The organism is Stenotrophomonas sp. YJH_SMC_123, from assembly GCF_059368215.1.
This window is the reverse complement of record NZ_JCAFRM010000009.1, coordinates 111,942-167,129: the sequence shown is the minus strand read 5'-3', so window position 1 is coordinate 167,129 and position 55,188 is coordinate 111,942. Positions and strand designations below refer to the sequence as shown.

At 67.9% G+C, this 55,188-nt stretch carries 53 protein-coding genes (2 of these 53 running past the window's edge); 27 read left to right on the top strand and 26 right to left on the bottom strand.

Annotated features, from left to right (window positions below):
- Nucleotides 1-965, bottom strand: partial view of a ribosome small subunit-dependent GTPase A gene (gene rsgA / locus AC5P5W_RS18790; protein WP_049440645.1) — the 5' portion only. Its footprint begins 145 nt before the window's first position; 965 of the gene's 1,110 nt are visible here — the first part of the coding sequence; the start codon lies at nt 963-965; its stop codon lies beyond the left edge, outside the window.
- A 114-nt stretch (nt 966-1,079) separates the two neighbouring features.
- Between rsgA and AC5P5W_RS18785 the strand changes: the two genes are divergently transcribed.
- From AC5P5W_RS18785 to AC5P5W_RS18775, 3 genes are read left to right on the top strand one after another with little or no spacing between them, the layout of a single operon-like run.
- Nucleotides 1,080-2,354 carry a pyridoxal phosphate-dependent aminotransferase gene (locus AC5P5W_RS18785; RefSeq protein ID WP_046432453.1) on the top strand — a complete coding sequence of 425 codons (1,275 nt, stop codon included), beginning with the start codon at nt 1,080-1,082 and terminating at the stop codon, nt 2,352-2,354.
- Nucleotides 2,355-2,357: 3 nt separating this feature from the next.
- Nucleotides 2,358-2,975, top strand: a complete 618-nt coding sequence (locus AC5P5W_RS18780) for an SGNH/GDSL hydrolase family protein (RefSeq protein ID WP_032956572.1) — start codon at nt 2,358-2,360, stop codon at nt 2,973-2,975.
- Between the two features lie 4 nt (nt 2,976-2,979).
- Nucleotides 2,980-3,699: a class I SAM-dependent methyltransferase gene (locus tag AC5P5W_RS18775; protein ID WP_134809270.1), complete on the top strand. Its 720-nt coding sequence runs from the start codon at nt 2,980-2,982 to the stop codon at nt 3,697-3,699.
- 100 nt (nt 3,700-3,799) lie between these two features.
- Here AC5P5W_RS18775 and AC5P5W_RS18770 read toward each other — a convergent pair whose 3' ends face one another.
- On the bottom strand, nt 3,800-4,579 hold the full coding sequence (locus AC5P5W_RS18770) for a polysaccharide deacetylase family protein (protein ID WP_197574920.1): 780 nt from the start codon (nt 4,577-4,579) through the stop codon (nt 3,800-3,802).
- 59 nt (nt 4,580-4,638) lie between these two features.
- Here AC5P5W_RS18770 and grxD point away from each other — a divergent pair, with 59 nt between their 5' ends.
- Nucleotides 4,639-5,565: a Grx4 family monothiol glutaredoxin gene (grxD, locus tag AC5P5W_RS18765; RefSeq protein WP_495221363.1), complete on the top strand. Its 927-nt coding sequence runs from the start codon at nt 4,639-4,641 to the stop codon at nt 5,563-5,565.
- Nucleotides 5,566-5,684: 119 nt separating this feature from the next.
- Here grxD and AC5P5W_RS18760 read toward each other — a convergent pair whose 3' ends face one another.
- The 3 genes from AC5P5W_RS18760 to AC5P5W_RS18750 form a co-directional block, all read right to left on the bottom strand.
- Nucleotides 5,685-6,224 carry a DUF924 family protein gene (locus AC5P5W_RS18760; protein ID WP_014648372.1) on the bottom strand — a complete coding sequence of 180 codons (540 nt, stop codon included), beginning with the start codon at nt 6,222-6,224 and terminating at the stop codon, nt 5,685-5,687.
- A 43-nt stretch (nt 6,225-6,267) separates the two neighbouring features.
- A complete protein-coding gene (locus tag AC5P5W_RS18755; RefSeq protein WP_005419211.1) occupies nt 6,268-7,044 on the bottom strand; it encodes an AMP nucleosidase in 777 nt (258 codons plus the stop codon).
- A gap of 117 nt (nt 7,045-7,161) precedes the next feature.
- A complete protein-coding gene (locus AC5P5W_RS18750) occupies nt 7,162-10,548 on the bottom strand; it encodes an autotransporter domain-containing protein (RefSeq protein WP_070490521.1) in 3,387 nt (1,128 codons plus the stop codon).
- A 255-nt stretch (nt 10,549-10,803) separates the two neighbouring features.
- Between AC5P5W_RS18750 and AC5P5W_RS18745 the strand changes: the two genes are divergently transcribed.
- The 5 genes from AC5P5W_RS18745 (at nt 10,804) to AC5P5W_RS18725 (ending at nt 15,581) form a co-directional block, all read left to right on the top strand.
- The gene (locus AC5P5W_RS18745) at nt 10,804-12,213 is read left to right on the top strand and encodes an amidohydrolase family protein (RefSeq protein ID WP_197574876.1); all 1,410 of its coding nucleotides are present in this window, start codon (nt 10,804-10,806) and stop codon (nt 12,211-12,213) included.
- The gene (locus AC5P5W_RS18740) at nt 12,213-13,475 is read left to right on the top strand and encodes an amidohydrolase family protein (RefSeq protein WP_075076351.1); all 1,263 of its coding nucleotides are present in this window, start codon (nt 12,213-12,215) and stop codon (nt 13,473-13,475) included. The genes AC5P5W_RS18745 and AC5P5W_RS18740 overlap by 1 nt, the downstream gene beginning before the upstream one ends.
- A 20-nt stretch (nt 13,476-13,495) precedes the next feature.
- Nucleotides 13,496-14,128, top strand: coding sequence for a 2-hydroxychromene-2-carboxylate isomerase (locus AC5P5W_RS18735; protein WP_032956588.1), 633 nt, complete (start codon nt 13,496-13,498; stop codon nt 14,126-14,128).
- 95 nt (nt 14,129-14,223) lie between these two features.
- Nucleotides 14,224-15,165, top strand: a complete 942-nt coding sequence (locus AC5P5W_RS18730; RefSeq protein WP_032956590.1) for a DegV family protein — start codon at nt 14,224-14,226, stop codon at nt 15,163-15,165.
- 77 nt (nt 15,166-15,242) lie between these two features.
- Nucleotides 15,243-15,581: a hypothetical protein gene (locus tag AC5P5W_RS18725; RefSeq protein WP_005410998.1), complete on the top strand. Its 339-nt coding sequence runs from the start codon at nt 15,243-15,245 to the stop codon at nt 15,579-15,581.
- A gap of 175 nt (nt 15,582-15,756) precedes the next feature.
- On the opposite strand, the gene AC5P5W_RS18720 is transcribed toward AC5P5W_RS18725, so the two are convergent.
- The 4 genes from AC5P5W_RS18720 to AC5P5W_RS18705 all read right to left on the bottom strand — a co-directional run bounded on the left by AC5P5W_RS18720 (nt 15,757) and on the right by AC5P5W_RS18705 (nt 20,869).
- Complete coding sequence (locus AC5P5W_RS18720) at nt 15,757-17,169, bottom strand: efflux transporter outer membrane subunit (RefSeq protein ID WP_197574878.1); 1,413 nt, start codon at nt 17,167-17,169, stop codon at nt 15,757-15,759.
- Nucleotides 17,166-18,248, bottom strand: a complete 1,083-nt coding sequence (locus AC5P5W_RS18715; RefSeq protein WP_197574880.1) for an HlyD family secretion protein — start codon at nt 18,246-18,248, stop codon at nt 17,166-17,168. The genes AC5P5W_RS18720 and AC5P5W_RS18715 overlap by 4 nt, the downstream gene beginning before the upstream one ends.
- A 20-nt stretch (nt 18,249-18,268) precedes the next feature.
- The gene (locus AC5P5W_RS18710; RefSeq protein ID WP_014648380.1) at nt 18,269-19,798 is read right to left on the bottom strand and encodes an MFS transporter; all 1,530 of its coding nucleotides are present in this window, start codon (nt 19,796-19,798) and stop codon (nt 18,269-18,271) included.
- 153 nt (nt 19,799-19,951) lie between these two features.
- Nucleotides 19,952-20,869 (bottom strand): LysR family transcriptional regulator, encoded by a 918-nt coding sequence (locus AC5P5W_RS18705; RefSeq protein WP_014648381.1) that lies wholly within the window; start codon nt 20,867-20,869, stop codon nt 19,952-19,954.
- A 141-nt stretch (nt 20,870-21,010) separates the two neighbouring features.
- Between AC5P5W_RS18705 and AC5P5W_RS18700 the strand changes: the two genes are divergently transcribed.
- Entirely contained in the window at nt 21,011-21,457 is a 447-nt protein-coding gene (locus AC5P5W_RS18700) for a universal stress protein (protein ID WP_046432504.1), read from the top strand.
- A gap of 5 nt (nt 21,458-21,462) precedes the next feature.
- Entirely contained in the window at nt 21,463-21,933 is a 471-nt protein-coding gene (locus AC5P5W_RS18695; RefSeq protein ID WP_197574882.1) for a hypothetical protein, read from the top strand.
- A 39-nt stretch (nt 21,934-21,972) separates the two neighbouring features.
- On the opposite strand, the gene AC5P5W_RS18690 is transcribed toward AC5P5W_RS18695, so the two are convergent.
- The 6 genes from AC5P5W_RS18690 to AC5P5W_RS18665 form a co-directional block, all read right to left on the bottom strand.
- The gene (locus AC5P5W_RS18690) at nt 21,973-23,418 is read right to left on the bottom strand and encodes a GGDEF domain-containing protein (protein ID WP_049408786.1); all 1,446 of its coding nucleotides are present in this window, start codon (nt 23,416-23,418) and stop codon (nt 21,973-21,975) included.
- Between the two features lie 159 nt (nt 23,419-23,577).
- Complete coding sequence (gene fghA / locus AC5P5W_RS18685; RefSeq protein WP_197574884.1) at nt 23,578-24,408, bottom strand: S-formylglutathione hydrolase; 831 nt, start codon at nt 24,406-24,408, stop codon at nt 23,578-23,580.
- 63 nt (nt 24,409-24,471) lie between these two features.
- On the bottom strand, nt 24,472-24,828 hold the full coding sequence (locus AC5P5W_RS18680) for a YqcC family protein (protein ID WP_197574886.1): 357 nt from the start codon (nt 24,826-24,828) through the stop codon (nt 24,472-24,474).
- A gap of 8 nt (nt 24,829-24,836) precedes the next feature.
- On the bottom strand, nt 24,837-25,946 hold the full coding sequence (locus AC5P5W_RS18675; RefSeq protein WP_049440659.1) for an S-(hydroxymethyl)glutathione dehydrogenase/class III alcohol dehydrogenase: 1,110 nt from the start codon (nt 25,944-25,946) through the stop codon (nt 24,837-24,839).
- A gap of 58 nt (nt 25,947-26,004) precedes the next feature.
- Complete coding sequence (gene frmR / locus AC5P5W_RS18670; RefSeq protein WP_005411009.1) at nt 26,005-26,280, bottom strand: formaldehyde-responsive transcriptional repressor FrmR; 276 nt, start codon at nt 26,278-26,280, stop codon at nt 26,005-26,007.
- 70 nt (nt 26,281-26,350) lie between these two features.
- Complete coding sequence (locus AC5P5W_RS18665) at nt 26,351-27,256, bottom strand: LysR family transcriptional regulator (protein WP_046432481.1); 906 nt, start codon at nt 27,254-27,256, stop codon at nt 26,351-26,353.
- A gap of 129 nt (nt 27,257-27,385) precedes the next feature.
- Between AC5P5W_RS18665 and AC5P5W_RS18660 the strand changes: the two genes are divergently transcribed.
- Complete coding sequence (locus AC5P5W_RS18660) at nt 27,386-28,489, top strand: alkene reductase (RefSeq protein WP_049408792.1); 1,104 nt, start codon at nt 27,386-27,388, stop codon at nt 28,487-28,489.
- Nucleotides 28,490-28,601: 112 nt separating this feature from the next.
- Here the strand turns inward: AC5P5W_RS18660 and AC5P5W_RS18655 are convergent, their stop codons facing one another.
- A complete protein-coding gene (locus tag AC5P5W_RS18655; RefSeq protein WP_075076355.1) occupies nt 28,602-29,279 on the bottom strand; it encodes an SMI1/KNR4 family protein in 678 nt (225 codons plus the stop codon).
- A 114-nt stretch (nt 29,280-29,393) separates the two neighbouring features.
- Here AC5P5W_RS18655 and AC5P5W_RS18650 point away from each other — a divergent pair, with 114 nt between their 5' ends.
- Entirely contained in the window at nt 29,394-29,810 is a 417-nt protein-coding gene (locus AC5P5W_RS18650; RefSeq protein WP_197574888.1) for a VOC family protein, read from the top strand.
- Nucleotides 29,811-29,822: 12 nt separating this feature from the next.
- On the opposite strand, the gene AC5P5W_RS18645 is transcribed toward AC5P5W_RS18650, so the two are convergent.
- Entirely contained in the window at nt 29,823-30,518 is a 696-nt protein-coding gene (locus tag AC5P5W_RS18645; protein ID WP_049440661.1) for a DAPG hydrolase family protein, read from the bottom strand.
- A 75-nt stretch (nt 30,519-30,593) separates the two neighbouring features.
- Here AC5P5W_RS18645 and AC5P5W_RS18640 point away from each other — a divergent pair, with 75 nt between their 5' ends.
- Entirely contained in the window at nt 30,594-31,256 is a 663-nt protein-coding gene (locus AC5P5W_RS18640; RefSeq protein WP_197574890.1) for a TetR family transcriptional regulator, read from the top strand.
- 152 nt (nt 31,257-31,408) lie between these two features.
- On the opposite strand, the gene AC5P5W_RS18635 is transcribed toward AC5P5W_RS18640, so the two are convergent.
- Nucleotides 31,409-32,293, bottom strand: a complete 885-nt coding sequence (locus tag AC5P5W_RS18635; protein ID WP_197574892.1) for a LysR substrate-binding domain-containing protein — start codon at nt 32,291-32,293, stop codon at nt 31,409-31,411.
- Nucleotides 32,294-32,400: 107 nt separating this feature from the next.
- Between AC5P5W_RS18635 and AC5P5W_RS18630 the strand changes: the two genes are divergently transcribed.
- A complete protein-coding gene (locus AC5P5W_RS18630) occupies nt 32,401-33,459 on the top strand; it encodes an NAD(P)-dependent alcohol dehydrogenase (RefSeq protein ID WP_014648395.1) in 1,059 nt (352 codons plus the stop codon).
- A 122-nt stretch (nt 33,460-33,581) separates the two neighbouring features.
- Here the strand turns inward: AC5P5W_RS18630 and AC5P5W_RS18625 are convergent, their stop codons facing one another.
- Nucleotides 33,582-34,946: a glutamate--cysteine ligase gene (locus AC5P5W_RS18625; protein ID WP_481441046.1), complete on the bottom strand. Its 1,365-nt coding sequence runs from the start codon at nt 34,944-34,946 to the stop codon at nt 33,582-33,584.
- Nucleotides 34,947-35,098: 152 nt separating this feature from the next.
- Between AC5P5W_RS18625 and AC5P5W_RS18620 the strand changes: the two genes are divergently transcribed.
- The 3 genes from AC5P5W_RS18620 to AC5P5W_RS18610 all read left to right on the top strand — a co-directional run bounded on the left by AC5P5W_RS18620 (nt 35,099) and on the right by AC5P5W_RS18610 (nt 38,290).
- Nucleotides 35,099-35,803, top strand: coding sequence for a VIT1/CCC1 transporter family protein (locus AC5P5W_RS18620; RefSeq protein WP_014648397.1), 705 nt, complete (start codon nt 35,099-35,101; stop codon nt 35,801-35,803).
- Nucleotides 35,800-36,624, top strand: coding sequence for a helix-turn-helix transcriptional regulator (locus AC5P5W_RS18615; RefSeq protein WP_069117884.1), 825 nt, complete (start codon nt 35,800-35,802; stop codon nt 36,622-36,624). The genes AC5P5W_RS18620 and AC5P5W_RS18615 overlap by 4 nt, the downstream gene beginning before the upstream one ends.
- Nucleotides 36,625-37,318: 694 nt before the next feature.
- Entirely contained in the window at nt 37,319-38,290 is a 972-nt protein-coding gene (locus tag AC5P5W_RS18610) for an MBL fold metallo-hydrolase (protein WP_046432495.1), read from the top strand.
- A gap of 72 nt (nt 38,291-38,362) precedes the next feature.
- Here the strand turns inward: AC5P5W_RS18610 and yihA are convergent, their stop codons facing one another.
- Entirely contained in the window at nt 38,363-38,965 is a 603-nt protein-coding gene (yihA, locus tag AC5P5W_RS18605) for a ribosome biogenesis GTP-binding protein YihA/YsxC (protein ID WP_005411022.1), read from the bottom strand.
- Between the two features lie 156 nt (nt 38,966-39,121).
- Between yihA and AC5P5W_RS18600 the strand changes: the two genes are divergently transcribed.
- From AC5P5W_RS18600 to AC5P5W_RS18585, 4 genes are all read left to right on the top strand, one after another.
- Nucleotides 39,122-39,922, top strand: coding sequence for a c-type cytochrome (locus AC5P5W_RS18600; RefSeq protein WP_014648400.1), 801 nt, complete (start codon nt 39,122-39,124; stop codon nt 39,920-39,922).
- Between the two features lie 106 nt (nt 39,923-40,028).
- Nucleotides 40,029-40,679: a thiol:disulfide interchange protein DsbA/DsbL gene (locus AC5P5W_RS18595; protein WP_032960695.1), complete on the top strand. Its 651-nt coding sequence runs from the start codon at nt 40,029-40,031 to the stop codon at nt 40,677-40,679.
- 107 nt (nt 40,680-40,786) lie between these two features.
- Nucleotides 40,787-41,620: a thiol:disulfide interchange protein DsbA/DsbL gene (locus tag AC5P5W_RS18590; protein ID WP_014648402.1), complete on the top strand. Its 834-nt coding sequence runs from the start codon at nt 40,787-40,789 to the stop codon at nt 41,618-41,620.
- Between the two features lie 53 nt (nt 41,621-41,673).
- A complete protein-coding gene (locus AC5P5W_RS18585; RefSeq protein WP_021202520.1) occupies nt 41,674-42,411 on the top strand; it encodes an endonuclease/exonuclease/phosphatase family protein in 738 nt (245 codons plus the stop codon).
- A gap of 69 nt (nt 42,412-42,480) precedes the next feature.
- Here AC5P5W_RS18585 and AC5P5W_RS18580 read toward each other — a convergent pair whose 3' ends face one another.
- Complete coding sequence (locus AC5P5W_RS18580; RefSeq protein ID WP_180835148.1) at nt 42,481-43,350, bottom strand: EamA family transporter; 870 nt, start codon at nt 43,348-43,350, stop codon at nt 42,481-42,483.
- A gap of 72 nt (nt 43,351-43,422) precedes the next feature.
- On the opposite strand from AC5P5W_RS18580, the gene AC5P5W_RS18575 reads away from it, so the two are divergent.
- The 3 genes from AC5P5W_RS18575 (at nt 43,423) to fhuE (ending at nt 46,858) form a co-directional block, all read left to right on the top strand.
- A complete protein-coding gene (locus AC5P5W_RS18575; protein WP_180835149.1) occupies nt 43,423-43,905 on the top strand; it encodes an Lrp/AsnC family transcriptional regulator in 483 nt (160 codons plus the stop codon).
- 77 nt (nt 43,906-43,982) lie between these two features.
- On the top strand, nt 43,983-44,534 hold the full coding sequence (locus AC5P5W_RS18570) for a M23 family metallopeptidase (RefSeq protein WP_180835150.1): 552 nt from the start codon (nt 43,983-43,985) through the stop codon (nt 44,532-44,534).
- A 185-nt stretch (nt 44,535-44,719) separates the two neighbouring features.
- Complete coding sequence (fhuE, locus tag AC5P5W_RS18565) at nt 44,720-46,858, top strand: ferric-rhodotorulic acid/ferric-coprogen receptor FhuE (protein WP_495221358.1); 2,139 nt, start codon at nt 44,720-44,722, stop codon at nt 46,856-46,858.
- A 127-nt stretch (nt 46,859-46,985) separates the two neighbouring features.
- Here the strand turns inward: fhuE and AC5P5W_RS18560 are convergent, their stop codons facing one another.
- From AC5P5W_RS18560 to AC5P5W_RS18550, 3 genes are all read right to left on the bottom strand, one after another.
- Nucleotides 46,986-49,847, bottom strand: coding sequence for a TonB-dependent receptor plug domain-containing protein (locus AC5P5W_RS18560; protein WP_032957323.1), 2,862 nt, complete (start codon nt 49,845-49,847; stop codon nt 46,986-46,988).
- A 271-nt stretch (nt 49,848-50,118) separates the two neighbouring features.
- The gene (locus AC5P5W_RS18555; protein ID WP_014648409.1) at nt 50,119-50,493 is read right to left on the bottom strand and encodes an ExbD/TolR family protein; all 375 of its coding nucleotides are present in this window, start codon (nt 50,491-50,493) and stop codon (nt 50,119-50,121) included.
- Nucleotides 50,494-50,597: 104 nt separating this feature from the next.
- A complete protein-coding gene (locus AC5P5W_RS18550) occupies nt 50,598-51,005 on the bottom strand; it encodes an ExbD/TolR family protein (RefSeq protein WP_014648410.1) in 408 nt (135 codons plus the stop codon).
- Nucleotides 51,006-51,156: 151 nt separating this feature from the next.
- Between AC5P5W_RS18550 and AC5P5W_RS18545 the strand changes: the two genes are divergently transcribed.
- Both AC5P5W_RS18545 and AC5P5W_RS18540 read left to right on the top strand, forming a co-directional pair.
- On the top strand, nt 51,157-53,142 hold the full coding sequence (locus tag AC5P5W_RS18545; protein ID WP_014648411.1) for a transglycosylase SLT domain-containing protein: 1,986 nt from the start codon (nt 51,157-51,159) through the stop codon (nt 53,140-53,142).
- A gap of 206 nt (nt 53,143-53,348) precedes the next feature.
- Nucleotides 53,349-54,569, top strand: a complete 1,221-nt coding sequence (locus AC5P5W_RS18540) for a multifunctional CCA addition/repair protein (protein WP_032957329.1) — start codon at nt 53,349-53,351, stop codon at nt 54,567-54,569.
- Nucleotides 54,570-54,637: 68 nt separating this feature from the next.
- On the opposite strand, the gene AC5P5W_RS18535 is transcribed toward AC5P5W_RS18540, so the two are convergent.
- Together AC5P5W_RS18535 and AC5P5W_RS18530 are read right to left on the bottom strand one after the other, a co-directional pair.
- Nucleotides 54,638-55,072, bottom strand: coding sequence for an SseB family protein (locus AC5P5W_RS18535; protein WP_005419309.1), 435 nt, complete (start codon nt 55,070-55,072; stop codon nt 54,638-54,640).
- Between the two features lie 49 nt (nt 55,073-55,121).
- On the bottom strand, nt 55,122-55,188 hold the end of the coding sequence (locus AC5P5W_RS18530; RefSeq protein WP_014648413.1) for a hypothetical protein. It continues 269 nt past the right edge of the window; 67 of the gene's 336 nt are visible here — the last part of the coding sequence; the start codon falls outside the window, past its right edge — the gene reads right to left on this strand; the stop codon is at nt 55,122-55,124.

Sequence of the window (55,188 nt, the reverse complement as noted above, 5' to 3'; positions counted from 1 at the left end):
AACCGGCTCTCTTCGATCTCGCCCGCCTCGATCGCCGCCCGCACCGCACAGCCTGGTTCCTGCTGGTGCTTGCAGTCGTTGAAACGGCACTGTGCGGCCAGCGCCTCGATGTCGGCGAAGCCACCTTCGGACAGCGTCTCTTCGCCGGTCGGCTTCAGCTCGCGCATGCCCGGGGTGTCGATCAGGCAGGCGCCCGTCGGCAACGGCATCAGCGCGCGGTGGGTGGTGGTATGGCGGCCACGCGAATCGTTGGCGCGCACCGCGTTGGTCTTCATCCGCTGCTCGCCAAGCAGGGTGTTGGTCAACGTGGATTTGCCGGCACCGGAGGAACCGACCAGCACCACCGTGCGGCCCGGGCCCAGCCACGGTTGCAGCACCGCCACACTGTCGGCATCCAGGCCGTTGATCGCATGCAGCGCGATGCCCTGCATCTCCAGCTCTTCCAGCACCGCCAGCGCATCCTCGCTGTACTCGGTCTGGTCGGCCTTGGTCAGCACCACCACCGGTTCTGCACCACCACCGCCGACCAGCAGCAGGTAGCGCTCGATGCGGCGCGGATTGAAGTCGGCATCCAGGCCGCAGACGATGAACACCGTGTCGATGTTGGCCGCGATCACCTGCTGGTGGTAGTGCTCGCCGGCGGCGCCACGCTTGATCGCGGTGCGGCGTGGCAGCAGCGCGACAATGCGGATGCCGTCCAGCAGCACCCAGTCGCCCACTGCAGGCCGCTCGTGGCTGGGGAAGCGCGGGCGCTGCCATTCCGGCAGCGATTCGGCCTTGATCGACGCATCCGGGCCATCGGCCACCACGTAGTGGGTGCGGTGCTGTTCGATCACCCGCGCCGGGCGGGCCTGCGGGTGCGCGGCCATCGCGGCCTGCCAGTCGGCCTGCTGCGCCGGGCCCGGCCAGGGCCAGCCAATGGTCTGCAGGGCGATGAAATCGGGGGTCTGGGTCATCGCCGCCATTCTACCCGTGCCGATGCCCTGCCAGCCCAGCAATGACGGGCCCGGCGCCCCTGCCATGCATTGCAGCAATTCCGGTAGGATGGAAGCCCCATGCCTTTTGACGGCCCAGCTCCCATGTCCACCAACTCGCCCAAGCCCCTGGCCATCCGCGAGCGCCTTTCCGAAGTGCGCTACGAAATCCGCGGAGAACTGGCGCGGCGAGCCCGGGAGCTGGAGGCGCAGGGCCGCAAGCTGATCAAGCTCAACATCGGCAACCCGGGCAACTTCGGTTTCCGCGCGCCCGAGCACCTGCAGCGCGCGATCGCCGATGACATGGGCCGCACCGACCCGTACACCCACCAGCAGGGCCTGCCGGTCGCACGCGAAGCCATCGCGGCGTACTACGCCCGCCGTGGCGCACCGGATGCGCACCCCGACCGTGTGTTCGTCGGCAACGGCGTCAGCGAATTGATCGACCTGTCGCTGCGCGCATTGCTCAACCCGGGCGACGAAGTGCTGGTGCCCTCACCCGACTACCCGCTGTGGTCGGCCTCGACCATCCTCAACGATGGCCGCCCGGTGTACTACCGCTGCGCCGCCGAGAACGGCTTCCAGCCGGACCCGAGCGAGATCGAGACGCTGGTGTCCTCGCGCACCCGCGCCATCGTGCTGATCAACCCGAACAACCCCAGCGGCGCCAGCTACCCGCGTGAACTGCTCGAGCGCGTGGTCGAGATCGCGCGCCGCCACAACCTGCTGCTGCTGGTCGATGAGATCTACGACCAGATCCTGTACGACGATGCGGTATTCCAGCCGGTCGCGCCGCTGGCCGGCGACCACCCGTGCCTGACCTTCAGTGGCCTGAGCAAGGTGCACCGTGCCTGCGGCTGGCGCGTGGGCTGGGCCCACCTCAGCGGCGACGACGCGCGCCTGGGCGACTTCCGCGCTGCGCTGGACCTGCTCGGCGCGCTGCGCCTGTGCGCCAACGTGCCGGGCCAGTACGCCATCGAGGCCGCAGTGAACGGCCCGGACACCATCTCCGAACTGTGCACCCCGGGCGGCCGCCTGTATGAAACCCGCCGCGCGGTGATCGAAGCCTGCGAAGCCAGTGAGCACCTGTCGCTGGTCGCGCCGGCCGGTGCGCTGTACGCGTTCCCGGCCGTGGTCGGTGCCGCCGCCAAGGGCTTCGACGACCACAACTTCGCGCTGGATCTGATGAACAATGAAGGCGTGCTGGTGGTACCGGGTTCCAGCTTCAACGTGCCCTACCGCCATCATTTCCGCGTGACCCTGCTGCCGGAAGCCTCGGTGATGCGCGATGTGTTCGCCCGCATCGACCGCGTGCTGGCCCGCCGTGCCGAGGACGCGACCAAGGTCGTACCGTTGAAGCCGCGCCGTTCGGTGGCCTGAGCCGTGGCGCTGTCCTACCTGGCGCTGGGCGATTCGTACACCATCGGAGAAGCCGTTGCCGTTGAAGGCCGCTGGCCACACCAGCTGGCCGCCGCCCTGCGTGCGCAGGATGTGGCGCTGGCCGACCCGCAGACCATCGCCACCACCGGCTGGACCACCGACGAGCTGGACGCCGGCATCGATGCGGCCGCGCCGCAGGGCCCGTTCGATTTCGTCAGCCTGCTGATCGGCGTCAACAACCAGTACCGCGGCCGGCCGCTGGACGAGTACCGCGTACAGTTCCACGCCCTGCTGCAGCGGGCGATCGGCTTTGCCGGTGGCCGCCCCGGGCGTGTGCTGGTGCTGTCCTTCCCCGACTGGGGCGCGACGCCGTTCGGTATCGGCAGCGGCCGTGACCTGGCCGCGATCGAGATCGAGACCGACGAATTCAACGCGGCCGCTGAAGTGATCTGCACCCAGCAGGGCGTGGCCTTCGTCGACATCACAGACATCAGCCGTGACCACGGTGGCGACCCGGCGATGATCGCCGACGACGGCCTGCACCCTTCAGCACGGATGTACGCGCTGTGGAGCGCGCGCGCGCTGCCGGTCGCCGCCCACCTGCTCGGCGGAACGGACTGACCCGATGGATGGCACGCCACGGAACGGCCCGCCCCTGCCCTGCACACCCTTGAGCGCCGCGCAGGCCCGCGCGATCGCCGAGGCATTCCGCCCCGCACACGCCTGGGCCAGCCGCCGCGACTACTACTACACCCGCAGCAAGCTGGGCAGCGACCCGCTGTATGACGGCGTGCTGCAGCACCTGCCTGGCGACGGGCAACCCGTGCTGGACCTGGGCTGCGGGCTGGGCCTGTTCGCCCACGTGCTGCGCCAGCGCGGTGGCTGCCAGCCCTACCTGGGCGTGGACGTGGATGCCGGCAAGATCGCCCGTGCCCAGCGTGCCGCCACCGGCCTGCCCGCTGTGCGCTTCGACTGTCTGGACGTGCAGGCGCCGCTGCCGGCGCAGGCCGGGCATGTGCTGCTGCTGGATGTGCTGCAGTACCTGGACGCGGGCCCACAGCAGGCACTGCTGCGTGAGGCCAGTATGCGGGTCGCTCCCGGCGGCCGCCTGCTGCTGCGCACGCCACTGGCCACCGGCGATGGCCGCGACCGCACCACGCGGGTGGCGGACCGGCTGGCCTGGCTGGTCGGCTGGATGGGCACGCGGCCGCGCCACTACCCCGACCCGCAGGTGCTGCAGGCGACACTGGCCGAGGCCGGATTGAAAGTGACGGCGCCGCGCCCCCTGCACGGGCGCACGCCGTTCAACAGCTGGTTGCTGGTGGCCGAACGCCCCGCGTTGTAGCGCCGAGTGCAGCATGTGCCGGCGCTGCGCCACAGGATGATCGCCAACCCTTGTGGCGCCGAGCCCATGCTCGGCTGCTCCACACCACCAGGGCCCGGCGTTACGGAACCGGCAGCCGCGCCTTCAGCCCCCGCTCGTCCAGCGCCTGCAGCACGCGTTCGATGATCGCCAGGTTGTGGCCGTGGGCGGCCCCCTCATGCAGCAGCACGATGGCGCCCGGGCGCAGGTCCGGCAGCAGCCGCGACAGCACGCCTTCCGGCGTGCAGCCGACACCGTCGTAGCCACGGGCGCTCCAGCCCACGCGCACCAGTCCCAGCGCCTTCAGCACCGGCGCCACGAACGGATTGGTCATGCCCACCACCGAACGGTACCAGCGCACCGGGCGGCCGCTTACCGCCTGCAGCGCATGCTGGCAGCCCTCGATCTCGGCACGCATCGCTGCCGGGCCCAGCCGCCAGAAGCGCGCCTGCGGATGGCTGTGGCTGTGGTTGCCCAGGTCGTGGCCGCGGCGCAGGATCTCCTGCACCAGCTCCGGCTGTGCCAGCGCACGCTCGCCCACCAGGAAGAAGGTGGCGCGGGCCTGGTAGCGGTCCAGCAGGTCGAGCACCGCACGGGTCTCCGGGCCGGGACCGTCATCGATGGTCAACCAGACGCTGTTTCCGGCCTCTCCGATCCGGCTCAGCACCGGCGCGTAGAAGCGGCTGTTGGGCAGGAATACCGGCACCAGGAACAGTGCGTGGCTGGCCACCATCACGGGCAGCCCCCAGTGCCAGCCGGCCAGGGCCCAGACCAGGATCACGGCCAGCTGCGACGCCACCAGCCAGGGCAGCCAGCGCCAGGGCCGGGTCGGGATGCGATGCAATGTTCCTGCGTTGCTCATCCCCCATGATGCCATGAGGGGTAGAATTGATGATTCGAATTCCCGGAACCCCGACGTCCATGTCCCTCGATCCCGCCCTGCGTTCGCGCATCGAATCCATCCTCAACGCCAACCGCGTCGTGCTGTTCATGAAGGGCCAGCCGTCGATGCCGCAGTGTGGTTTCTCGGCCAAGGCCGTGGGCGCCCTGCAGGACCTCGGCGTCGAGTTCGCCCACGTCAACGTGCTGGCCGACCAGGAAATCCGTGAAGGCATCAAGGCCTATGGCGACTGGCCGACCATTCCGCAGCTGTACATCGACGGCGAACTGATCGGCGGCAGCGACATCGTGCTGCAGATGGCTGCCAGCGGCGAGCTGAGCAGCGTGCTGGGCCTGGCCGCGCCGGACCGTACCCCGCCGAGCATCACCGTCACCCCGGCGGCCGTGGAAATGCTCAAGGGCGCGCTGGCCGATGCCCCGGGCGCTGCTCTGCAGCTGTCCATCGACGCCGGTTTCCAGCCGAACTTCCAGCTGGCCCCGCACGACGAAGGCGCCATCGCCGCCGAGTCCAACGGCCTGCGCGTGCAGTTCGACCTGGCCAGCGCCCGTCGCGCCAACGGCATCACCATCGACTGGGTGGACGACATCCGCGGCAAGGGCCTGACCATCGACAACCCGAATGCGCCCAAGCCGGTGCAGGAAATCAGCGTGCGCGATGCCGACGACCTGGTGCGTGCCGGCAACATCACCCTGGTGGACGTGCGCCCGGCCGACGAGCGTGAAATCGCCGCCGTGGGCGTGCCGTTCAAGACCTTCGACGGCAACGGCCGCGCCGCGCTGGAAGCCCTGCCCAAGGACACCGCGCTGGCCTTCATGTGCCACCACGGTGGCCGCAGCGCGCAGGCCGCCGAGCAGTTCCGCGCCTTGGGCTTCACCAAGGTGTTCAACGTCACCGGCGGCATCAACGCCTGGTCGGAAGACGTCGACAACGGCGTGCCGAAGTACTGATTGAAGGCCCGGGGTCAGAGCCCTTTCCTGCGGAAAGGCGATCTGACCCCCAAAAAGGGGACGGAGGGAATTAAGTCGTTTGTGGCAAAAACGACTTAATTCCCTCCGTCCCCTTTTTCTTAGCCGGCGAAACCGCCTTCGGCCAGGTAGTCCAGTTCTTCCGGTGAGGGAATGCGACCCAGCACGGCGTTGCGGTGGGGGAAGCGACCGAAGCGGCGGATGATGTCGCGGTGCAGCTCGGCGTACTGCAGGTATTCCTTGTCGCCCAGCACGTCGAACATCGCCACCGAGCGGTCCTGGTCCAGCGGATCCTCGGAGTGCTCGAACGGCAGGTAGATGAAGGCGCGCAGCTTGGGCACCAGCTGCAGGTCCAGGCCTTCCTCGATGGCGCGCATGGCGTAGTGCCGGGCCAGGCCATCGGTGGCGTAGGAATGGGCGCTACCGCGGAAGCAGTTGCGCGGGAACTGGTCCAGCAGCAGCATCAGCGCCAGTGCGCCCTCGGCACTGCCCAGCCAGTGTTCGCGCGCGCGAGAGGCGGCTGCGAAATGCTCATCCAGGAACAACTGGCGGAACTGCGCGTCGAACGCATCATCGCGGGCGAACCACTTCGCAGGGCCCGCCTCTTTCCAGAATTCCACCACGTGCGCGGCAACGTCCATCACCTACTCCCCAGGGCCGGCGCGCCGCGCCAGGCCATCATCATCATTCGTCGAAGCGCAGGTGGCGGACCGACTTGCCGTTGCGCCGGATAAGCTTAAGCGCCTCGATACCGATCTGGATATGGTTTTCCACGAACTGGGAGCTGACCTTGGCATCGGAGGCCTCGGTCTTGACCCCATCGGGGATCATCGGCTGGTCCGACACCAACAGCAGTGCGCCGCTGGGAATGTGGTTGGCGAAGCCAGCGGCGAACACGGTGGCGGTTTCCATGTCGATGGCCATGCAGCGCATCGCCCGCAGCCGCTCCTTGAACGCCTCGTCGTGCTCCCAGACCCGGCGGTTGGTGGTGTAGACGGTACCGGTCCAGTAGTCGTGGCCGAGATCACGGATCATGGTCGAGACCGCACGCTGCAGCGCGAACGCCGGCAAGGCCGGCACTTCCGGCGGCAGGTAGTCGCCCGAAGTGCCCTCACCGCGGATCGCTGCGATCGGCAGCACCAGGTCACCCAGCTGGTTCTTGCGCTTCAGGCCACCGCACTTGCCCAGGAACAGCACCGCCTTGGGCATCACCGCCGACAGCAGGTCCATGATGATCGCGGCATTGGGGCTGCCCATGCCGAAGTTGATCATGGTGATGCCATCGATGGTGGCGCTGGCCATCGGCCGGTCCAGGCCGATGACCGGGGCGCCGGTCAGCGCGGAGAAGGTGTGCAGGTAGCCGCCGAAATTGGTCAGCAGGATATGCTGGCCGAACTGGTCCAGCGGAACGCCGGTATAACGCGGCAGCCAGTTGTCGACGATTTCCTGTTTGCTCTTCATGCCCGGTCCGGTTCTGCAGGGGCGCCATTGTAGGCAACGCTGCGCCTGCCCTGCCACACAAAGAGAAGGGGCGGCCCAACGGCCGCCCCTCCTGGTTTCCCTGCGGGAGCCGGTGGCTTAGAAACGCACCGACCAGCGCAGGTTGGCACCGTGGTCGCGGCTTTCGTCGCCGAACTGGCCGCTGTAGCCCAGTTCCAGCTGCTGCTTGGCGGTCAGCCAGGCCGAGAGGCCCAGTTCGGCCACCACCGCGCTGTCGGCGATGGGTGCACCGTTGACCACGAAGCTGTCACCGCCGGTGGCAAAGCCCAGGCGGGCCGACGGGTTGCGGTCGCCGCTGGCGTGGCGGTACGCCACCGCGCCGCGCACGTGCAACCAGCTGTCCTGCTGGAACGAGGCCTTCAGGCCCTTGTCGAAGCGCACGCCGGCCGTGGCCAGGGTGGTGCGCACGTCGTCCACCGAACCCTGCAGGGCCGCAGCACCGCCACGCTCGTTCACGTGCTTGGTGTCCACTTCCACGCGGGCCACCTGCACGTACGGCTCCAGGCCAGCCTCGCGGCCACCGAAGCGGTAGGCCGCTTCGATGAAGGCCTGGCGGGTACGCGCGTCGTAGCGGGCGCTCAGGGTGTCGCTGTAACCGGCGAACGCCAGCTCACGGGTACTGTCCACATCGTGTTCGCTCCATGCCAGGCCGCCACGCAGGCCGAAACCGCCCCAGTTGTGGCTGGCGTAGGCGCCGAAGTGGGTGTTGTCCACCTTCGACCTCGCACGGCGCCCTTCGCCCTGCTTCACGTCGGTGCGGCCGGTACCGGCCAGCACGCCCACCTGCCAGCCGCCGAACTCGCGGTCGGCACCGACCAGCAGGCCGTTGCTGTTGGCTTCGGTGCGGGCGGTGTTGGTGTTGCCATCCAGCGTGGTGCTGCCGGCCAGGGCCTGCACCCACACACCGGTGGCGTCGCCGCCTTCGGCACCCGGTGCAGCGGCACCGGCACGGCGGGCCAGCGCGGCATCACGCACGTAGCGGCTGCCTTCCAGCAGGGCCGCGCTGGTGGCGGCATGCAGTTCGCCGCTGAGGCTGTCCAGTGCGCTGCCCACCTGTTCCGGGAACAGCATGGTCAGCGGACGCGGCAGGCCCTGGTTGACCGCCAGACCGTCGACCACGGTGGCCACGGCCAACTGGTTGGCGGTGGTGGCCGCGGTAGCCAGCGCGTTGCCGCGGGTCACTTCAATGCGCGCGCCGGCGGCGGAGTAGGCCAGGCCGAACTGCAGGAAGGGCGAGAAGGCGCTGAAATCGGTGCTGGCGAACCGACCGTTCACGCCGCCGTCGGCCTGGATGAAGTTGAACTGCTCGCCCAGGTAGTAGGTGCCCGGTTCCGGCAGCGCCACCAGGGTGCCGCCCAGGGTGGCGGTGCCGGTCACGTGCAGCTGGTCGCTGCGGCTGCCCGGGGCCACCTCGGCCTGGTACACGCCAGTGGCGGTCTGCACATAGTCACCGTTGATGGTGAGCGTGCCGATGGAGTTGCCCGGAGCGATGATGCCGGCCACGGTGGTGTTTCCCAGCTGGCCCACGCCCTTCAGCGTGCCCTTTTCACCCACGAAGGTGCTGCCGCCGGTCTGCACGCCGTTGAAGGACACCACGCCGCCGGTGACGGTCAGGTCCGAGCCGTCCAGCACACCGGTGGCGGTGATGCGGCTGCTGCCGCCCAGGCTGTTCAGCGCTGTGTTCTGCAGGGTGCCGTTCAGCAGGAAGATTCCGCCGGTCACGTCCACGGCGCTGGTCAGCGTGTTCACGCCGTCCAGTTCCAGCACGCCTTCGCGCACCACCGCGCCGTTGAAGCTGTTGTCGCCGCTCAGGCGCAGCCAGCCGATGCCGCTCTTGGTCAGTTTGCCCGGGCCGCCGATGTCATTGGTCCAGTCGTCCCATGCATCACCTTCCCACACCTTCAGGCCGCCGGCCTTCTGGTTCATCACCACATCGGTGTCCACGCGCAGCGAGCCGTAGCCTTCGACGGCCGCAGCCAGGTTCATCAGGCCCCAGCCGTAGACATCGTCCACGCCTGCAGCACCCAGGTCGGTGGCGGTGGTCAGCAGCACGTCGCGCACCTGCGCGCTGTCCAGGTACGGGAAGCGCTCGAACAGCAGGCCCAGCGCGCCGGTGACGTGCGGGGCGGCCATGGACGTGCCGCTCAGTTCCTCGTAATCGGACGACGGGGTCTGGCTGATGATGTCCACCACCAGGTTGCCATTGTCATCGTAGAAATCACCTTCGATCACCGAATCGGGACCGTACACGGTCGAGTTGATGTTCGAGCCGGGCGCGGCGAGGCACCAGTTCGCCGCCAGGCCACAGCGCATCGAGCGGTTGCTCAGCTCCAGGTCCTGATTGACGTTGACCACGGCCAGCCAGTACGGCTCGACGTCGGCGACGGCGCGCGGCAGCGAGGCATACATGCCGGCAATCGGCGCTTCTTCCGGCGAAGTGTTGGGCGAATCGGTGTTGCCAGCGGCCCATACCTGGATCAGGCCGCTGCTGCGCGAACCTTCGGCCATCGCAGCCAGACTGGCGGCGAACACCGGGTGCGACTGGTACATGTCCAGGTCTTCCGCTGTGGTCGGCTCGTTGGCCAGGCCCCAGCTGTGGTTGATGGCGCGCACACCTTGCTCGTTCATCTGCGCATACAGCTGCGGGTAGATCGAATCGTCGGCCTGGATGGCGGCGATGGTCTGTTCGTCCAGATACAGGGAACCGCCGATATTCACCACCGACAGGTAGGTGGCGCTGTTGGAGAACAGGCGGGCCACGCTCAGGTCGGCGCCGAAGGCAACACCGTGGGTGCCGTTGCCATCACGGTTGGCGGCGATGGTGCCCGACACGTGGGTACCGTGCACGTTGTAGCTCAGGCCTTCGTAGAAGCCATTGCGCTCCAGCAGATCGGCATAGTCCGGGTCGAGCAGCTGGTAGGACACGGCCACCTGGTCACCGTCGCTGGCGAAGCAGGCGTCCGGGCCACTCAGCACTTCGCGCGCGCACAGGCTGCCATCGGCCAGCACGTCGGCCAGATGGATGCTGCGGTGGTCCTTGCCGGCGAACTCGTCGTGGTCCAGGCCGGTGCCGCTGTCGAACACGCCCAGGCGGATGCCGGTGCCGGTCAGGCCGCGTGCGTAGGCCACATCGGCGTTGATCGCCTGCAGGCCCCAGTCGCTGTTGAATTCGGTGGTGCGCCAGCTGGCGGCATCACCCGGCTTGCCCATGATGGGTTCCGGATCGACTTCCACATCGGCGGCGGCGACGGCCAGCGACGGCGAAGCGGTGAGGACCGGTGCGGCAAACGCGGCCTGCAGGCTGCGCTGGAACTGGTAACGCGACAAGGCGTCTGCGTTGCTGTCCTGGGCCAGCGCCGGCAGAGCGGCGGCCATCAGCAGCGAGCCAACAATGGCCGAGGCCAGGGGTGAGGGGAGGATCGAGCGGCGGGAAGCGGTGGAGCGATACGACGGGAAGACAATCATCTGCAGTTACGTCCTTGATTCCTTGAAATATTTCAGGTGCAGCTCCGTCATGGAGCAATGGAAAGCACACCTCACGGCGGGTCAGCGCTCGCTGTCCCACCGGTTGGTAGCGGCAGGTGTCACAAAAAATTAATGCTTCGTTCAGAATTTTTGTATAGGAAAATCCCCACCCCTGCCCCTGCCCAAGGTCACTTGGCAAGTGGTATCGACGACGGATAGCGTCGGCGGATTCACGCGTGGGTTGGGGATCTCTGCATGGCATCGATGGTGTTGCGCGCCGCTCTTGGGATGGCGCTGGTTTCGTTGAGCACGGCACCGGCGATGGGCGCCTCGCGCTTCGTCGCCGATCCCTACCCCAGCACCTACCGGGCGCATCCCGATGCGCCGGTGCTGATCCAGAACGCCATCGTGCTCACCGGCACCGGCCAGCGCCTGGACAACGCCGACGTGCTGCTGCGCGAGGGCCGCATCGCCGCCGTGGGCCGCCAGCTGCAGGCCGATGCCGGGGTCACCCGCATCGATGCGCGGGGCAAGTGGGTCACCCCGGGCCTGATCGACGTGCACTCGCACCTGGGCGTGTACCCCAGCCCGGGCGTCGGCGCGCACAGCGACGGCAACGAGATGACCGCACCGGTCACCGCCAATGTCTGGGCCGAGCACTCGGTGTGGCCGCAGGACCCGGGCTTCGCTACAGCCCTGGCCGGAGGCGTGACCAGCATGCAGGTGCTGCCTGGCTCGGCCAACCTGGTCGGTGGCCGTGGCGTGACCCTGAAGAACGTGCCGGCCATCACCTACCAGGCCATGAAATTCCCGGGTGCTCCGTGGGGGCTGAAAATGGCCTGCGGCGAGAACCCGAAACGGGTTTACGGCGAAGGCAAGGGCGTCGCCCCAGCCACGCGGATGGGCAACGTTGCCGGCTACCGCGCCGCCTTCATCGATGCTGCCGACTACATCGCCAAGAACAAACCCAAGCCGGCCAAGCGCAAGGGCTGGTTCGGCAGCGACAAGGGCGACAGCGCCGGTGATGCCGGCGGCAAGCGCGATCTCAAGCTGGACACGCTGGCCGGCGCGATCGAAGGCGACATCCGCGTGCACATCCACTGCTACCGCGCCGACGAGATGGCCACCATGCTCGACCTGGCCAAGGAATTCGGCTTCAAGGTGGCGGCCTTCCACCACGGCGTAGAGGCCTACAAGCTGGCCGACCGGCTGGCCGCCGACGGCGTCTGCGGTGCGCTGTGGGCCGACTGGTGGGGCTTCAAGATGGAAGCCTTCGATGGCATTCCGGAGAACATCGCACTGGTCGACCGGCCGAAGAACAGCTGCGCCATCGTCCATTCCGATTCGCCCGAAGGCATCCAGCGCCTGAACCAGGAAGCGGCCAAGGTGATCGCCGCCGCGCGCCGCGCGCACATGCCGGAGATCACGCCCGAACATGCCATCACCTGGATGACGGCCAATGCCGCCAGAGCGCTGGGCATTGAAGGCCAGACCGGCACCCTGGAGGCCGGCAAGATGGCCGACGTAGTGGTGTGGAACGGCAACCCCTTCGGTTCCTACGCGCTGGCCGAACAGGTCTTCATCGACGGCCGCCGCCTGTACGACCGCAGTGCGCCGACAGCGACGCCGCGTTCCGATTTCCAGCTCGGCCAGGAGGTGCACTGATGGGCGCGTTGAACAAGCGTCGCCGGGCACGGCTCGGCGCTACGGTCATGGTGCTGGCCTGCCTCTCCGCAGCCGCGCAGGCGCAGGACCTGCTGGTCCGCAACGCCACCGTACATACGGCCAGCGCGCGCGGCAGCCTGCAGCACGCCGATGTACTGGTGCAGGGCGGCATCATCCGCGCAGTCGGCAACGGGCTGTCCGCACCGGCCGGGGCCAACGTCGTCGAGGCCGATGGCCGCCCGCTGACACCCGCGCTGTTCGGGGGCATCACCGAGATCGGCATCGAAGAAGTCTCCGGTGAAGCGAGCACGGTCGACAGCACGCTGAAGATCGGCGAACAACCGTTGCGCCCCGAATTCGATGTCACCCTGGCCTACAACCCGGCCTCGGTGCTGATCCCGGTGGCGCGCCTGGACGGCATCGGCTTCACCGCCCTGGGGGCCGCCACCGGTGGCGGCTTCGTCGCTGGCCAGGGCGGTGTGATGCGGCTGGACGGCAGCGCCGATCCCCTCGGGCCGCGCGCGCTGTTCCTGCGCCTGGGGTCGGCCGCAGTGGAACTGACCGGGCATTCGCGTGCGGCGCAATGGATGCTGCTGCAGCAGATGGTGGACGAGGCGCGTGGCCAGGTCGCCGCGGACTCACCGCATGCGCTGCTGACCCCGGCCGGGCGCCGCACGCTGGGCCGCTACCTGGCCGGCCAGGGCCGCATCGTGGTGGAGGTGGACCGTGCGGCGGACATCCGCCAGCTGCTGCGCTGGGCCGCCCGCGAGAAGGTGAAGATCGCCATTGCCGGTGGCAGCGAAGCCTGGCAGCTGGCACCGGAGCTGGCCGCCGCGCAGGTGCCGGTGTTCGTCGACGTGCTGTCCAACCTGCCGGCCAGCTTCGACCAGATCGGTGCAACCCTGGAAAATGCGGCACGCCTGCAACGGGCCGGCGTGGCGGTCTCGTTCGTGCAGCGTGGCGACGCCTCGCACAACGCCCGCAAGATGCGCCAGCTGGCCGGCAATGCCGTGGCCAATGGACTGCCCTGGGCCGACGGCCTGGCCGGCCTGACCCGGGTGCCGGCGCAGGCGTTCGGTGTGGCCGACCAGATCGGCAGCATCGAGCCGGGCAAGCGTGCCGACCTGGTGCTGTGGGAGGGCGACCCGCTGGACGTGGCGCACTATGCCGAACAGGTCTGGCTGGGCGGCCGGGCGATGCCGATGCGCTCGCGCCAGACCGAGCTGCGCGATCGCTACCTGCTGCGCAACGCGCAGCCCTGACCGCATTGAAGGACACCACCATGGCCACCCTGCGCTGGTATTTCGACTTCGTTTCGCCGTACTCCTACCTGCATTGGCAGAAGCTGAAGCAGCTGCCCGAGTTCCCGCGGATCCAGCCGGTGCCGATCGCCTTTGGTGCCGTGCTGCATCACCTGGGCAACCTCGGGCCGGCCGAGATTCCGGCCAAGCGCCGCTTCATCTACCGCCAGCTGCTGTGGACCGCGCAGGCCGAAGGCACACCGCTGCGGTTCCCGCCGGGCCACCCGTTCAATCCGCTGTCTGCCCTGCGCCTGTGCCTGGCCGCGGGTGGCAGCGCACAGGCGGTGGACGTGCTGTTCGACTGGATCTGGCGCGACGGCAATGCCGCCGACAGCGCCGAGGCCCTGCGCGAACCAGCCGCGCGGCTGGGGATCGAGGATGTCGCCAGCGCCATCGCGACTCCCGCGGTCAAGGAGCAGCTGCGGAGGAACACCGAGGCCGCCATTGCAACCGGCGTGTTCGGCGTGCCGACCCTGGCCATCGATGGCGAACTGTTCTGGGGCAACGACGCCCACCCACTGATGGCGGCGGTGCTGGCCGACCCGGATCTGCTGCGGCAGCCCGAATGGCAGCGCCTGGCCGAGCTTCCGGTGGCCGTGCAGCGCAGTCGCTGAACAGGGCGTGCCGCGTTTCCCTCGCGCGCCACGCCGGAATTTGAGATAGATTTCACATTTCCGAACCTACAACCGCCCTGGAGGGGGAGCCGCGGATGCGCATCGGAATCGTCGTCGACTCGGCCTGCGACCTGCCGCAGGACTTCATTGCCGAGCACAACATCGTGCTGCTGCCGATCACCGTACGGATCGGCGAAGCCGTGCTGGCCGATCATCGCGATGAGCAGGCCACCCTGAGCTTCCTGCACGCGCATGTGGCCGAACATGGCGCTGAAGCGGAAACCATCCCCTTCAGCGTCAACCAGATCCGCGACCTGTTCCTGCAGCAGCTGGTGATCGATTACGACCACGTGTTCTGCATGACCATCACCAAGACCCGCAGCCCGATCCACGACAACGCGCTGCAGGCCAGCTTCGCCATCCTCAACGATTACAAGCCGGTGCGGCAGGCAGCGGGCTACAACTCGCCGTTCGCGCTGCGCGTACTTGATACCCAGAACCTGTTCGCCGCGCAGGCCGTGACCGCGGTGGAGGCTGTCCGCCTGCGTGACAGTGGCGCCAGCGTGCAGCAGATCCGCGAACGGCTGGAAGAACTGGCCGGCAACGTGCACGGCTACATGATCACCCGCGACCTGTACTACATGCGCGCACGCGCGCGGCACAAGGGCGACCGCAGTGTCGGCCTGCTCAGCGCGGCACTGGGCAGTGCACTGGACATCAAGCCGGTGCTGCACGGCTACCGTGGCGAGACAGGGCCGGTGGCCAAGATCAAGGGCTTCGACAGCGCCGTGCAGAAGCTGTTCGCGGTGGTCGGCCAGCGCGTGCGTGCCGGGCTGATGACGCCGACGGTGTGCGTCAGCTACGGCGGCGAACTGGACGAGCTGCGCAGCCTGCCCGGCTATGCACAGATGAAAGAGGTCTGCGCCGGCCATGGCGTGACCGTGTACGAATCGGTGATGAGCCTGACCGGCATGGTCAACGTCGGCAAGGGCGCGGTCACCGTGGGATTTGCCGATGGGCCGCATCGGTTCGAATGAGCGCTGGCCACGGCCGGAATCTGCACATCGATTCCACCCCGACTGTGCCAGCCTTGCCGCACTTCAAGGAGAACTCCATGCCTGCGCAGTACCACATCAGCCTGCCCGATCCGTCCAAGGCCCGCGGCAACGACCCTGACCTGTCCTTCCATTCCCAGGGCGCCGCCGGTTTCGCCGAAGAGCTGCAGGATGCCCTGCGCAGCGGCACGCTGTTCGAACGCTGGAAGGCCAAGCAGCCCGACCCGGATGCGGTGGAACCGCAGTGGGGCGTGACCGACCCGGAGGCCACCGTGACCGGCGAGCAGAAGGACCTGCGCATCAACCTGGTCGCCACCACCCGCATCGACAGTGACGTGTTCAAGCAGCGCCTGCGCCTGCTGGCCGGCAGCCACTGGGAACTGCGCGACGTGCGTTGAGGCACCCGCCCGCCGGGCATGGCCCGGCGCTACCGTGCCCGTGTCGTGATCGACCCGGTGCCGATGACCATGCTCTGGTAGACGCCAACCTTGGTTGGCCCTCCAAAAAAAGCTGCCAACCAAGGTTGGCAACTACCGACGAACCGCCGGGCATGGCCCGGCGTTTCCCCTATCGCTACCAGCCACCGCCCAGCGCGCGGTACAGCTCCACCCGCGCGATCGCGGCGGCGGCCTGGCTGTTGGCCAGCGCGGCCTGGTTGTCCAGCGCGATGCGCTGGGTGGTCAGCACGTCCAGCATGTCGACCACGCCGGCCTGGTACTGCCGGCGCGCCACCCCCAGTGCCGTCTCGCTCTCATCCACCGCCACGTGCAGCTGCACCGTGCGCTGCTGCTCGGCACTGTAGCCATCCATGGCGTCGTCCACCTCATGCCAGGCCTGCAACACGGTACGGCGGAACTGCAGGGCCGACTGTTGCTGCTGCAGCCTGCTCAGCGCGAGGTTCGCCTTCAGCCGCCCGCCCTGGAAGATCGGCAGGCTGATCGACGGCCCGATGCTGAAACGGTGCGCGTTCCAGCCATCCAGGTCATCCAGCTGCTTGGCCTGGAAGCCTGCGTCACCATTCAAGGTGATGCGCGGCAGGAAACTGGCCTTGGCCACGCCGATGCCGGCCGTTGCCGCATGCAGTGCCGCCTCGGCACGACGGATGTCCGGGCGACGCTCGGCCAGTTCACTCGGCAGACCCACCGCCACCGCTGGCAACGCCGGCCAGTCACGGCGTGCATCCTGCAGCTGCGCGTCCAGTGCCTGCGGCGGCTGTGCCAGCAGGAACGCCAGCGCATTGCGCAGCTGCGATTCGCGATGCCGCAGCGGCGCGATGCGCGCCTGCAGCGAAGCCACCTGCGCGGCCGCGCTGGACACCTGCAGCGTGCTGGCCACGCCCTGCTTCTGGCGCGCCTCGGTCAGCCGTTTGATGTCATGCGCGATGCTGAGGTTGTCCTCGGTGATCGCCAGCAGCTGCCGCGTCGCACGCAGCTGCAGGTAATCACGCGCGGTTTCCGCCAGCAGCGCGATGCGCACGGCGTGTGCATCCTCCTCGGCCATCTGCACGCGCGCGTCGGCCGCTTCCACCTGGCGCCGCACGCGGCCCCACAGGTCCAGTTCCCAGCCCAGGCCGATACCGGCCTGGAACAGCCCGTAGTCATCACGGCCGCCGTTGCCGGACGGATCATTCAGGCCCACTTCGCTGTAGCGTGCACGCACGCCACTGGCGCTCGCGCTGACGCTGGGCAGGTGATCGGCGGCGGTGATGCCGCGCGCGGTGCGACTCTGCTGCACGCGGTTGGCGGCCAGCTGCAGGTCCAGGTTGGCCGCCAGCACCTGGTGGGCCAGCTGCCCCAGCAGCGGATCGTCGAAGCCGGCCCACCAGGCGGCGTCCTGATCGATGGCGTTGCCGGCGACAGCCCCACCCTGCCAGTGGCCGGGCAGTTCCGCCTGCGGGCGTACGAAGCCCGGGCCCATCGCGCAGGCAGCCAGGGCCGTGCACAGGCTGGCCGCAACGAAGGTGCGGAAAACGGTAATGGCGCTCATGCGCCCTCCCCGCGCTTGTGGCCCGGTCCGTGCTGCATGCTCTGCGCACGCGCGCGGCTGCCCAGGTCAACGTTGGCTTCCACCGACATGCCGGCACGCAGCTGGTCCAGCAGCGGTTGGCCCGGCTCCAGCACGATCTTCACCGGAATGCGCTGCACCACCTTGGTGAAGTTGCCGGTGGCGTTCTCTGGTGCGACTGCAGCAAAGGTGACGCCGGTGGCTGGTGCAATGCTGTCGATGTGCCCGCGCAGCGGCGTGCCCGGGAATACGTCCACCTTCAGTTCGACCTGCTGGCCGGCCTGCATGCGGGTCATCTGCGTTTCCTGGAAGTTGGCGACCACGAAGGCGCGCTTCAGCGGGACCACCGCAGCCACCGGCGTACCCGGGGTCAGGTAGGCACCGACGCGCACTGCGCGGCGACCGACCATGCCATCGATCGGCGCGCGCAGCACGGTGTGCGACAGATCCAGTTCGGCGCGTGCCTGTGCCGCTTCTGCACGCTGCACCGCCGCCTGTGCAGCCTGCACGCCCGCGCTGAGGATGTCGGTGCGCTGGCGTGCGGTCGACAGTGCGGCCTGGCCCTGCTGCAGATGCGCACTGGCCACGGCCTGCTTCGACTGCGCCTGCTGCGCGTTCTGCACGGTACCGGCGCCATCACGGGCCAGTTCGCGGTAACGCTGCTGGTCGGCACTGGCCAGGGTCAGTTCGGAACGGCTGACATCGACGCTGGCCCTGGCCTGCGCGATCAGCGAGTCCTGCTGGGCCAGTGCGGCCTGCGCATTGGCCAGCTGCGCACGGGCATTGGCAAGGTCGGCACGCGCAGCCTGCAGTGCCACCTGGTAGTCGCGGTCGTCGATGCGCGCAAGCACGTCACCGGCCTTCACCGACTGGTTGTCCTCTACCTCCACGGCACTGACGAAGCCGGCAATCTTCGGCGCTACCAGGGTGTAGTCGGCCACCACGTACGCATTGTTGGTGGTCTGGTGACCGCCATCGCGCAGCAGCAGCCACGCGCCGATGGCCAGGGCCAGCACGCCCAGGCCCAGGCCGGTGTTGAGAGGGGTTCGATTGATCGTCATGAGGGGTTCCTGCGAAAGGTTCAGGCCACGGCGCGTGGCGGATGGATGCGGGTGGGCATCCAGGCAATGAGGGGAATGAAGGCCAGCGCCACCAGTGCGACCACCCAGTACAGGTCGGCAGAAGTCAGCGCCTGCACCTGTGCATGCAGGCGCGCGCCCAGCTGCGGGCCATCGGCCAGCCACGGTTGCTCGCCAAGGCGGTCGACCAGCACGGTGGAATGGAAATGACGGCGGCCTTGGGCGATGGCATCCAGTACGCCACCGGCGAGCACCGCAGCGAAGCCCTTGACCGTGTTGAACCAGGCCGAGGCAAACGGGCCATCCTGTGGCGCCAGGCCGCCGGTGGCCAGCATCAGCAGCGGCAGCACCGCCATCGGCTGGGCAAACACCTGCAGCAGCTGCACCCACAGGAAGTTGTCGCGGATCCAGGCCACGTCCAGGTGCGAGCCCAGCCAGCAGGCCAGTGCCAGCATCGCCAGGCCGGTGGCCTGCACCCAGCGGCAGTCCACCGCGCGGATGTTCAACAGGGCCGCCACCAGCGGCAGCGCGATCACCTGTGGCAGTGCCACCCACAGCAGCATCGGTGCGGTCTGCAGCGGCCGGTAGCCCTGCACGCTGGCCAGGAAGCCGGACGGTATCGAGATCACCGCCAGCAGCACGAACAACACGCCCCCCAGCGTGACCAGCGAGTAGCTGAGATTGCGGTTGGCCAACAACTGCAGCTTGAAGAACGGCAGCGGGTGGAACCATTCGTTGATCATGAACAGCACCATCAGGCCGGCACCGCCTCCGATCATCAGCGTGATCATCGGCGAATCGAACCAGTTCAGCCGCGGGCCCTGCACCAGGCCCAGCACCAGCAGCACCAGCGCCGGCAGGCCGAGCAGCAGCCCAACGCCATCGAACTGGGCGAAGCGTTCCAGCCGCAGCGGGTCCTGTGGCAGGCCCCAGCCGACCATCGCCATGGCGGCCAGGCAGTACGGCACGATCTGCCAGAACGCCCAGTGCCAGCCCACCTGCTCGACCCAGAACGCGGCCAGCGGCGTGCCCATGCTCGGGCCGAACGTCGCCGTCAACGCGTAGCCGGCCAGGCCGTACAGCTTGATGCCAGGCGGCAGGAAGCGCAGCGCCACGCTCATCAGCAACGGCGGCAGTGCACCGCCGCACAGGCCCTGCAATGCACGCAGCAGCAGGAACACCTGCAGGTTCGGGGCGAGCGGGCACAGCACGCCCAGCACCATGAAGCCACCGATCATCGCCAATGCGAAGCGGCGCAGCGAGAAGGTGGCGGCACACCACGGCGCGAAGGCCATCGCGCTGACCGACATCGCGCTGTAGAGGGCGACGATCCAGCTGCCGTCGTCGACGCTGAAACCCATCGCGCCACGGATGTCGGCCAGGGCGACCTTGGTGATGTTCTCGTTGAAGCCGGACACCAGCACCGCCAGCAGCACGCCACACAGGCCGACCAGAATGCGGCGATCGAGCCCGGGGGCGGCGGCAGGACGGGGCGCTGCGGCGGCCGGGACAGCGGCGGCCGGCGCACTCATCGCCAGGCACCGATCCGTGCAGTGCACGGCATGTTGAGGGTCATTGGAATGCGCTCAGTGAAACTCCGGGGAGCGCAGTCTAGGGAGCCGGTACCCTGTGAAAAATGGCGTCGCCGGCATCCCAGGCGTGCGTCCAGCGCACGCCTGCGGGTCTCAGCGGTGGGCGTCCTCGACGCGCTCGCACATGGTCTTGATCGAACGGCGAAGCCACTGGTGCGCGGCATCGTTGTCCAGCCGCGGATGCCAGGCCTGCACGATGGCCGCGGTACGCACCGGGATCGGCAGCGGGAACAGGCGCAGCGGCAGGCGCATGCTGACGATCCGCTCCAGCATCACGCTTGGCATCTGCGGCAGGATCAGGTCTGATTCGGCCGCCGCGAAGATCGCACCGTGGAAGGTCGGGCTGATCAGCGCCACGCGGCGCTGCAGGCCGAGCGTGGCCAGGTCATCATCGATCGGCCCACGCGGCAGGCCACGGCGCGACACCGCGATGTGGTCACACGCGGCAAAGCGCTCTGCACTGATCTCCTCGTCGAACAGTGGATGGTCCTCGCGCGCGGCGCCCATGAACGAGGTACTGAACAGGTTCTGCACCTTGGTATCGGGCGCATGCTTGCCGGCGGTGCTGATGTACAGGTCGATCCGGCCCTGCGCCATCGCATCATCGTCGGTATCGCCCTCGGGCACGAAGCGCAGCACCGCGCGCGGTGCCTGCTGGCGGAAGATCTCGCGCAGGCGACCGCCAAATCCACCGATGAAGACATCATTGGCGCGCACGCTGAAGGTTCGCTCGAGCACGCGCATGTCCACTTCACGACCAGCGTTGAAGACGCGGTGGGCCTGCTCGATCACATCGCGGACCTGCTCGCGCAGCTGCAGCGCGCGGGGCGTGGGCGCCAGACCGCGGCCGGCACGCACCAGCACCGGGTCACCCAGCGCAGTGCGGATCCGGCCCAGGGTGCGGCTCATCGCCGGCGCGCTCAGGTTCATGCGGCGCGCGGCGGCGGCCACGCTGCATTCGTCAATCAGTACGTCCAGTGCCAGCAACAGGTTCAGGTCCGGCAGGGGCATGACAGTCTCCAGTAAATCAGATGACTCTACGGCACTTGCAACCACCGTGGATTGCGTTCGACGCATTCATTGACTGCCGCGCACGGCATGGGTGCGCGCGGTGACATCGGCGACCATCCCCGTCCCGCCAAGGAGACATCCATGTTCACTACCCTGCTGGTCGCCCTGGATGGTGGCCCCCAGCACGCACGCGTGCTGGACCTGGCCGCCGCCATCGCCGGCCCCCACAGCCGCCTGCACCTGCTGTGCGTGCTCGACCCCGAATTCGCGCTGGCGGCCGATGCCAGCGAAGCCGATCGCACCGAGTATCCGGAAGCCGCCCGCCAGCGCTCCCGCGCCGAGGCAGTATTGGCCGAAGCCCTGGCCGAACTGCGCGAGCGCGGCGTCGATGCCATCGCGCAGATCCCCTCCGGCGATCCCGGCGAAGTGATCAGCGAGCAGGCCCGGCGCCTGGAGTGCGACCTGATCGTGATCGGCCATCGCCACCTGTCCCGGCTGGAACGCCTGTTCGAGCCCTCGATCGGGCAATGGACCATCGACCACGCGCCCTGTCCGGTGCTGGTGGAAACCCGCGACCCACAGCCCTAGCCACCATGGCCTCCCGTTCCCCGTTGTTTCCCACCCGGGTCAACTACCGCGCCTTCGGTCGACAGTTCGGCCGGGGCGAACAGGCGCTGCTGGGCGCGATACGCCAGCTGCGCGACCCCGATCTGCAGGCCGATGGCCTTGCCCAGCTGAGCGGACTCGGGCTTGGCCGGGAGGGCTGCGACGCCTTCATCGGCCTGCTGCCGCTGCTGGCCGCGCCGGCGGCACCGATCGACCTGTTGCCCGCCGGCTCCCCCTTCATTGCCGCCAGCGAACTGGACCTGCTGGTCTGCCTGCTGCGCATCGCACAATGGCGGCATGCGCGGCCCCGCGAAGACGACACGCTGGCACCGTTGCGCCGGCAACTGGCACGCTGTGCGATGGCCGTGCAGGCGGCACGCCTGCCGTTGCGGCAGCGCTCGTTGTCACCGGTCGGGCTGAGGCTGCTCGATCCGACCGGCTGGTTGCGGCAGCGATAAGCCGTCACGCCCCCCGTGTGATCGCATGCAGAGAGCTGCTCAACAGTCCATCGTTCCGTGCGTGCTGCCCTCGTCATCCAGCACGTGCGCATGCAGGATCACCTGGTTGCGGCCAGCCCGCTTGGCGGCATACAGGCCGGCATCGGCGTCTGCCAGCAACTGATCGGCACTGGCCAGAGCCGGCGGATGCAGGTAACCCACGCCGATGCTGATACTGACCGATCCTTCCGGCAACGGCAGCGCTTCCACCGCCTGGCGCAGGCGCTCGGCCAGCGCCAGAACGCCCGACAGCGCGCTTCCGGGCACGATCACCGCAAATTCCTCGCCGCCATAACGTGCGACGCTGTCACCGGCGCGACCGGCGCTCGCCTTCAGTACCGCTGCCACGGCCTGCAGGCAGCGGTCGCCGGCGGGATGGCCGTGGCGGTCGTTGAAGGCCTTGAAATGATCAATATCCAACAGCAGCAGGCCCAGCTCGGTGCCACTGCGCCGTGCGCGATTCCACTCGGCCAGCAGCAGCGCGTCGAACTCGCGCCGGTTGGCCACGCCTGTCAGGCCATCCTGGCGCGCCAGCTGGTCCAGCGAGGCCTGCCGTTCCATCAGGTCCACCTGCAGCAGGATGCTGCGCAGGCCGAACCCCAGCGTCGCCACCACGAAACCGCTCACGGCCAGGGGCCGGGCATGGTCGACCACCAGGGTGCCCACCACCAGCAGCAGCAGCGGCAGGATCATCGGGCCCGCCGCCTGCACCGTGCGCGCCATCCGCGGATGCGGCGTCAGGACCCGCGCCGGTGCCTGGCTGAGTGCGAGCAGCGCCAGCAGCAGGAACGGCAGATCGATCAGCAGATCGGCATAGGCACCGAACGCATCACCGGAGGTGTAGTGGTTGATGTAATACGCCACCAACAGGTAGGTCGCCGCATACATCGCCAGCGCGCGGAAAAAGGTACGCCGCTCGGGAACGTCGCCGGCCAGCCAGCGCACCACCGCGAACACGGCGATGCACAGGTTCTGGATATCGAACATGCGTTGCATGTTGGACAACGCGTGGTCGTCGATGTCAACGCGGGCGGCGAACGACTGCGCGTGCACAAAGAACAGCACGCCCAGCAGCGCCGCCATGGCCGCATCGATCAGGCTGATGCTGACCCGTTCCCGGCGCGCCCTGGCCAGGATGAACACCAGGGGCACACCGTAGAGCACGTAAAGGAACAGGCTTGCGCGCGGGGTGAAATCGGCACGCCCGGCGCCCAGGGCGTCGATCATGTTGAACGCCATGCCGCCGGCCCACAGCAGCAGCGCCAATGCCGTGGCGCGCCACCCCAGTGCCGCGCGGTCGCGGCGGGCCCGCCACAGGCAGGCGGCCGCCGCCAGCAACGGGGCACCGGTCAGGAAAACGAAGGAGCCTACCCCGGCCGGACCAGGCCACAAGGCCAGCACCAGGCCATGGCACAGCACATACAGCAGCGCCAGCACTACCGGCATGCATCCCCCGATCCGCAAGGCCGTCTACGCGCACGATAGCGCGGGGCGACGCCACGAGGGTGTGATCCATCGCTGAAAAAGGGGACGGAGGGGATTAAGTCGTTTGCGGCACAGCGGCAAATGCGACTTAATCCCCTCCGTCCCCTTTTTCCCGGGGGCTCAGCCCTGCAGGGCGCGGGCGTGGTGGGCGATGTGCTCGCCGATGAAGCTGCCAATGAAGTAGTAGCTGTGGTCGTAGCCGGGCTGCAGGCGCAGGGTCAGCGGATGGCCGGCAGCGGCGCAGGCCTCCTGCAGGCGCTGCGGCTGCAGCTGGGTCTGCAGGAACTCGTCCGCCTCGCCCTGGTCGATCAGCAACGGCAGGCGCTCGCTGGCCGCGGCAATCAATGCGCAGGCGTCCCATTGCGCCCAGTCGGCCGGGTTGTCGCCAAGGTAGGCGTGGAAGGCCTTCTGCCCCCACGGAACATGGCTGGGCGCGACGATCGGCGAGAACGCCGACACGCTGCGGTAGCGCCCCGGATTGCGCAGCGCGATCACCAGCGCACCGTGGCCGCCCATCGAGTGCCCGCTGATGGCGCGTGCGCCGGTCGCCGGGAACTCCGCTTCGATCAGCGCCGGCAACTCGTGCACTACATAGTCATGCATGCGGAAGTGCTTCGCCCAGGGCGCACGGGTGGCGTTGAGGTAGAACCCTGCGCCCTTGCCCAGGTCGTAGCCTTCGGCATCGGCCACGTCATCACCGCGCGGGCTGGTATCAGGCGCGACAATGATCACGCCGTGTTCGGCCGCATAGCGCTGCGCGCCCGCCTTGGTGATGAAATTCTGCTCGGTGCAGGTCAGCCCGCTCAGCCAGTACAGCACCGGCAGCGTCTGCGTTTCCGCCTGCGGCGGCAGGTACACGGCGAACTGCATGTCGCAGCCCAGCGTGGTCGAATGATGGCGGTAGACATCCTGCCAACCGCCAAAACAGGCGCGGTGTTCAATGCGTTCCATGGTGCTCTCCTGCGCGGCGCGTCAGCGCACGCGTGCTTCTGGTAGATGCCGACCTTGGTCGGCTTATCCACGCCCGGCGTGGACGCCTTGGTTGATCAGTTCATCCAGCTGTGCCAGCAGGCGCAGCAACGATTCGACGCCAGGCTGGCCGTCCAGGTTGCGGTACGCCGCCACCGCCACGTCGCTGCGCGGTGGCCACTGGCCGTCGGCGCGGGCTTCGTGCAGGCGCGGCAGGAATACCTGTGCCAGCCAGTGCTCGAACGGCATTTCATCAATGCCGAAGGGCGAGTCCACCACGCGCGGTGGACCCACGCCGCCCTCGACCCACGCCAGCGCGCGCAGCGCCTGCTCGATCGGGTCGACCAGGGCCGCGCGTGGATCCTCCGCACGCGGCCTGCGCAGGGCGTCGAACCAGCCCACGCCGCGGCTCAGTAGTGGACCACCGAACGGATCGACTTGCCTTCATGCATCAGGTCGAAGGCGTCGTTGATCTTGTCCAGTTCCATGGTGTGGGTGACGAACGGGGCCAGTTCGATATCGCCCTTCATCGCATCCTCGACCATGCCCGGCAGCTGGCTGCGGCCCTTCACGCCACCGAAGGCGGTGCCCATCCACTTGCGGCCGGTCACCAGCTGGAACGGACGGGTGGAGATCTCCTGGCCCGAACCGGCCACGCCGATCACCACGCTCTGGCCCCAGCCACGGTGCGCGCATTCCAGCGCCGCGCGCATCACATTGACGTTGCCGATGCACTCGAAGCTGTGGTCCACGCCCCAGGTCGTCATCTCGACGATGACCTGCTGGATCGGCTTATCGAAATCCTTCGGGTTGATGCAGTCGGTGGCGCCGAATTCGCGCGCCAGTTCGAACTTGGACGGATTGGTGTCCACCGCGATGATGCGGCCAGCCTTGGCCTGGCGCGCACCCTGGATCACCGCCAGGCCGATGCCGCCGAGGCCGAACACCGCCACGCTGTCGCCTTCCTGCACCTTGGCGGTGTTGTGCACCGCGCCGATGCCGGTGGTGACGCCGCAGCCGAGCAGGCAGACGTGTTCCGGGTTTGCTTCCGGATTGATCTTCGCCAGCGACACTTCGGCCACCACGGTGTACTCGCTGAAGGTCGAGCAACCCATGTAGTGGTACAGCGGCTCACCGTTGTAGCTGAAGCGGCTGGTGCCATCGGGCATCACGCCCTTGCCCTGGGTCGCGCGCACGGCCACGCACAGGTTGGTCTTGCCGCTCTTGCAGAACAGGCACTCGCCGCACTCGGCGGTGTACAGCGGAATCACGTGGTCGCCCGGCTTGACGCTGGTCACGCCCTCGCCCACTTCAACCACGATGCCGGCGCCTTCATGGCCCAGCACCACCGGGAACAGGCCTTCCGGATCATCGCCGGACAGCGTGAACGCATCGGTGTGGCAGACACCGGTGTGGGTGATCTTCACCAGCACTTCGCCCTTCTTCGGCGGGGCGACGTCGATCTCGACGATCTGCAGCGGCTGGCCGGGACCAAAGGCGACGGCGGCACGGGACTTCATGGTGGACTCTCCAGAGACAGGCAATGACAGGATGGGCGGCGCCATGTTGCGCCGTCGTTTATTTCAGGTACGAACGGATCAACGCGCTCATGTCGCGCACGCGTTCGGCGCGTTGTTCGTCGGAGGCGGCGGGTTGCCCGAACTCCTCGCGCAGATGGGCCTCCATCACCTCGGACATCAGGCCGTTGACCGCGCCACGGATGGCGGCGATCTGCTGCAGCACCGGCCCGCAGTCGGCGCCAGCTTCCAGCGCGCGGTCCAGCGCATCGCACTGGCCACGGATGCGGCGCACGCGGGCCAGGACCTTCTTCTTCTCTTCGGGGGAGTGCGGCATGACCAGGCCACCTCGGAACTATACTGGGGGATAGTATACACAGGCAACCATCCCGCTCAATCGTGCCGGTTCAATCGAACAAGCCCTCACCCGCCAGCCGCGCCAGCTCATCCACCACATAGCGCACCTTCGGCCGCAGGTGCCGGGTCGGCGGCCACAGCGCATGGATGTCGATATGCCGTTGCATGTGCGCATCCAGCACCGAGTGCAGCGCGCCGGATTCCAGATGTCGGCGTACCAGTGAAATGGGCATCTGGCAGATGCCCAGTCCTGCGATGGCCGCATCGATTACTGCGTCACCATCGTTGAGCTGGTAGGCCGCGTTCGGGATGAACGTTCCCTCGGCGTCATCACTGCCAATCCGCCACGCCACCGGTTGCCCATGGCGGAAGCCGACGATGCTGCGATGCTGCGCCAGTTCCTCCACGGTCGCTGGCACGCCATGCGCCTGCAGGTACTCCGGCGATGCGCAGGTGACCAGGCGCTGGCGACCCAGCCGGCGCGCGACCAGGTGCTCGGCCTGGTGCAACCCGCCGAAGCGGATCAGCAGGTCGATGCCCTCTTCGACCGGATCGACGAAGTGATCGGTGAAGGTCATCGTCAGTTGCAGGTCCGGGTACTGCCGGCACAGGCGCAGCAGCACGGGCAGCACCACCAGCCGCCCGAACGAGGACGGCATGTCGATGCGCAGCCGTCCGCTGGGCAGGCCGGCCGACCCCAGGCAGGCCTCGGCGGCGGAGATTTCTTCCAGCGCCGCCGCACACGATGCGTAGTACGCCTCGCCATCGGTGGTCAGCGCGATGCGCCGCGTGGTGCGGTGGAACAGGCGCACGCCCAGCCGCGCTTCCAGCCGGGCGATGGCCTTGCCCACTGCCGAGCGCGAGATGCCCAGCGCGTCGGCAGCCTCGGTGAAGCTGCCTGAGCGGGCCGTGGTGACGAAGGTCACCAGGCCATTCAACGATTCCAGCGGCAGCATCTATCACGCTCCATTGGGGACAAATAGTCCCGCGCCCAGGGAGATCGAAGCGCTTTATGCGTCCGCATGTCAACTCCATCCTGTGTGCATCGCGCCGCTGGCGCCTTCCCCCACACCGAGATGACCGACATGATCGCCGCCCTGTTCCGCCCCTTCGATCTGGCAGGCACCGCCCTGCGCAACCGCATCGCGATGGCCCCGATGACCCGCGCCCGCAACCCCGGTGCGGTCGCCAACGAACTCACCGCGCAGTACTACCGGCAGCGCGCCAGCGCCGGCCTGATCATCAGTGAAGGCACCCCGGTCTCGCCGCAGGGCCAGGGCTACATCGACGTCCCGGGTATCTGGTCGGCCGAGCAGGTGGCCGGGTGGAAGCTCGTCACCGAGGCGGTGCATGCCGCACAGGGCACGATCTTCGCCCAGCTCTGGCACGTCGGCCGCATGTCGCATTCCTCGCTGCAGCCCGACGGTGGGCAACCGGTCAGCGCCGGTACCCGCCCGGTGGCCAGCGCACCGAAGAACACCTCGTTCGTGTACCTGGACGATGGCAGCCGCGGCCACGCCGATCCCACCCCGGCACGTGCACTGGAGACCGCAGAGATCCCCGGCATCGTCGACGACTTCGTGCGCGGCGCAGAGAACGCCATCGCCGCCGGATTCGACGGCATCGAACTGCATGCCGCCAACGGCTACCTGTTCGAACAGTTCCTCAACCCGGTCATCAACCAGCGCGAAGATCACTACGGCGGCTCGCTGCCCAACCGCGCGCGCTTGATCCTGGACACCGTCGATGCGATGGCCCAGCGCATCGGTGCGCAGCGCATCGGCGTGCGCCTGGCACCGAACAATCTCACCTTCGACATGCCGTTCTACCCCGACAACGAGGCCACCTATCTGTACCTGGCCGAGGAACTGGGCAAGCGCGGCCTGGCCTATGTGCATCTCAACGACAACCAGCAGGCGGGCCAGTCGGTGCTGGGCGAGGCCTTCCTGCAGCAGTTCAAGCAGGCCTACGGTGGCACCGTGATCCTGGCCGGCGGCATGACCCGCGAACGCGCCCTGCAGCTGGTCGAGGCCGGCACCATCGACCTTGCCGCGTTCGGCCAGCCGTTCATCGCCAACCCGGATCTGGTCGAACGCCTGCAGCGCAACATCGCGTTGGCCACGCCCGACCGCAGCACCTATTACGGGGGCGGCGAGGCGGGCTATCTCGATTACCCGGCCGCAGGCTGATCCCGCACGGGGCCCGCACGGGGTCGGATCCCCTTCCAACGGAAAGGGCTCTGACCCCTGTTCGGCGAACAAGGAGTCAGAGCCACGCTGCGCCCGGATCCGACCCCAGCCCTCAGGCGTCCTCGCGCACGTAGGCGAACGACTCGTCCAACCGCTCGAAGCCGATCACTTCAGCGACGATGGCCTGTGCCTCGTCTTCGCTGAAGTTCCCTTCTTCAATATCGTCAACGCGGGCGAACAGCCGCTGCAATGCCGCGTACTGGTCGCCGCGCAGGAAGGAATGGTGAGTCTGCAGCCAGCGCTGCAGATTCCCGGCCAGCTCGCCGTGCGACAGCAGTGTGTACGGCCGCTGGTAGTCGGCAACCGCTTCGACCATCTTGCGGAACACGAAATCCTGGTAGCTGGCGGCCAGCACGTCGGCACGGTCGTCGTCATGCCACACCATCACCACCGGCGGTTCGCTGAAACCGGGCGCGTTGCTCCAGAAACAGTAACTGTCACCCGCGCCGGTCCGCGCAAAGGGCAGCAACTGCAGGTCAGTGCGCAGGGGATTGTAATGATCCTCCGCGGTCAGCTCCTGCCACGCCTCGAGCAGTTCATCGTGTTCCAACGGCTCATAGTCCTGGGCGTACAGCAGCACCGGCGGTTCTGCCTGCAGCGCCGGGAATACCACCTCGGACCATTCCGGATGGGGAGCACCCCAGCTCAACCGACCCGCTGCATGCAACTGCTTGAACAGGGGCGGGAAGGTCTGGCCGGTGGCCTGTTCGATGCCGGATAGCGCGCTCATGGATGTCCTTGTCGATCGAGACCGCCCAGCTTGCCCGAATCCGCGCAGGAGATGAACCGGCAGCACCACGCGGCAGGACTAAACTGCGACCACCGGATGCCGCCCATCGCTACCATGAACGCCACTGCCCACAGCTTCATCGTCAACATGGACGTGCCCGACCTGGCCGCCGCCGAAGACTTCTACATCCGGGCCTTCGGCCTGCGCATCGGCCGCCGTCTCGGCCCGGGCGCCGTGGAGCTGCTCGGTGGGCCAACGCCGCTCTACCTGCTGCACAACGAGGCCGGCAGCGCCGCCACGGAAGACGGCGACGTGCGCGACTACGAGCGTCATTGGACGCCGCTGCACCTGGACTGGGTGGTGGATGACATTGAAGCCGCGCTGGCACGTGCAGTTGCGGCCGGGGCGACACTCGAGCAGTCCGTGCGCGAGCGTCGCTGGGGACGCATCGCCGTACTGGCCGATCCGTTCGGGCATGGCTTCTGCCTGATCCAGTTCAGTGGCGAAGGCTACGATGCGCTGGTTGAATGACCGGCGCGCCGTTCACCACGGTAACGGCACTGCTTCGCCGTTGGCGCGCTCGCCGTAGTACAGCGAAGGCAGCAGCCGCGACAGGAAACTGAACTCCGTATAGCAGTGCCTGAGCAGGCCCAGGCCGACCGCGTCGCCGGCATCGCGACGCGGATCGGCGCTGTCCAGGCCGAGCACGAAGCGGCTGCGCAGCACGCAGCCAAACGGCGTATCGCGCGCCACATGCAGCATCTGCCCATCGCAGGGATCGCCCTGTACATCCAGACGCACGTGATCACCGAAGCCGATGCGCGCGGCGATCACCGCCGATACATGGCCTGCATCCTGTGCCGCCTGCAGGCGTTCGGGCACCAGCAAGGTGCGCGGGTCATGGAACTTCAGGCGCGCCGCCACCGGCGGAATGTCAGCGAGCGATTCCACCGCATGGATGCTGGCGCCGTGGTAGCTGCGCCCGCGCTGCCAGGCCGCGTCCCAGCCGCGATGCTCGACATGATCGACCGGATGCCACCAGCGGATGTGCTGGGTGGTCTCGAAGAAGGTGAACCACCAGTCCAGCATGCGGCCCTTGCAGCCGTGCAGATCGGTGCGCACCGCCACCAGCAGCGTGCCGTCTTCGCGGCGCTGGATGCCGGTTTCCAGATGCATCGGCGCCGGGTCCAGCAGATCGTGGTGGTCCAGCCAGGGGCGAGCGTTCACAGCGGTATCCATGGGGGTCTCCTACGGGTTGGGAGACCCGAAAATACGGAAACGCTTTCCGTTTCGCAATTAACCGGATGCGGTAAGATGGGCGCAATGAACAGCACCACCCTGCCCGCGCCCACATCACCGACCCGCCGCCGTGGCCGCCCTGCGCGACCGGAAGCCGAAGTCCGCCACGCGGTGCTGCAGGCGACGCTGGAGCTGCTGCTGGCACAGGGTTACGAGGCCACCACCATTGAAGCGGTGGCGGCGCACGCCGGGGTGGCGAAGAAGACCGTGTACCGCCATGCCAGCAACCGCGAGGAGCTGGTCGGGTTGGCGGTGCGTGAGTGGACCGACGGCTTCGCGCCACAGCTGCAGTGTGATGCGCGCAATGCCCAAGAGGTCGTGCCGTTGCTGCAGGACATCCTGCACGCGGTGTGCACGCAGGCGCTATCGGCGCAGGCAGTGCAGGTGTTCCGCCTGCTGGCCACCGATTTCCCCGGCAAGGACGCGCTGCTGCAGGCCTACCTCGACAACGGCATCGAACGCGGCCGTGCGCTGCTGGCCGACTGGCTGGCACGTCAGCAGCAGCGTGGACTGCTGCGCGAGGGAGATTCCGCATGCATGGCGCGGCTGATCCTGGCGATGGCCGTGGCCGAGCCGCTGCGCGAACGCGTGATCGGCGTGGTGGCCGAGGATGCGCCGGTGGAGATGCATCTGCGTGAGTGCGTGGCGTTGTTGGCGCCGGTGTTGCAAGGGCCGTAGCGTGGTGCCATCCACGCATGGCGTGGATCTACCGGCCGATGTCGATTCGTTGATCGGCAACGCCCTGCCCCGGCAGGTGCCGACCGTTGGTTGGCAATGGCCTGCCCCGGTGGGTGCCGACCGTTGGTCGGCACCACGTCATCCATCGCAACTCACTCGCGCAACATATCCACGAACGCACGCAACGCGCCCGGCATCTGCCGCTGCTTCGGGTAGTACAGCGCGAAGCCGGCAAACGGCTCGCTCCAGTCTTCCAGCACCGCCACCATCTGCGCCGATTCGATGTACGGCCTTGCCGTGTCTTCCAGCACGTACGCCAGGCCGATGCCATCCAGAACGGCGCGCACGATCGTGCCCTGCTCGCACAGGGTCAACCGCCCGGGCACGTCGATCTCCAGCGCCTGCCCATCGCGCTCGAACTGCCACTTGTACAGGTGCCCACTGGCGAAGCGGAAGCGGATGCATTCGTGCGCGGCCAGGTCGCGCGGATGCTGCGGTGCCGGCCGACGCCGCAGGTAGTCCGGCGAGCCGACGATCAGTCCGCGCAGTGGCGGCCCCATCGGCACCGCCACCATGTCCTCCGGCACGAACTCATGCAGGCGCACGCCGGCGTCGTAGCCCTCGGCGACGATGTCGACCAGGCCGTCATTTTCGGTCAGCTCCACCCGCACGTCGGGATGGGCGTGCAGGAAGCGCGCCAGCCTCGGCCCCAACTGGGTCGGTACCGCCGCGCGGGTGGCGTTGATGCGCAGCAGGCCGGCCGGAGCGGCGCGGAAGTGGTTCATCTCCTCCAGCGCGTCATGCACCTGCCCCAGGGCCGGCTGCAACCGCTCCAGCAGGCGCTGCCCGGCCTCGGTCAGGGCCACGCTGCGGGTGGTGCGATGGAACAGGCCCACCCCCAACCGTTCCTCCAGCGCGCGGATCGCGTAGCTCACCGCCGAGGTCGACAGCGCCAGCTCGGCGCCGGCACGGCGGAAGCTGCGGTGGCGGGCGACCGCGGCGAACGCGGCCAGGTGGGAGAGGTTGTCAGTGGCCACGATTGTGCAGTTTCACTTGATGAATCATGCCGATATCCGCGCTTCTTGCTGCTGGTTGCGGGGCGTATTGTAAAACGCCTTTCGATAAACCCTGCCAAGGATTCCCCATGTCCCTCGCCCGTGGTTACGCCGCCCATTCCCATACCGACCCGCTGGTCCCGTACGAGTTCGAACGCCGCGCGGTCGGCCCGGACGACGTGCGCATCGAGATCCTCTACAGCGGCATCTGCCATTCCGACCTGCACCAGGCCCGCGATGACTGGGGTGGCTCGATCTACCCGATGGTGCCGGGCCACGAGATCATCGGCCGGGTGACCGAAGTCGGCAGCAACGTCACCCGCTTCAAGGTTGGCGACCACGCCGGCGTCGGCTGCATGGTCGACTCGTGCCGCCACTGCGACGCCTGTGAGCACGATCTGGAGCAATATTGCGCCGAAGGCGCGACCTGGACCTACAACGGCCGTGAACGCGAAACCGGCGCGCCGACCTACGGCGGCTATTCCGACCACGTGGTGGTCGAGCAGCGCTTCGTGGTGAAGGTGTCCGACACCCTCGACCTGAAGGCGGCCGCCCCGCTGTTGTGCGCCGGCATCACCACCTGGTCGCCGCTGCGCCACTGGAAGGTCGGCCCGGGGCAGAAGGTGGGCGTGATCGGTCTCGGTGGCCTCGGCCACATGGGCGTGAAGTTCGCCAAGGCACTGGGCGCGCACGTCGTGATGATCACCACCACGCCGGAAAAGGGTGCCGATGCCAAGCGCCTGGGCGCCGATGAGGTACTGGTCTCGCGCGATGCCGCGCAGATGAAGGCGCACGCCGGCAGCTTCGACTTCCTGCTCAACACCATCCCGGTCGGCCATGACACCAACCCGTACATGGGCCTGCTCAAGCGCGAGGCCACCATGTGCCTGGTCGGCGTGCTGACCGAACTGGACCCGCCGCTGACCGGCGGCAGCGTGATCTTCGGCCGCAAGCACCTGACCGGCTCGGCAATCGGCGGCATGGCCGAAACCCAGGAAATGATGGACTTCTGTGCCGAGCACGGCATCGTCAGCGACGTCGAGATCATCGACATCAAGAACGTCAACGAAGCCTGGGAACGCATGGCGAAGAACGATGTGCGCTACCGCTTCGTGATCGACATGGCGACGATGCAGAACGCCGCCTGATCCAGGGCAGATGCGAAAAAGAAAAACCCCGGCAATGCCGGGGTTTTTCTTCTGGTAGTGCCGGCCGCTGGCCGGCAACCCCATACATCTGCCGGCCAGCGCCCGACACTACCGCAATCCACTCAGTACGCGAACTCGCGGAACACCGGATCGACGTCGCCGTGCCAGCGGCCATGGAACAGCGCCAGCTTGCGCTCGGCCGGGGTCAGGCCGGATTCGACGATCTCCTGCAGCACGTCCAGGAACTTGCTCTCGTCCTGGCCGTCGGCATTGCGCGCCGCACGGCGCCTGAGGCCTTCGACGGAAATCTTCACCGCTTCGCGGGCCAGGTCGCGCACCGTGCCATTGCGGAACGGCAGGTTCATCGCATGCTTCGGCACGCCGTCGCGCAGTGCATGGCGCTCGGCCAGGGTGAAATCGCGTACCAGGTCCCAGGCGGCATCCAGTGCGGTGTCGTCATACAACAGGCCCACCCAGAATGCCGGCAGCGCACACAGGCGGCTCCACGGGCCACCATCGGCACCGCGCATTTCCAGGTACTTCTTCAGGCGCACTTCCGGGAACGCGGTGGTCATGTGGTCCGACCAGTCGCGCAGCGTCGGCAGCGCACCCGGCAGCACCGGCAGCCTGGCCTGCATGAAATCGCGGAAGCTCTGCCCGCTGGCGTCGTGGTAGATGCCATCGCGGTAGGAGAAATACATCGGCACGTCGAGCAGGTAGTCGACATAGCGCTCGTAACCAAAACCATCCTCGAACACGAAGTCGAGCATGCCGGTGCGGTCGGCGTCGGTGTCGGTCCAGATGTGCGAGCGGTAGCTCAGGTAGCCGTTCGGCTTGCCTTCGGTGAACGGCGAATCGGCGAACAGCGCGGTGGCGATCGGCTGCAGCGCCAGCGACACGCGGAACTTCTTCACCATGTCCGCTTCGGTGGCGTAGTCCAGGTTCACCTGCACCGTGCAGGTGCGGGTCATCATGTCCAGGCCCAGCGAACCGACCTTGGGCATGTACGAGCGCATGATCTTGTAGCGCCCCTTCGGCATCCAGGGCATTTCATCGCGCTTCCACTTCGGCTGGAAGCCCATGCCGAGGAAACCCAGCTGCAGTTCACCGGCCACCTGCGCCACTTCGTTGAGGTGGGTGCCGGTCTCCACGCAGGTCTGGTGGATGGTCTCCAGCGCCGCGCCGGACAGCTCCAGCTGACCGGCCGGTTCCAGCGTCACCGAGGCACCGTCGCGCAGCAGCGCGATCGTGTTGCCGTTTTCGTGCACCGGCTCCCAGCCGAAGCGGACCAACCCGTTGAGCAACGCTTCGATGCCGCGCTCGCCCTCGAAGGTCGGCGGGCGCAGGTCGTCCAAGCGGAACCCGAATTTCTCGTGCTCGGTACCGATGCGCCACTGCGCGCGGGGCTTCTCGCCGGAGGCGATCACCTCCACCAGCTGCGAGCGGTCGGTAATGGGGGTATCGGCGACGTGGCTGGGGCTCGACAAGGGGAAGGCTCGCTGGACGGTGGCGGGGGATGTGGGGCTCGCGGCCTTCCATCGCAAGGGCGCACTATAGCGTGGCACCCCGTTGCGTCATGCGACGGTGACGGGTTTCAGCATCCTACCGACGCCCTCTTGACCCTCGTACACTCGGCGTCATGAACCGTCATTCGCGACACCCCGAACTGCACCGCTCCGAGCGCGTCGGCTGGTTGCGTGCCGCCGTGCTGGGGGCCAACGATGGCATCGTCTCGGTGGCCGGCCTGGTGGTCGGCGTGGCGGCCAGCGGCGCCTCCGCCACCACTATCCTTGCCACCGGCGTGGCCGGCACCGTGGCCGGCGCGATGTCGATGGCCGCCGGCGAGTATGTGTCGGTGCAGACCCAGGCCGACACCGAAGCGGCCGACCTGGCAATGGAAAAGCGCGAGCTGCGCGAAGACCCGCACAGCGAACTGGAGGAGCTGGCCGCGATCTACCGCCACCGCGGCCTGGAGCCTGCATTGGCCCGGCAGGTGGCCGAACAGCTTACCGCCCACGATGCACTGGGTGCCCACGCCCGCGATGAGCTGGGCATCACTGACACCCTGCGCGCGCGCCCGCTGCAGGCGGCGCTGGCCTCGGCCGGTGCGTTCACCTGCGGTGCGGCGCTGCCGGTGCTGACCGCCCTGCTCGCGCCGACCGACAAGGTTGCGTTGATGACCACGGCCAGCACCCTGCTCGGCCTGTGCCTGACCGGCGCGGTGGCGGCCCAGGCCGGGGGCGCACCGCCTGTACGCGGCGCGGTCCGGGTGATGTTCTGGGGCGCGCTGGCGATGGCTGCGGCGGCCGGCGTCGGTCGCCTGTTCGGTGCCCAGGTGTCATGACCGGCATGCTGCCAGCGGCCACTGCGTTGCTGGCCGAGATGGCCAGCCTGGCCGGCTGCGGGCGCGCCGAGGGCTATGCCTGCATCACCGCACGCCGCGAGCATGGCGCCAGCTCGGTGGAGGTTCCGCAACCGCAGTTCGCGATCCTGCTGGAAGGCCGCAAGCAGGTACGTACCGCACACCAGTCGCTGACGTTCGTTCCCGGCGACATCCTGCTGCTGACCCAGCGGTGCCGCATCGACGTGGTCAACACCCCCGATCCCTGCAGCGGCCGCTACCTCAGTGCCATCGTGCCGCTCTGCACCGAAGTGCTGGCGGCGGCGCGCACGCTCTGGAACGAAGAGCTTCCCGCCCCCGGCCAGGCGATGGCGCGACTGCCGTTGATCGACCATGGCGCGGTGCTGCGCCAGTGGCGGCAATCGCTGCAGGACGGCCGTTACAGCGACGCGCGGCTGGCCCTGGCCTCGCTGGTGCTGACCCTGTGCCGACAGGGCCACGGCAACCTGCTGCTGCCGCAGGCGCCGAGCCTGGGCGAACAGATCCGCGACCGCATCGCCGCCGAGCCAGCACGCGACTGGCAATCACGCGATGTGGAAGAACAGTTCGCGCTGAGCGGCGCGACCCTGCGCCGTCGCCTGGCGGCCGAGGACACCAGCCTGCGCCAGCTGCTCACCGAGGCCCGGCTGGCACATGGCATGCAGCTGCTCTACACCACCGACCTGCCGTTGAAGACCGTGGCCGCACGCGCGGGCTACCGGTCTGCGGCCAGTTTCAGCAAGCGCTTCGCCGAGCAGTACGGGCTGGCTCCCACAGATATTTGAGGGGGTTCGGCAGGGCTGCGCCCTGCACCTGCCGAAGCAAGAGCAAGAGCAACAGCAATAGCGTGCATTCCGTGGGATGGCGGGGCACTGTGGGTTTGCGGGGACGCCGTAAACCCGTCCATGGGGGCTTGGTCGCCGCATCCATGCGGCTCACACCCCGCCAACCCACAGTGCCCCGCCTTCGACAGATTCCGGCGGCTGTTGGTAGGTGTCGACCTTGGTCGACACATCTGTCAGATATCGAAATCGATCTGGGGTCAGATCCGTTTTCCTGCGGAAAACGGATCTGACCCCGCGAGCTGACAGATCGCGGAAAACTGTCGAAGGCGGGGTGGGTCCGGTTGCGGGAGTGTCCGCGGCATGGATGCCGCGGCCAAGCCCCCATGGGTGAGGGCGCTTTGCTTGCGAAGCACTGCTTCGCAAGCGCCCGAACGCCCAGCCGCCAGCGACTGGGCCGGACCCCGGAGGGGGGGTTACGGCGTCTCCCGCAACCGGACCCACCCCGCCATCCCAGATAGCCCGCTGTCGCTGTTGCTGTTGCTTCGGCCATTGCCGTTGCCTCTGCGGGTGCAGGGCGCAGCCCTGCAGCCCCCCCCTTCCCTGAGCATTCCGCGTAGTGGTTTGAGCGCCGTGCACACGCCGGCCACGGCACGCTGGGCACAACGGAACCGCCCGTCATCCACCGAGAACCGCCATGATCCTGCGTCCCCTGCCGCTGCGCGGCGCCCTGCTGCTGGCCCTGTCGTCCCTGCCGCTGGCTGCACTGGCCGAAGCCACCTCGCCCGCTCCCACCCAGCAGGTGCCCGGCGTCTACCACCAGCGCGTTGGTGCGCTGCAGGTCACCGCCCTGTTCGACGGCGTGGTCGCGCTGGGCCGGCAGGAAGTGGTCGACGTGCCGCCGACACTGGTCAGCCGCCTGTTGGAAGGCCGCTACGTACCGGAAGACAAGAAGGGCCTGCAGACCGCGATCAACGCCTTCCTGGTGCGCCAGGGCAACCACCTGACCCTGGTCGATACCGGCACCGCGCAGTGCTTCGGCCCCGGCCTGGGCCAGGTGCTGGGCAACCTGCGCGCCTCCGGCGTGGACCCGGCCGAGGTGGACGAGGTGCTGCTGACCCACGCCCACCCGGACCATCTGTGCGGCGTGCTCGACGCGCAGGGCAAGCCGGCCTACCCGAATGCCACGGTGTGGCTGTCCAAGGCCGATGCCGATTACTGGCTCAGCCCGGCCAGCGAGGCCACGGCGCCGAAGGGCGTGCGCTTCGCCTTCCCGCTGGCACGCAACGCGGTCGCGCCCTACCAGGCCAGCGGCCACCTGCGCACGTTCAGCCCCGGCGATGCCCTGCCCGGTGGCGCGGTGGCGATGGACACCCACGGCCATACCCCCGGCCATGTCTCCTACCGGTTCGACAGCCAGGGCCAGTCACTGCTGGTGTGGGGTGATGTGCTGCACTTCCATGCGGTGCAGTTCGCGCACCCGGAAGCGGCATTCGAGGCCGATTCGGACCGCAAGGCGGCCATCGCCAGCCGTCGCGGGCTGCTGCAGCAGGCCACCGCCAACGGTTGGTGGGTGGCCGGTGCGCACCTGCCGTTCCCGGGCCTGGGCCATGTGCGTGGCGAGGGCCAGGCCTATGCGTGGGTGCCGGCGGAGTATTCGCCGTTGTGAGGGTGTGCCGACCAAGGTCGGCACCCACCCGATCGGGTAGCGCCCGGCTGCCAGCCGGGCGACCGGAGAGCCTTATTCCAGCCCCAGCCAGCCGCCGATCACGCCGCGGGCTTCGTCCACGCCGGTACGGTCTTCGCCGGAGAACACCTGCACGCTGACGCTGTCACCGTAAGCCGATTGCAGCTCCTTGCGCACCTTCTGCAGGGACTGCATCTGCTGGCTGCGGCTGAGCTTGTCGGCCTTGGTCAGCAACGCGTGCGCCGGCAGGCCACGCTGCACGGCATAGGACAGCATCTGCCGGTCGTAGTCCTTCAGGGGGTGGCGGATGTCCATCACCACCACCAGGCCCTTGAGGGCCTCGCGGGTGCGGAAATACTTGTCAATGAAGGCCTGCCAGTGCGCCTGCAGGTCCAGCGGCACCTTGGCGTAGCCGTAACCGGGCAGGTCGACCAGATGCGCTTCCGGGGTGACCTGGAAGAACACCAGCTGCTGGGTGCGGCCGGGGGTCTTGGAGACACGGGCCAGGGCGTTCTGGCGGGTCAGCGCGTTGAGCGCACTGGACTTGCCGGCGTTGGAGCGGCCGGCGAAGGCCACTTCAGCCCCTTCGTCGGGCGGCAGCTGCCGCACGTTGTGGGCCGAAAGGTGGTAACGGGCGCGTTCGATGAGCAATGACATGTGCCTAGGATCGCATGTTGCGGCGCCGCGCGCCCGTGCCGGCGGCCGCTGCGGCCATTTTGCTGCACTGCTGCGTTGACCGTGCGCGGAAACGGCGTTGATAATCCGGGCGATGCCGGCGGCCACCGTCCGGCCCGGTCCATACGGAGCTTCAGCATGCGCCACGCTCGCGTTCTTGCCGTATCCGCCCTTGCCACTGCTGTAGTCGTTGCCGCTGCTGCGTTCGCGCAGACCACGTTGACCCCGCTGCCCGACAACGGGCCGATCAATACCGCCTCGCTGGAGGTGGACTTCAGCAAGACCCACTGGGGCGATGCCAAGGCCGGCCAGACCAAGGCGACGGCCTGCGCGGCCTGCCATGGTGCCGACGGCAACTCCACGGTGGAGATGTACCCGTCCATTGCCGGCCAGAGCGAGCGCTACGTGGCCCAGCAGATGGCCCTGATCGCCAACGGCCAGCGCAGTTCCGGCGCGGCGGTGGCGATGGTGCCGTTCGTGCAGAACCTCACCCCGCAGGACATGCGCGATATCGGCGCCTACTTCGCCACGCAGAAGGCCAACGCCGGCATCGCCGATGACACGGCAGTGACCGATGGCCCCTACAAGGGCATGAAGTTCTACGAGATCGGCCAGCAGCTGTACCGCGGCGGCGATGCCAAGCGCGGCCTGCCGGCCTGCATGGCCTGCCACGGCCCCAGCGGTGCCGGCAATCCCGGCCCGGCCTATCCGCACCTCGGTGGGCAGCACGCCAGCTATGTCGCGCGCCGCCTGCAGGAGTACCAGGCCGGCCAGACCAACGAGACCGACAAGGCGCACTTCCAGATCATGGCCACGGTCGCGCAGAAGCTCAGCGAGCAGGAGGTGCAGGCGCTGTCGAGCTACCTGCAGGGCCTGCACAACAAGGCCGACGATGTGGCCGCTGCGGCCACGCCGACGCAACCGGCTGCCGCCCCCTGACCACCACTGGTCGGCCCGGGCCGCGACGCCGGCCCACGGCTGCGGTATGTTTCCTTCACGCCGGCGACCGCGCCGGCGTTGCTTTTTTCAACGGAGATGCGTGTCGATGAGGTTGATTTCCCGCCTGCTGTTGTCCGTGCTGGTGCTGCTGCCGCTGGCAGCCTGCGCCGCCACCCCCGCCAATGCCCCGCTGGTCGAGGGCAAAGACTACGAGCGCATCGCCCAGCCAGGCCCGTTCCAGCCGCTGGCCGGCAAGATCGAAGTGGTCGAGGTCTTCGGCTATACCTGCCCGCACTGCGCCCATTTCGAACCGCAGCTGGAAGCCTGGGCGGCCAAGCTGCCGGCCGACGTGCGTTTCACCCCGGTGCCGGCGGCCTTCGGTGGCGCCTGGGATGCCTGGGCACTGGCCTACTACGCCGCCGACGAAGTCGGCGTGGCCAAGCGCAGCCACGCTGCCGTGTTCAAGGCCCTGCACGAGCAGGGATCGCTGCCGATGCAGAACGTCTCGGCCGATGAGCTCGCCACGTTCTACAAGGCCTACGGCGTGACCCCGGACCGCTACCTCCAGGCGCTGCGCGGCGATGCCGTGCAGAAGAAGGTCGAGGCCGCGCGCGCGTTCGCCCAGCGCACCAAGATCCCGGGCACCCCGGCCATCATCATCAACGGCCAGTACCTGGTGCGGGGCAACAGCTTCGACGACCAGCTGCGCATCGCCTCGGCGCTGATCGCGCAGGCCCGCGCCGCCCGCGGCCGCTGAACCAACGCCCACCCTCGACACGGCGCTGTCGCCGCCGCATGTCATCATTTCCCCCTGGCTGGCGCCTGGCGCCGGCCCCCACCTTTCCAGATGCTGGAGACGTTTCCATGAAGATCCGTTACGCCCTCGCCCTCGCAGCGCTGCTGCCGATCCTGGCTGCCTGCAAGGCTGATGACGGCAGCACCAACACCACCGCGGCCCCGGCCGCACCGGCAGCCGCCCCGGCCACCGCCGAACCGGCCGCTGCGCCGGCCACGGGCAGCGAAGGCACCGCTCCGGCTGCCGCCGAAGGCGAAAAGGCCCCGGCCGAAGCCGCCCCCGCCGCGGCGCCGGCCCCGACCACCGCCGCGCTGACCGGCCCGGCCCCGGTGGAAGGCGCCGATTACCAGGTGATCCCGAACGGCCAGCCGTTCCAGCCGGCTGCCGGCAAGATCGAAGTGACCGAGATCTTCGGCTACGTCTGCCCGGCCTGCGCCGCATTCCAGCCGCTGGTCGGCCCGTGGAAGGCCGGCCTGCCCAGCGACGTGAACTTCGTCTACGTGCCGGCCATGTTCGGCGGCACCTGGGATGACTACGCCCGTGCCTTCTACGCCGCGCAGACCCTGGGCGTGCAGGAAAAGACCCACGAAGCGCTGTACGCCGCCATCCACTCGCAGAAGACCCTGAAGGGCGAGCGCGGCCGTGACTCGGTGGAAGACATCGCCAAGTTCTACGCCGCCTATGGCGTGGATCCGAAGCAGTTCGCCGCCACCATGGGCAGCTTCGCGGTGAACGCCAAGACCAACTCGGCCAAGCAGTTCGCCCAGCGCAGCCAGATCAGCGGCACCCCGTCGATCATCGTCAACGGCAAGTACCTGGTGAAGGGCAAGAGCTTCCCGGACATGCTGCGCATCGCCGACCACCTGATCGCCCGCGAACGCGGTGCGGCCCAGGCTCACTGATCCAAGAGAAGCATTTCCCGGCCGTGAATTCCCCCCGTACACGGACCCTGCGCTTGCTGACGGCCAACATCCAGGCCGGCTCAAGTACCCGCCGCTACAGCGACTATGTGACCCGCAGCTGGTCACATGCGCTGCCGGCGGGGCGCAAGCGCAGCAGCCTGGACGCGATCGCCACCCTGGCGCGCGACCATGACATCGTCGGCCTGCAGGAGGCCGACCCGGGCAGCCTGCGCTCGGGCTTCACCAACCAGACCCACTACCTGGCCCAGCGCGCCGGCTTCAACTACTGGAGCCACCAGCCGAACCGGCGCATGGGCGGCGTGGCATCCAGTGCCAATGGCCTGCTGAGCAAGCTGGAACCGGTGGAAGTGCAGGACCATGCCCTGCCCGGCCGCATCGGCGGGCGCGGCGTGCTGCTGGCCAAGTTCGGCGATGGTACCGATGGCCTGGCGGTGGCGGTGGCGCATCTGTCATTGGGCGCGGGCTCGCGGATGTCGCAGCTGGGCTTCATCGCCGAGTTGCTGTCCGACCACCCCAACGCGGTGCTGATGGGCGACTTCAACTGCCTGGCCGAACGCCCGGAAATGCAGGTGCTGTACCAGAAGACCCGGCTGCAGCCCCCGGGCTGCATCGTGCCGACCTTCCCCAGCTGGCGCCCCGACCGCGCCATCGACCACATCCTGGTCAGCAGTGGCCTGCAGACTCGTACCGTGGAAGCCGTACCAGCCGCGTTCTCCGATCACCTCGCCCTGGCGATGCAGATCGACGTCCCGGCCGACGCCCTGCGCTGACCCCAAAAAGGGGACGGAGGGGATTAAGTCGTTTATGCATAAACGACTTAATCCCCTCCGTCCCCTTCTTCAGGCGGCGGCCGGTGCCTTCAGGCGCCGCGCGGTCATCGTGCTGCCCACCGAGGCCAGCACCGTGCAGCCGATCGCCAGCCACTGCAGCCCATGCAGGTGCTCGTGCAGCAGCAGCATCGCCCACAGCGCGGCCACCGCCGGTTCCATGCTGATCAGGATGCCGAAGGTCTCCTTCGGAAGGCGCTTGAGCGCCATCATCTCCAGTGACATCGGGATCGCGCTGGACACCAGCGCCACCAGCAGCCCGGCGGCCAGGATCTTCGGGTCGAGCAGCGCGGCACCGGCATGCGCCACGCCCACCGGCACCACCACCAGGGATGCCGCCAGCAGCCCCAGCGACACCGAATGCCCGGCATGCAGGTGGCCGGCACGCTTGCCGAACACGATGTACAGGCCCCAGCACGCCGCAGCCCCCATCGCATACAGCACGCCAGCGGGATCCAGCGCCGGACCACCGCCGATCGGCAGCAGCAACAGCAGCCCCACCGCCGCACAGCCCACCCAGAGGAAATCGATCGGCCGTCGCGACGACAGCATGGCCACCGTCAGCGGCCCGGTGAATTCGATGGCCACCGCGATGCCGAAGGGAATGGTGCGCAGGGCCATGTAGAACAGCAGGTTCATCAGGCCCAGGGTGAGGCCGTAGCGCAGGATGGTGATCGCATCCGGGCGGCTGGTCTTCCAGCGCCACGGCCGCCAGAACAGCAGCAGCAACAGCGCCGAGAAGCCCACGCGCAGCGCGCTGGTGCCCTGCGCGCCGATCAGCGGGAACAGGTGTTTTGCATAGGAGGTGCCGATGGCCAGCGAGGTGACCGAGCCAAGCACCGCCAGCGCCGGCACCATCGGCGCGAGTCGTGGGGTCTGCATGGGCAAAGTCTATTGCGCCGGCGCCGAGCACTTGGCTCAATTGACGGCCCGTTCGTGCAACTTCTGCTCGCCATGGCCACCGCCCCCGTGCTCGACAGCTTCGACCGCGCCATCCTCGACCTGCTGCAGCGGGACAACACCCTGCCGCAACGCGAAATCGCCGAGGCCGTGCACCTGTCTGCGCCGGCCGTGCAGCGCCGCATCAAGCGCCTGCAGGACGGCGGCGTGATCGCCGCCAACGTGGCGGTGGTCGACGCGGCCAGGGTCGGGCGACCGCTGACCATCATCGTCGAGGTGCGCGTGGTCAGCGAGCAGCGCGACCGCGTGGCACCGTTCAAGCGCCGCGTGCAGGACGACCCGGCGGTGCAGCAGTGCTACTCGATCACCGGCGATGGCGATTTCCTGCTGCTGGTCTCGGCGGCGTCGATGGAAGAGTACGAGGCCATTACCGAGCGGTTGTTCGGCGGCGATGACAACATCGAGCGCTTCCGCACATCGGTGGCGCTGGGCACGTTGAAGCGCAGTTTCGAGGTGCCGTTGGCCCCGGTTCTGTAGCGCTGAGCCATGCTCGACTGCGCTTTGACCGCACAGCAACAGCCGCCGAGGATGGCTCGGCGCTACAGTCGGAGACCATGAACACATCGCCCTCCCCCGCCCGTCGCCTGCGCCGCTGGTTGCTGCGCGGCCTGTGGCTGGCCATCGCCCTCATTGCCGCGATGGCGCTGTGGAACAGCCCATGGGCCGCTGCGCCGAAGCTGCTGTGGACACTCTCTCGTATGCCGCCGGCCACGCAACTGGCGGTGCCGGTGGACGGCGTGCGGCCACGCCAGATCGCCGACACCTTCGGCGCACCACGTGGCCGTGACCGCTCCCACGCCGGCATCGACATCTTCGCCAAGCGCGGCACCCCGGTGCGCAGTGCCACCGCTGGCGTCGTCGTGGATGTCAGCGAGCGCGGCCTCGGTGGCCGCCAGGTCTGGGTGATCGGGCCCGGGCGCGAACGTTACTACTACGCGCATCTGGACGACTGGGCCGAGGGCCTGTCGCGCGGCCAGGTGGTCCAGGCCGGCGACCTGATCGGGCATGTAGGCGACAGCGGCAACGCCAAGGGCACGCCACCCCACCTGCACTGGGGCATCTACGGCGCCGATGGCGCGCGCGATCCACTGCCGCTGCTGCGCTGAATCCCATCTACTGCGTCGCGCCCTGCGCGAGCGTCTTCCTCGTTCATGATTTGTAAATAGGAATAGTTCGTATTACCATTTATTTCGTTTCCGGTGGTGCCAGGACGGCCTGCCCGCCCGTTTCCCACCCGTAGCGCCTCGCCTTCTGGATGCCGGTCGAGCGCGCGTGCTCGTCCAGGACCCCCATGACCCGTTCCGCCTTCCGTATCCCGCAGCCGCAGCGGCTGTCCGTTGCCGTGCTCGCCATTCTCAGCGCCGTGGCCCCGGCCGCCTTCGCCGACACCGCCGCCGACCCGACCACGCTGGACAAGGTCGTGGTCAAGGGCGAACGCGCCGAAGGCTATTCGGTGCGCCGCACCTCGGCCGGTACCCGCTTCGACCTGGCACCGCGCGAGATCCCGCAGTCGGTCAGCATCATCAGCCACCAGCGCATCGAAGATCAGAAGCTCGACGACATCATCGACGTGCTGGCCAACACCACCGGCGTGACCAGCACCCAGTCCGACAGCGAGCGCACCGAGTTCTACGCGCGTGGGTTCTACATCGATGCCTACCAGTTCGACGGCCTGCCGACACAGATGGTGCAGAACTGGAGCTACGGTGATTCCGGCCTGGATCTGGCGCTGTACGACCGCGTGGAAGTGGTGCGCGGCGCCACCGGCCTGCTCAGCGGCGCCGGCAACCCGTCCGCTTCGGTGAACCTGATCCGCAAGCATGCCGACAGCGCCGAGCTGACCGGCAGCGTGTCGGTGAACGTCGGCAGCTGGGGCCGCACCCGCACCACGGTGGATGTGGGCAGCGCGCTCAACGCCAGCGGCAGCGTGCGCGGTCGCGTGATCGGCAGCTACCTGGATACCGACGGCCAGATGGACCGCTACAACCAGCGCAAGACGCTGGGCTACGCCGTCATTGATGCCGACCTGACCCCGGACACCCAGCTGAGCGTGGGCTACGACTACCAGCAGAAGCGCGCCAATGGTGCGACCTGGGGCGGCTTCCCGATGTGGTACGCCGATGGCAGCCCGACCAACTACCCGACCTCGTTCAATCCGTCGCCGGACTGGACCTACTGGGACACCACCAGCAAGCGCGCGTTTGCCACCCTGCAGCACGCCTTCAGCAACGGCTGGAAGTTCAGGATCGGCGCCACCCACGACCGCACCAACGCCGACGACAAGCTGTTCTATCCGTCCTACACCGCGTTCGACAAGGCCACCGGCACCGGCGTCACGCCGATGGCCGGCTTCTACAACACCGAGCGCAAGGTCGATGGCATCGATGGCTACATCGACGGCCCGTTCCAGCTGTTCGGCCGCGAGCACCAGTTCATGGCCGGCCTGAGCTACAACAAGCGCGAATTCGCCAACTACGGTGACTTCCAGATGGGTGGCCCCGGCACCGGCTGGAATCCCTTCAGCTCCTATCTCGACTGGACCGGCAACATCGCCCAGCCGAACTGGAACCCGCTGGCGCTGGCCAGCCAGGGCACCATCACCCAGAAGGCCGGCTATGCCGCCACCCGTCTGTCGCTGGCTGATCCGCTGAAGCTGATCCTCGGTGCGCGCTACACCAACTGGAAGAGCGAAGGCGAGAACGACGACCGCGAACACAAGGTGACCACCCCGTACGCCGGCCTGGTGTATGACATCAACGATACCTACTCCGCGTACGCCAGCTACACCGAGATCTTCCAGCCGCAGACCGCACGTGACCGCAACGACCGTTATCTCGACCCGGTCGACGGCAAGAGCTACGAGGTGGGCGTCAAGGGTGCCTGGTTCGACAACCGGCTGAACGCCTCGCTGGCGGTGTTCCGCATCGAGCAGGACAACGTCGCCCAGGTCACCAGCGAGCCGATCATCGGCCGTCCGGGTGAGTTCGCCTCGATCGCCGCACGCGGCACCGTCAGCCGTGGCTTCGAATTCGAAGTGAACGGCGAACTGGCACCGGGCTGGAACGCGACCTTCGGTGCTTCGCGCTATGTGGCCAAGGACATCAACGGTGCCGACATCAACACCAACCTGCCGCAGACCGCATTGAAGCTGTTCACCAGCTACACCCCGCAGTCGCTGCAGGCACTGACCGTCGGTGGCGGTGCCAACTGGCAGAACCGCATCTATTACGCCGCGCCGGTGGTGGGTCGCTTCGAGCAGGAAGGTTACGCACTGGTCAGCGCCTTCGTGCGTTACCGCATCTCGCCGGAGTTCAGCGTGCAGGCCAACCTCAACAACCTGCTGGACAAGAAGTACCTGTCGCAGATCAACGGCTACGGTGCCTACGGCGATGGCCGCAATGGCTCGCTGACGTTCACCTGGGCGTTCTGATCAGACGCGGGGTTCGCACGCCCCGCACCTGTAGAGCCGAGCCCATGCTCGGCTCAGAGAATCAGCCGAGCGCGGGCTCGGCCCCCGCAAGGCAGCGCCGGAACTGACCGGCGCTGCCACCGTCACATCAGAAGCGCAGGTCCGCGCGCAGGTACCAGTAACGGCCACGCGGGATGTCGTAGGTCGAAGCGTCGTAGCCGTTCAACGAGCACGACAGGCAGATCGGCGGATCCTTGTCGAACACGTTGTTCAGGCCCGCGGTCAGCTGCAGCCCCTTCATCCAGTCGATCTTGTAGCCCACCTGCATGTCGTGGAAGGTGGTGGCCGACAGCGTGTTGGTGCCCGCAGCCTGGTTGCTGCACACCGGGAAGGCCGCCGCATCGCCGCAGTTCTCGGTCAGCTCGGAGATGTGGCGCACCGTCCAGTTGGCACTCCAGCGATCCATCGTCCAGCCGAGGCTGGCATTGCTGGTCCACTCCGGGATCGAGCTGTCGGCCACTTCCACGCCCGGCTTCTGCGGCTGCTTCTGCCCGGCCGCGCCAGTGGCCTCGTAACGGCCGACGAAGGTGTTCTTCCACCCCAGCTTGAACTGGCCGATGGAGGTCTGCGGCAGCGTCCAGAACAGATCCACGTCCCAACCGTCGGTCTTGATCGAACCCAGGTTGGTCAGGCGGTTGTTGAAGCTGCTGACCGCACCGGTGCTGGCACGGGTGATGCCGTTGCAGTAGATCGGGTCCAGTGTATCCACGCACAGGTCCAGCTGGGTCTGCGCGTTGATGGCCTGGATCGCACCATCGATGGCATGGCGGTAGAAAGTGACTTCCACATCGAAGCGCTCCGACCACGAGGCGTTGTTGCCGAACCACGGGCTCCACACGAAGCCCGCGCTGAAGCTGCGCGAGCGTTCCGGGTCCAGCTCGCGGTTGCCGCCGGTGGTCACCGAGATCTGCGAGTTGGCCTGCTGGAAGCCGGCCGGTACGCCCAGTGCAGCACAGTTGGCCGCGCTGCCACGCGGCGGCGTGCCGCCCAGGCCTACCGAGCACGGATCGAACAGCTGCAGGTCGGCACGTGCGGCAGAGCCGTACAGCTCACCGATGGACGGTGCGCGGAAACCCTCGGCGTACGTGGTGCGCAGCACGAAGTCATCGGTCACCTGCCAGCGCAGGCCGTACTTGGGCGTGAACTCGCCGCCGAAGGTGGAGTAGTCCGAATAGCGGCCGGCCAGGCTCAGGTCCAGCTTCTTGCCGAACGAGGAGTCGGCGAAGATCGGCACGCTCAACTCCAGGTAGGCCTCGTTGACGTCGTAGGAACCGGAGGTCGGTTGCGACGGCACGCCGTTGTAGTGGCCGATCACCGTCAGCGGATCGGGCTGGTAGGCGCCCTTGTACTTGCGGTACTCGAAGCCGGTGGCGAAGGACACCGGACCGGCCGGCAGCGAGAACAGCTCGCTGGACAGGTTGGCGGTGAACAGGCTCAGTTCGTTCTGGCTGCGGTCGCGCACCACCGGCTGGATCCACTTCAGCATGTCCGGGGTGATCGAACCGGCGCCACCGAAGATGTTCAACGGCACGCAGCCAGGCGTGGCCGCGCACACCGCGGGATCGCCCAGCGCCATGTTCACCTTGTAGATGTCATAGCTGCCGTAGTTGGTCTGCTCGGCCTTGTTCTTGCTGTACATGCCGTTGACGTCCCAGTACCAGCTGCGGTCGGCGGCATGGAAGTCACCGACCAGGCCGGTGGCGAAGTAGGTGGTGTCCACTTTCTGCTTGAACACGCGCGCACCGCCCTCCACCGGGCGACGACCGATCAGGCTCATGTTGTCGCCGGAGACGAGATCGAAGCCGAACGGGTTGTACGGGTTCAGGCGCGAGACCACGATGTTGTCGGCCAACGGATTGCCGGTGGCGCCATCGGGGCCGAAGAACAGCGGCTCGGGGCCGGCCTGGTTGGTCGACTCGCGGCGGTTGCCCAGCGCCTTGATGTACCACTGCACGTTGTCGGTGATGTCAAAGCGGAACTGGCCGAACAGGCCTTTGCGCTCCGACGGCGTCAGCACCATGTTGTATTCGGCGAAGTTGAAGCGGTCGGCGGTGGTGAAGCAGTGATAGTCATCCGTGCGGCTGCAGCCGGCACTGCCGTCGTACCGCGGATTGCTCACGCCGGTATTGGGCACGATGTTCTGCACCGCACCGGTGTTCGGGTCGGTGAACATGAAACGGCCCTGCGGAATACCACCGCTGCCGAACGCCAGGCCGGTACCGGGAATGGGGAAGCGCGACTGCTCGCGATCCTTGGCGAATACCGGGTCCTGCTTGGTCCAGCTGGCGCCCAGGAACAGGCTGAAGCGATCGCCACTCTTGCCCCAGGCCAGGTCCACGCCCTTCTGCGTGCCGTCGCCCTTGCTGTACTCGCCGTAGTTCAGCGTCACCTGCCCACCATCGAAATCGCGGCGGGTGATGATGTTGACCACGCCGGCGATGGCATCGGAGCCGTACAGCGACGAAGCACCGTCCTCCAGCACCTCGATGCGCTCGACGATGGCCAGCGGAATGGTGTTGAGGTCGGTGGCCGAGCCCACACCGGACGCCGACGATTCATTGACCCAGCGGATGCCGTCGACCAGCACCAGCACGCGCTTGGCACCCAGGTGGCGCAGATCGACCTGCGCCGAGCCGGCACCCACGCCACTGCCATCGGGCGGGAAACCGAAGTTGCCGGACGAGTTGAACTTGGCGTTGAGCGCAGAGCCGGAACCGGTGAGCTGCTGCAGCACTTCGCCGATCGAGGTCAGGCCGGTGCGTTCGATGTCGCCACGGGTCAGGGTCTGGATCGGGACCTGGCCCTCTACTTCAGCGCGCTTGATGCGGGTACCGGTGACTTCCACCGCGTCGAGGTTGGTGGTGGATTGTGCAGCGGCACCCAGGGGTGCCAAGGCCATCACGCACAGCGTGACGGCAACCGCCAACGGGCGGTGGTGCAGGTGCTTCATTCGCTCTCTCTCCAAAGGAATGTCGGGACATGGACTGCCGCGCTCCCCCCTGCATGGCGGCAGCGTCTCCTTTGTAAACAAGCGGTAAAAATCACGGCGTGATGATCGACACTCTTTCACGCGGAATTGACGCAATTGACAGCCATTTACGTCAGATGAGGACCGTTTAGAACCGGACGGTACTGTTCACCGCCCTCCACTTTGATGCCGGCTGCGTCAGCGCGCGCCGAGATCCGCCACAACTCATCAAGGGGACTTGTCGGTGCAGGCGCTAGTGACCGGGCGCGTCGACGCGCAGCCCATGCTGGCTCACGGCCAGCAGCACGCGTGCCATGTCTTCGTAGTCGGTGTCGTCGGCGGTCGCCAGGTGCACCCAGGGGCGATGCTGCTGCGGCATCTGCTGCGCCTGCACCAGGTGCCGCTGCAACGCGACAGCGTCGAGCGGCTGGCCATTCCAGAACATCGCCCCCGCCGCGTCGATGCGCAGGTGGATCGGCTGGGGTGAGGACGCCGGCCAGGGTGGGCACGAGGTGCGCTGCTGGAGCGCCAGGAGGCCGGTCGCCTGCGCCATCGGCAGCGCGGTGATCACCAGCGCCAGCAACACCAGCAACACATCCACCAGCGGTGCCAGATTGGGGGCGGCCATCAGTGAGGCCGCGTGCTGTATCCCGTATCGCATGCCACGTTCCCTCGCAGGAAGAGCGGCCTGCCGATGGCAGGCCGCCCGTTGCCGGACTCACCGCACGAAACTCACCGCACGAAGGCAATGCGCTCCATGCCAGTGGCTTCGGCCGCAGCCAATATCCGCGCCATGCCTTCGTACTCGGCCGCCGGATCGGTGGCGATGCGCAGCTCCGGCAGGTTGCCGGCATGCTCGCCGGCCTGCGCCTGCAGGCGCCCCTGCAGATCGCCGATCGCCATCGGCTGGCCATCCCAGCTCAGCTGGTTCGACGCATCCAGTCGCAGCTCGATCGGCGGCGGCGGTTCGGGGCGATCGATCGTGCGATCGGTGGCCTGTGGCAACTGCACGGGAATCGGCCGGGCCACGATCGGCGCGGTTACGATGAAGATGATCAACAGCACCAGCATCACATCCACCAGTGGCGTGACATTGATGTCCGCCAGCGGGCCGCTTCTTCCTGCGCTACTGAACGCCATGTGCCGCTCCCTGCAGCCGGGCGGTTCGCCCAAGGCCGACGTTACGACGCCTGCGCCCGCCTGCGGCAGGGGCCTGTGCGGAGTCATTCAGCTATCGTTGCCCACGCATTGCGTGCACGCAATGCGAAACTGAATTCAGCCACTGCCCGCTATGCTGCATGCCATGACCCGACGCTCTTCGACCGCCCTGTCCCTGCTGCCCTTGGCCACCACGCTGCTGATCGGCTGCGCCAATGCCCAGTCCCTCGATGCCCAGAACGCGCAGTTGAAAGCCGCGATCGCGGCCGCCGAACGCGGCCAGTTCGATCCTGGCCAGGCCGCTGCGCTCAGCCGCCATCCGGCGTATGGCTGGCTGGAGTACGCCAACCTGCGCCGCAACATCGACACCGTCGATACCGCGCAGGCACAGGCCTTCCTCAAGCGCTATGAGGGCCAGGCCGTGGCCAGCACGTTCCGCAGCGTGTGGCTGCCCTCGCTCGCCCGCCGCCAGGACTGGCCGACCCTGCTGGCCAACTGGGCGCCCACCGACAACGCCGGCCTGCGCTGTGCGCAGCTGACCGCGCGCCAGGTGACCGGCAAGGTCGATCCGCAGTGGATCAGCGAAGCACAGGAGCTGTGGCGCAAGAACGGCAAGCCGCTGCCGGACAGCTGCGATGCGGTGTTCACCGTGCTGCAGGCACAAGGCGGCCTGAGCGACGCCCTGCGCTGGGAACGGATCGATGCTGCCGCCGACGCGCAGCAGCCCGCCGTGATGCGCAGCGCGGCCCGCGGCCTGCCTGCCACTGACCTGGCACTGGCCAACACTTACGCCGCCTTCGTCGACAAGCCCAACGCCAGCGCCCTGAACTGGCCCCGCAACGAGCGCAGCCGGCGCATCGCCACCGATGGCCTGGCCAAGCTGGCCAAGGCCGACCCGGCCGCCACCGAACAGCAGCTGCCGCAGTACGCGCAGGCACTGGGGCTGAGTGCCGCCCAGCAGGGCCAGGTGCTGTACCAGATCGCGCTGTGGACGGTGGCGTCCTACCTGCCCGATTCGGCACGCCGCCTCAACGCGGTGCCGGAGTCGGCCTATGACGAACGCCTGCACGAGTGGCGCGTGCGCGAAGCGATGTCCCGCGGCGACTGGACCGCGGCGCTGACCGCCATCCGCAAGATGGGCAGCAAGCAGCGCAGCGACCCGCGCTGGCGCTACTTCGAAGGCCGCATGCTGGAGAAGACCGGCCAGGCCCAGCAGGCGCAGCCGCTGTTCCGCGAGGCCGCGCGTGCATCGACCTTCCACGGCTTCCTCGCCGCCGACAAGCTGCAGCAGGGCTACACGCTGTGCCCGTGGCAGCCCAACGACAGCGCGCAGGCTCAGGCGGTGATCGCGCGCGACCCGGCCATCCAGCGCGCAATGGCGTTGTACCAGATCGATCGCGCTGGCTGGGCCGTGGCCGAATGGAACAGTGCACTGTCGCGCTTCGATGACACCCAGCGTCGCCTCGCCGTGCGCGTGGCGCAGGACAACGGCTGGTTCGACCGCGCCGTGTTCGCGCTCGGCAAGCAGCCGCAGGAGCAGCGCCTGTACGACCTGCGCTTCCCGCTGCACCACGACGCCACCATCCGCCGCGAATCGGCACGCAACGCAATCGACCCGGCCTGGGTGGCGGCGGAGATCCGCGCCGAGAGCACCTTCACCCCGCGTGCGCGCTCGCCTGCCAACGCCATGGGCCTGATGCAGGTGCTGCCAGCCACCGGTGCCGGCGTGGCCAAGTCGATCGGCCTGACCGGCTACGGCGGCGCCGACAGCCTGTACGACCCGGACACCAACATCGCCATCGGCACCGCCTACCTGCGCCAGTTGATGAACAAGTACGACGGCCTGCCCTACGTGACCATCGCCGCGTACAACGCCGGCCCGACCCCGACCGCACGCTGGCAGAGCCAGCGCCCGGGCTTTGATCCGGACCTGTGGATCGAGACCATCAGCTACAAGGAAACCCGCGAGTACGTGGCCCGCGTGCTGGCCTTCAGCGTGATCTACGACTGGCGCCTCAATGGTGATGCGCTGCCGCTGAGCGATCGCCTGATGGGCCGCCTGGTGGACAAGCGCAAGCGCTTCAGCTGCGCCGCCAACGCCGACCAGGGCGGCGATTGATCGCAACACAGTACTGCCGGCCGCTGGCCGGCATTCCCCGGCATCCACTCGCTGGGGAGGGAAACGATGAGCCTGCTGGCCTGGATCGGGCTGGACGCTGTATCGGTAGTGCCGGCCGCTGGCCGGCAGCTTCGGGGTGACTGCGGTTGCCGGCCAGCGGCCGGCACTACCGGTGCGTCTGCGCCGGGCATGCGATGATTCCAGCCATGAAGATCTATCTTGTCGGCGGCGCCGTGCGTGACCGCCTGCTACAGCGACCTGCCGGCGACCATGACTGGGTGGTGGTCGGCGCCACGCCCGCGCAGATGGAAGCGCAGGGCTTCACCGCCGTCGGCCGCGATTTCCCGGTGTTCCTGCACCCGAAGACCGCTGAGGAATACGCGCTGGCGCGCACCGAGCGCAAATCCGGCCGTGGCTACCGCGGCTTCGTGGTCGATGCCGACCCGGCAGTGACGCTGGAAGAAGACCTGCAGCGCCGCGACTTCACCATCAACGCGATTGCCTGCGACGAAGACACCGGCACGCTGGTCGATCCCTACGGCGGTGTGCGCGATATCGAGCAACGCGTGCTGCGCCATGTCGGCCCCGCGTTCGTGGAAGATCCATTGCGCGTGCTGCGCGCGGCCCGGTTCATGGCGCGCTTCGCACCGCTGGGCTTCACCGTCGCCGAAGAGACCATGGCGCTGATGCGCGAGGTCGCCGCCAGCGGCGAGCTGGACGCGCTGGTGCCCGAGCGCGTCTGGCAGGAGCTGCGCAAGGCGCTGGTCAGTGAACGGCCCTCCGCCTTCCTGCGCACGCTGCACGATGCGCAGGCACTGGGCCCGATCCTGCCCGAGCTGGAAGCGCTGTATGGCGTGCCGCAACGTGCTGAGTTCCACCCTGAAGTCGATACCGGCATCCACCAGGAAATGGTCAGCGACATGGCTGCCAGGCTGGCGCCGGGCGATGACCTGGTCGGCTTTGCCGCGCTTACCCATGACCTGGGCAAGGGCCTGACCCCGCCGGAGGAATGGCCGCGCCACATCATGCACGAGCAACGCGGCATCAAGCCGCTGAAGGCCTTGTGCGCACGATTGAAGATTCCCGCCGAACACCAGCAGCTGGCCGAAGCGGTGTGTCGCGAGCACTTGAACGTGCACCGCATCGACGAACTGCGCGATGCCACCGTGCTGGAACTGCTGGGCCGCTGTGATGCGCTGCGCCGGCCGGAACGCGTGGCCCGCATCGCACTGTGCTGCGAGGCCGACAAGCGCGGCCGGCTCGGCTTCGAGGACGCCGACTACCCCCAGGGCGAAACGCTCAAGCGCCTGCACCAGGCGGCGCTGTCAGTGCAGGCGCGGGATCTGGATACCACGCATCTGAAGGGCCCGGCCATCGGCGAAGCGCTGGCCAAGGCGCGGGTGAAAGCCATCGCCGCCGCCCGCTGATCCGCAACGTCCGCGCGTACTGCTATGGGCAGTGCCGGCCGCTGGCCGGCACCCCTATATCACTGGCTTCAGTGCGCCATCCCACGGGTAATCGCCGCCGCACGCTGCTTCAGCTGGGCCACGGCATCGGGAATCATCTCCATGCCCACGTCCAGGCCCGGGTTCAGCACCAGGCCGACGCCGTCGCCGATACCGGCCAGCAGCGCGTGCACCGCGATCGGCATGGCATGGGCAAACTGCGGCAGCTGCTCGTGCCACAGGCCCGCGCGCTCGGGGGCAGTGAACACCGCGAACATCGGCTCACCGCTCTCGCTGGTCAGCACCAGCGGCGAGATGCTTTCGTCCCAGGCGCCATCCTCACCAATGGCCTTGTCCAGCAGCACGAACGCCGTCGAGGTCAGCAGGCCGTCGAGGAACTGCGCTGCGGTCAGCGTGCCGTCCTGGGCCTGCAGCAGGCGCACCTCGAGATCGTTGAGGGGTTCGAACGGGGTGTCGTGGTCCATGGTCGGTTCCGGTACGTGGTTGCAGGGCAGACTTTAACAGGCCCGGTCCTCAACCGATGTATCCGTGCCGCCACATCCAACCGGCCACCGCCAGCGCGGCGACCCCCACCAGCATC

Excerpts from the sequence above, each read along its gene's own strand:
- AC5P5W_RS18785 (WP_046432453.1), top strand. The coding sequence starts at position 1,080 with ATGTCCACCAACTCGCCCAAGCCCCTGGCCATCCGCGAGCGCCTTTCC.
- AC5P5W_RS18775 (WP_134809270.1), top strand. The coding sequence starts at position 2,980 with ATGGATGGCACGCCACGGAACGGCCCGCCCCTGCCCTGCACACCCTTG.
- AC5P5W_RS18770 (WP_197574920.1), bottom strand. The coding sequence starts at position 4,579 with ATGAGCAACGCAGGAACATTGCATCGCATCCCGACCCGGCCCTGGCGC.
- grxD (WP_495221363.1), top strand. The coding sequence starts at position 4,639 with ATGTCCCTCGATCCCGCCCTGCGTTCGCGCATCGAATCCATCCTCAAC.
- AC5P5W_RS18760 (WP_014648372.1), bottom strand. The coding sequence starts at position 6,224 with ATGGACGTTGCCGCGCACGTGGTGGAATTCTGGAAAGAGGCGGGCCCT.
- AC5P5W_RS18755 (WP_005419211.1), bottom strand. The coding sequence starts at position 7,044 with ATGAAGAGCAAACAGGAAATCGTCGACAACTGGCTGCCGCGTTATACC.
- AC5P5W_RS18750 (WP_070490521.1), bottom strand. The coding sequence starts at position 10,548 with ATGATTGTCTTCCCGTCGTATCGCTCCACCGCTTCCCGCCGCTCGATC.
- AC5P5W_RS18745 (WP_197574876.1), top strand. The coding sequence starts at position 10,804 with ATGGCATCGATGGTGTTGCGCGCCGCTCTTGGGATGGCGCTGGTTTCG.
- AC5P5W_RS18740 (WP_075076351.1), top strand. The coding sequence starts at position 12,213 with ATGGGCGCGTTGAACAAGCGTCGCCGGGCACGGCTCGGCGCTACGGTC.
- AC5P5W_RS18735 (WP_032956588.1), top strand. The coding sequence starts at position 13,496 with ATGGCCACCCTGCGCTGGTATTTCGACTTCGTTTCGCCGTACTCCTAC.
- AC5P5W_RS18730 (WP_032956590.1), top strand. The coding sequence starts at position 14,224 with ATGCGCATCGGAATCGTCGTCGACTCGGCCTGCGACCTGCCGCAGGAC.
- AC5P5W_RS18725 (WP_005410998.1), top strand. The coding sequence starts at position 15,243 with ATGCCTGCGCAGTACCACATCAGCCTGCCCGATCCGTCCAAGGCCCGC.
- AC5P5W_RS18720 (WP_197574878.1), bottom strand. The coding sequence starts at position 17,169 with ATGAGCGCCATTACCGTTTTCCGCACCTTCGTTGCGGCCAGCCTGTGC.
- AC5P5W_RS18715 (WP_197574880.1), bottom strand. The coding sequence starts at position 18,248 with ATGACGATCAATCGAACCCCTCTCAACACCGGCCTGGGCCTGGGCGTG.
- AC5P5W_RS18710 (WP_014648380.1), bottom strand. The coding sequence starts at position 19,798 with ATGAGTGCGCCGGCCGCCGCTGTCCCGGCCGCCGCAGCGCCCCGTCCT.
- AC5P5W_RS18705 (WP_014648381.1), bottom strand. The coding sequence starts at position 20,869 with ATGCCCCTGCCGGACCTGAACCTGTTGCTGGCACTGGACGTACTGATT.
- AC5P5W_RS18700 (WP_046432504.1), top strand. The coding sequence starts at position 21,011 with ATGTTCACTACCCTGCTGGTCGCCCTGGATGGTGGCCCCCAGCACGCA.
- AC5P5W_RS18695 (WP_197574882.1), top strand. The coding sequence starts at position 21,463 with ATGGCCTCCCGTTCCCCGTTGTTTCCCACCCGGGTCAACTACCGCGCC.
- AC5P5W_RS18690 (WP_049408786.1), bottom strand. The coding sequence starts at position 23,418 with ATGCCGGTAGTGCTGGCGCTGCTGTATGTGCTGTGCCATGGCCTGGTG.
- fghA (WP_197574884.1), bottom strand. The coding sequence starts at position 24,408 with ATGGAACGCATTGAACACCGCGCCTGTTTTGGCGGTTGGCAGGATGTC.
- AC5P5W_RS18675 (WP_049440659.1), bottom strand. The coding sequence starts at position 25,946 with ATGAAGTCCCGTGCCGCCGTCGCCTTTGGTCCCGGCCAGCCGCTGCAG.
- frmR (WP_005411009.1), bottom strand. The coding sequence starts at position 26,280 with ATGCCGCACTCCCCCGAAGAGAAGAAGAAGGTCCTGGCCCGCGTGCGC.
- AC5P5W_RS18665 (WP_046432481.1), bottom strand. The coding sequence starts at position 27,256 with ATGCTGCCGCTGGAATCGTTGAATGGCCTGGTGACCTTCGTCACCACG.
- AC5P5W_RS18660 (WP_049408792.1), top strand. The coding sequence starts at position 27,386 with ATGATCGCCGCCCTGTTCCGCCCCTTCGATCTGGCAGGCACCGCCCTG.
- AC5P5W_RS18655 (WP_075076355.1), bottom strand. The coding sequence starts at position 29,279 with ATGAGCGCGCTATCCGGCATCGAACAGGCCACCGGCCAGACCTTCCCG.
- AC5P5W_RS18650 (WP_197574888.1), top strand. The coding sequence starts at position 29,394 with ATGAACGCCACTGCCCACAGCTTCATCGTCAACATGGACGTGCCCGAC.
- AC5P5W_RS18645 (WP_049440661.1), bottom strand. The coding sequence starts at position 30,518 with ATGGATACCGCTGTGAACGCTCGCCCCTGGCTGGACCACCACGATCTG.
- AC5P5W_RS18640 (WP_197574890.1), top strand. The coding sequence starts at position 30,594 with ATGGGCGCAATGAACAGCACCACCCTGCCCGCGCCCACATCACCGACC.
- AC5P5W_RS18630 (WP_014648395.1), top strand. The coding sequence starts at position 32,401 with ATGTCCCTCGCCCGTGGTTACGCCGCCCATTCCCATACCGACCCGCTG.
- AC5P5W_RS18620 (WP_014648397.1), top strand. The coding sequence starts at position 35,099 with ATGAACCGTCATTCGCGACACCCCGAACTGCACCGCTCCGAGCGCGTC.
- AC5P5W_RS18615 (WP_069117884.1), top strand. The coding sequence starts at position 35,800 with ATGACCGGCATGCTGCCAGCGGCCACTGCGTTGCTGGCCGAGATGGCC.
- AC5P5W_RS18610 (WP_046432495.1), top strand. The coding sequence starts at position 37,319 with ATGATCCTGCGTCCCCTGCCGCTGCGCGGCGCCCTGCTGCTGGCCCTG.
- yihA (WP_005411022.1), bottom strand. The coding sequence starts at position 38,965 with ATGTCATTGCTCATCGAACGCGCCCGTTACCACCTTTCGGCCCACAAC.
- AC5P5W_RS18600 (WP_014648400.1), top strand. The coding sequence starts at position 39,122 with ATGCGCCACGCTCGCGTTCTTGCCGTATCCGCCCTTGCCACTGCTGTA.
- AC5P5W_RS18595 (WP_032960695.1), top strand. The coding sequence starts at position 40,029 with ATGAGGTTGATTTCCCGCCTGCTGTTGTCCGTGCTGGTGCTGCTGCCG.
- AC5P5W_RS18590 (WP_014648402.1), top strand. The coding sequence starts at position 40,787 with ATGAAGATCCGTTACGCCCTCGCCCTCGCAGCGCTGCTGCCGATCCTG.
- AC5P5W_RS18580 (WP_180835148.1), bottom strand. The coding sequence starts at position 43,350 with ATGCAGACCCCACGACTCGCGCCGATGGTGCCGGCGCTGGCGGTGCTT.
- AC5P5W_RS18575 (WP_180835149.1), top strand. The coding sequence starts at position 43,423 with ATGGCCACCGCCCCCGTGCTCGACAGCTTCGACCGCGCCATCCTCGAC.
- AC5P5W_RS18570 (WP_180835150.1), top strand. The coding sequence starts at position 43,983 with ATGAACACATCGCCCTCCCCCGCCCGTCGCCTGCGCCGCTGGTTGCTG.
- fhuE (WP_495221358.1), top strand. The coding sequence starts at position 44,720 with ATGACCCGTTCCGCCTTCCGTATCCCGCAGCCGCAGCGGCTGTCCGTT.
- AC5P5W_RS18560 (WP_032957323.1), bottom strand. The coding sequence starts at position 49,847 with ATGAAGCACCTGCACCACCGCCCGTTGGCGGTTGCCGTCACGCTGTGC.
- AC5P5W_RS18555 (WP_014648409.1), bottom strand. The coding sequence starts at position 50,493 with ATGGCCGCCCCCAATCTGGCACCGCTGGTGGATGTGTTGCTGGTGTTG.
- AC5P5W_RS18550 (WP_014648410.1), bottom strand. The coding sequence starts at position 51,005 with ATGGCGTTCAGTAGCGCAGGAAGAAGCGGCCCGCTGGCGGACATCAAT.
- AC5P5W_RS18545 (WP_014648411.1), top strand. The coding sequence starts at position 51,157 with ATGCTGCATGCCATGACCCGACGCTCTTCGACCGCCCTGTCCCTGCTG.
- AC5P5W_RS18540 (WP_032957329.1), top strand. The coding sequence starts at position 53,349 with ATGAAGATCTATCTTGTCGGCGGCGCCGTGCGTGACCGCCTGCTACAG.
- AC5P5W_RS18535 (WP_005419309.1), bottom strand. The coding sequence starts at position 55,072 with ATGGACCACGACACCCCGTTCGAACCCCTCAACGATCTCGAGGTGCGC.